The sequence below is a fragment of the Variovorax ureilyticus genome, from assembly GCF_037889935.1.
Classification (GTDB): Bacteria; Pseudomonadota; Gammaproteobacteria; order Burkholderiales; family Burkholderiaceae_C; genus Variovorax; species Variovorax ureilyticus.
Genome location: NZ_JBBKZU010000018.1, coordinates 55458 through 112562 on the forward strand (window position 1 = coordinate 55458; position 57105 = coordinate 112562).

Annotated in this window: 51 protein-coding genes and 5 pseudogenes (2 of these 56 running past the window's edge); 33 read left to right on the forward strand and 23 right to left on the reverse strand. The window is 64.5% G+C overall.

Features of this window, described 5'->3' with window-relative positions:
- From WKW77_RS29555 to WKW77_RS35090, 12 genes and pseudogenes are all read left to right on the forward strand, one after another.
- A protein-coding gene (locus WKW77_RS29555) for a TrbL/VirB6 family protein (protein ID WP_340360458.1) crosses the window boundary here: on the forward strand, positions 1–120 show its 3' portion. It extends 933 nt beyond the left edge of the window; the window shows 120 of its 1053 coding nt (coding positions 934–1053); its start codon lies off the left edge, out of view; the stop codon is at positions 118–120.
- A 150-nt stretch (positions 121–270) separates the two neighbouring features.
- Positions 271–1002, forward strand: a complete 732-nt coding sequence (locus WKW77_RS29560; protein ID WP_340360459.1) for a VirB8 family type IV secretion system protein — start codon at positions 271–273, stop codon at positions 1000–1002.
- A complete protein-coding gene (virB9, locus tag WKW77_RS29565; protein WP_340360460.1) occupies positions 999–1838 on the forward strand; it encodes a P-type conjugative transfer protein VirB9 in 840 nt (279 codons plus the stop codon). The genes WKW77_RS29560 and virB9 overlap by 4 nt, the downstream gene beginning before the upstream one ends.
- Entirely contained in the window at positions 1835–3220 is a 1386-nt protein-coding gene (gene virB10 / locus WKW77_RS29570) for a type IV secretion system protein VirB10 (RefSeq protein ID WP_340360461.1), read from the forward strand. The genes virB9 and virB10 overlap by 4 nt, the downstream gene beginning before the upstream one ends.
- Complete coding sequence (gene virB11 / locus WKW77_RS29575) at positions 3189–4328, forward strand: P-type DNA transfer ATPase VirB11 (protein ID WP_340360462.1); 1140 nt, start codon at positions 3189–3191, stop codon at positions 4326–4328. The genes virB10 and virB11 overlap by 32 nt, the downstream gene beginning before the upstream one ends.
- A complete protein-coding gene (locus WKW77_RS29580; RefSeq protein WP_340360463.1) occupies positions 4294–6273 on the forward strand; it encodes a type IV secretory system conjugative DNA transfer family protein in 1980 nt (659 codons plus the stop codon). The genes virB11 and WKW77_RS29580 overlap by 35 nt, the downstream gene beginning before the upstream one ends.
- A gap of 30 nt (positions 6274–6303) precedes the next feature.
- Positions 6304–7563, forward strand: coding sequence for an LPD7 domain-containing protein (locus WKW77_RS29585; RefSeq protein ID WP_340360464.1), 1260 nt, complete (start codon positions 6304–6306; stop codon positions 7561–7563).
- Complete coding sequence (locus WKW77_RS29590) at positions 7550–8227, forward strand: phospholipase D family nuclease (protein WP_340360465.1); 678 nt, start codon at positions 7550–7552, stop codon at positions 8225–8227. The genes WKW77_RS29585 and WKW77_RS29590 overlap by 14 nt, the downstream gene beginning before the upstream one ends.
- Before the next feature lie 13 nt (positions 8228–8240).
- On the forward strand, positions 8241–8963 hold the full coding sequence (locus WKW77_RS29595; RefSeq protein ID WP_340360466.1) for a TraX family protein: 723 nt from the start codon (positions 8241–8243) through the stop codon (positions 8961–8963).
- 101 nt (positions 8964–9064) lie between these two features.
- Entirely contained in the window at positions 9065–9568 is a 504-nt protein-coding gene (locus WKW77_RS29600) for a hypothetical protein (protein WP_340360467.1), read from the forward strand.
- Positions 9565–10764 (forward strand): zeta toxin family protein, encoded by a 1200-nt coding sequence (locus WKW77_RS29605; protein WP_340360468.1) that lies wholly within the window; start codon positions 9565–9567, stop codon positions 10762–10764. Before WKW77_RS29600 ends, WKW77_RS29605 begins: the two co-directional genes overlap by 4 nt.
- A gap of 378 nt (positions 10765–11142) precedes the next feature.
- Positions 11143–11256 (forward strand): annotated as a pseudogene (locus WKW77_RS35090) (hypothetical protein); the annotation flags it as partial.
- Between the two features lie 378 nt (positions 11257–11634).
- Here WKW77_RS35090 and WKW77_RS29610 read toward each other — a convergent pair.
- A complete protein-coding gene (locus WKW77_RS29610) occupies positions 11635–12654 on the reverse strand; it encodes a Bug family tripartite tricarboxylate transporter substrate binding protein (protein WP_340360469.1) in 1020 nt (339 codons plus the stop codon).
- 876 nt (positions 12655–13530) lie between these two features.
- Between WKW77_RS29610 and WKW77_RS29620 the strand changes: the two genes are divergently transcribed.
- Together WKW77_RS29620 and WKW77_RS29625 are read left to right on the forward strand one after the other, a co-directional pair.
- On the forward strand, positions 13531–13833 hold the full coding sequence (locus tag WKW77_RS29620; RefSeq protein ID WP_340360470.1) for a hypothetical protein: 303 nt from the start codon (positions 13531–13533) through the stop codon (positions 13831–13833).
- A gap of 292 nt (positions 13834–14125) precedes the next feature.
- Complete coding sequence (locus WKW77_RS29625) at positions 14126–14986, forward strand: hypothetical protein (protein WP_340360471.1); 861 nt, start codon at positions 14126–14128, stop codon at positions 14984–14986.
- Here WKW77_RS29625 and WKW77_RS29630 read toward each other — a convergent pair.
- The 14 genes from WKW77_RS29630 to WKW77_RS29700 all read right to left on the reverse strand — a co-directional run bounded on the left by WKW77_RS29630 (position 14983) and on the right by WKW77_RS29700 (position 32583).
- The gene (locus WKW77_RS29630; RefSeq protein WP_479694173.1) at positions 14983–15411 is read right to left on the reverse strand and encodes a GFA family protein; all 429 of its coding nucleotides are present in this window, start codon (positions 15409–15411) and stop codon (positions 14983–14985) included. The genes WKW77_RS29625 and WKW77_RS29630 overlap by 4 nt on opposite strands.
- Positions 15412–15476: 65 nt before the next feature.
- The gene (gene lpdA / locus WKW77_RS29640; RefSeq protein ID WP_340360472.1) at positions 15477–17300 is read right to left on the reverse strand and encodes a dihydrolipoyl dehydrogenase; all 1824 of its coding nucleotides are present in this window, start codon (positions 17298–17300) and stop codon (positions 15477–15479) included.
- Between the two features lie 11 nt (positions 17301–17311).
- Positions 17312–18802, reverse strand: a complete 1491-nt coding sequence (gene aceF, locus WKW77_RS29645) for a dihydrolipoyllysine-residue acetyltransferase (RefSeq protein WP_340360473.1) — start codon at positions 18800–18802, stop codon at positions 17312–17314.
- Between the two features lie 324 nt (positions 18803–19126).
- Positions 19127–21163, reverse strand: a complete 2037-nt coding sequence (locus WKW77_RS29650) for an alpha-ketoacid dehydrogenase subunit alpha/beta (protein WP_340360474.1) — start codon at positions 21161–21163, stop codon at positions 19127–19129.
- A gap of 19 nt (positions 21164–21182) precedes the next feature.
- Entirely contained in the window at positions 21183–22301 is a 1119-nt protein-coding gene (locus WKW77_RS29655; RefSeq protein ID WP_340360475.1) for a mandelate racemase/muconate lactonizing enzyme family protein, read from the reverse strand.
- 60 nt (positions 22302–22361) lie between these two features.
- Entirely contained in the window at positions 22362–22922 is a 561-nt protein-coding gene (locus WKW77_RS29660) for a VOC family protein (protein WP_340360476.1), read from the reverse strand.
- A gap of 302 nt (positions 22923–23224) precedes the next feature.
- Positions 23225–23797 carry an SRPBCC family protein gene (locus WKW77_RS29665; RefSeq protein ID WP_340360477.1) on the reverse strand — a complete coding sequence of 191 codons (573 nt, stop codon included), beginning with the start codon at positions 23795–23797 and terminating at the stop codon, positions 23225–23227.
- Positions 23788–24777 (reverse strand): 3-hydroxyacyl-CoA dehydrogenase, encoded by a 990-nt coding sequence (locus WKW77_RS29670; protein WP_340360478.1) that lies wholly within the window; start codon positions 24775–24777, stop codon positions 23788–23790. The genes WKW77_RS29665 and WKW77_RS29670 overlap by 10 nt, the downstream gene beginning before the upstream one ends.
- A 22-nt stretch (positions 24778–24799) precedes the next feature.
- Positions 24800–25603, reverse strand: a complete 804-nt coding sequence (locus WKW77_RS29675; RefSeq protein WP_340360479.1) for an SDR family NAD(P)-dependent oxidoreductase — start codon at positions 25601–25603, stop codon at positions 24800–24802.
- 270 nt (positions 25604–25873) lie between these two features.
- Entirely contained in the window at positions 25874–28342 is a 2469-nt protein-coding gene (locus tag WKW77_RS29680; RefSeq protein WP_340360480.1) for a xanthine dehydrogenase family protein molybdopterin-binding subunit, read from the reverse strand.
- Positions 28339–28830 carry a (2Fe-2S)-binding protein gene (locus WKW77_RS29685; RefSeq protein ID WP_340360481.1) on the reverse strand — a complete coding sequence of 164 codons (492 nt, stop codon included), beginning with the start codon at positions 28828–28830 and terminating at the stop codon, positions 28339–28341. The genes WKW77_RS29680 and WKW77_RS29685 overlap by 4 nt, the downstream gene beginning before the upstream one ends.
- Positions 28831–28850: 20 nt before the next feature.
- Positions 28851–29714 carry an FAD binding domain-containing protein gene (locus WKW77_RS29690; protein WP_340360482.1) on the reverse strand — a complete coding sequence of 288 codons (864 nt, stop codon included), beginning with the start codon at positions 29712–29714 and terminating at the stop codon, positions 28851–28853.
- Positions 29715–29766: 52 nt separating this feature from the next.
- Complete coding sequence (locus WKW77_RS29695; RefSeq protein ID WP_340360483.1) at positions 29767–30681, reverse strand: SMP-30/gluconolactonase/LRE family protein; 915 nt, start codon at positions 30679–30681, stop codon at positions 29767–29769.
- Between the two features lie 1176 nt (positions 30682–31857).
- The gene (locus tag WKW77_RS29700) at positions 31858–32583 is read right to left on the reverse strand and encodes a TetR/AcrR family transcriptional regulator (RefSeq protein ID WP_340360484.1); all 726 of its coding nucleotides are present in this window, start codon (positions 32581–32583) and stop codon (positions 31858–31860) included.
- 356 nt (positions 32584–32939) lie between these two features.
- Here WKW77_RS29700 and WKW77_RS29705 point away from each other — a divergent pair, with 356 nt between their 5' ends.
- Positions 32940–33254 carry a hypothetical protein gene (locus WKW77_RS29705; RefSeq protein ID WP_340360485.1) on the forward strand — a complete coding sequence of 105 codons (315 nt, stop codon included), beginning with the start codon at positions 32940–32942 and terminating at the stop codon, positions 33252–33254.
- Between the two features lie 955 nt (positions 33255–34209).
- On the opposite strand, the gene tkt is transcribed toward WKW77_RS29705, so the two are convergent.
- The 5 genes from tkt to rpe all read right to left on the reverse strand — a co-directional run bounded on the left by tkt (position 34210) and on the right by rpe (position 39882).
- A complete protein-coding gene (tkt, locus tag WKW77_RS29710; RefSeq protein WP_340360486.1) occupies positions 34210–36258 on the reverse strand; it encodes a transketolase in 2049 nt (682 codons plus the stop codon).
- A 19-nt stretch (positions 36259–36277) separates the two neighbouring features.
- Complete coding sequence (tal, locus tag WKW77_RS29715) at positions 36278–37372, reverse strand: transaldolase (RefSeq protein WP_340360487.1); 1095 nt, start codon at positions 37370–37372, stop codon at positions 36278–36280.
- Positions 37369–38091: an HAD family hydrolase gene (locus WKW77_RS29720; RefSeq protein ID WP_340360488.1), complete on the reverse strand. Its 723-nt coding sequence runs from the start codon at positions 38089–38091 to the stop codon at positions 37369–37371. Before WKW77_RS29720 ends, tal begins: the two co-directional genes overlap by 4 nt.
- The gene (gene gnd / locus WKW77_RS29725; RefSeq protein ID WP_340360489.1) at positions 38081–39106 is read right to left on the reverse strand and encodes a phosphogluconate dehydrogenase (NAD(+)-dependent, decarboxylating); all 1026 of its coding nucleotides are present in this window, start codon (positions 39104–39106) and stop codon (positions 38081–38083) included. The genes WKW77_RS29720 and gnd overlap by 11 nt, the downstream gene beginning before the upstream one ends.
- Before the next feature lie 116 nt (positions 39107–39222).
- Positions 39223–39882: a ribulose-phosphate 3-epimerase gene (gene rpe / locus WKW77_RS29730; RefSeq protein ID WP_340360490.1), complete on the reverse strand. Its 660-nt coding sequence runs from the start codon at positions 39880–39882 to the stop codon at positions 39223–39225.
- Positions 39883–40581: 699 nt separating this feature from the next.
- Between rpe and WKW77_RS29735 the strand changes: the two genes are divergently transcribed.
- Together WKW77_RS29735 and zwf are read left to right on the forward strand one after the other, a co-directional pair.
- On the forward strand, positions 40582–41241 hold the full coding sequence (locus WKW77_RS29735; RefSeq protein WP_340360491.1) for an ROK family protein: 660 nt from the start codon (positions 40582–40584) through the stop codon (positions 41239–41241).
- Positions 41238–42616, forward strand: a pseudogene (zwf, locus tag WKW77_RS29740) (glucose-6-phosphate dehydrogenase). Before WKW77_RS29735 ends, zwf begins: the two are co-directional and overlap by 4 nt.
- 306 nt (positions 42617–42922) lie before the next feature.
- On the opposite strand, the pseudogene WKW77_RS29745 reads toward zwf, so the two are convergent.
- Together WKW77_RS29745 and WKW77_RS29750 are read right to left on the reverse strand one after the other, a co-directional pair.
- Positions 42923–43324, reverse strand: a pseudogene (locus tag WKW77_RS29745) (IS630 family transposase); the annotation flags it as partial.
- Positions 43325–43329: 5 nt separating this feature from the next.
- A pseudogene (locus WKW77_RS29750) lies at positions 43330–43730 on the reverse strand (chloride channel protein); the annotation flags it as partial.
- A gap of 55 nt (positions 43731–43785) precedes the next feature.
- On the opposite strand from WKW77_RS29750, the gene WKW77_RS35095 reads away from it, so the two are divergent.
- The 6 genes and pseudogenes from WKW77_RS35095 (at position 43786) to WKW77_RS29775 (ending at position 47979) form a co-directional block, all read left to right on the forward strand.
- The gene (locus WKW77_RS35095; protein ID WP_422823293.1) at positions 43786–44199 is read left to right on the forward strand and encodes a DUF5996 family protein; all 414 of its coding nucleotides are present in this window, start codon (positions 43786–43788) and stop codon (positions 44197–44199) included.
- Positions 44200–44224: 25 nt separating this feature from the next.
- Complete coding sequence (locus WKW77_RS29755; protein WP_340360492.1) at positions 44225–44872, forward strand: hemerythrin domain-containing protein; 648 nt, start codon at positions 44225–44227, stop codon at positions 44870–44872.
- Positions 44869–45306, forward strand: coding sequence for a hypothetical protein (locus tag WKW77_RS29760; protein ID WP_340360493.1), 438 nt, complete (start codon positions 44869–44871; stop codon positions 45304–45306). Before WKW77_RS29755 ends, WKW77_RS29760 begins: the two co-directional genes overlap by 4 nt.
- Entirely contained in the window at positions 45303–45632 is a 330-nt protein-coding gene (locus WKW77_RS29765; RefSeq protein WP_340360494.1) for a metal-sulfur cluster assembly factor, read from the forward strand. Before WKW77_RS29760 ends, WKW77_RS29765 begins: the two co-directional genes overlap by 4 nt.
- A gap of 2 nt (positions 45633–45634) precedes the next feature.
- On the forward strand, positions 45635–46783 hold the full coding sequence (locus WKW77_RS29770; protein WP_340360495.1) for a hypothetical protein: 1149 nt from the start codon (positions 45635–45637) through the stop codon (positions 46781–46783).
- A gap of 201 nt (positions 46784–46984) precedes the next feature.
- Positions 46985–47979, forward strand: a pseudogene (locus WKW77_RS29775) (NnrS family protein).
- Between the two features lie 277 nt (positions 47980–48256).
- Here WKW77_RS29775 and WKW77_RS29780 read toward each other — a convergent pair.
- Positions 48257–49993 carry an IS1634 family transposase gene (locus WKW77_RS29780; protein WP_340360496.1) on the reverse strand — a complete coding sequence of 579 codons (1737 nt, stop codon included), beginning with the start codon at positions 49991–49993 and terminating at the stop codon, positions 48257–48259.
- A 314-nt stretch (positions 49994–50307) separates the two neighbouring features.
- On the opposite strand from WKW77_RS29780, the gene napE reads away from it, so the two are divergent.
- From napE to ccmE, 10 genes are all read left to right on the forward strand, one after another.
- Positions 50308–50472 carry a periplasmic nitrate reductase, NapE protein gene (gene napE, locus WKW77_RS29785; protein ID WP_340360497.1) on the forward strand — a complete coding sequence of 55 codons (165 nt, stop codon included), beginning with the start codon at positions 50308–50310 and terminating at the stop codon, positions 50470–50472.
- Between the two features lie 88 nt (positions 50473–50560).
- Complete coding sequence (locus WKW77_RS29790) at positions 50561–50887, forward strand: chaperone NapD (protein WP_340360498.1); 327 nt, start codon at positions 50561–50563, stop codon at positions 50885–50887.
- Positions 50871–53363, forward strand: coding sequence for a periplasmic nitrate reductase subunit alpha (gene napA, locus WKW77_RS29795; RefSeq protein WP_422823291.1), 2493 nt, complete (start codon positions 50871–50873; stop codon positions 53361–53363). Before WKW77_RS29790 ends, napA begins: the two co-directional genes overlap by 17 nt.
- A gap of 11 nt (positions 53364–53374) precedes the next feature.
- Positions 53375–53881 carry a nitrate reductase cytochrome c-type subunit gene (locus WKW77_RS29800; RefSeq protein ID WP_340360499.1) on the forward strand — a complete coding sequence of 169 codons (507 nt, stop codon included), beginning with the start codon at positions 53375–53377 and terminating at the stop codon, positions 53879–53881.
- Positions 53882–53893: 12 nt separating this feature from the next.
- Entirely contained in the window at positions 53894–54481 is a 588-nt protein-coding gene (locus WKW77_RS29805) for a cytochrome c3 family protein (protein WP_340360500.1), read from the forward strand.
- A 3-nt stretch (positions 54482–54484) separates the two neighbouring features.
- A complete protein-coding gene (gene ccmA, locus WKW77_RS29810; RefSeq protein WP_422823292.1) occupies positions 54485–55129 on the forward strand; it encodes a cytochrome c biogenesis heme-transporting ATPase CcmA in 645 nt (214 codons plus the stop codon).
- Between the two features lie 4 nt (positions 55130–55133).
- The gene (gene ccmB, locus WKW77_RS29815) at positions 55134–55802 is read left to right on the forward strand and encodes a heme exporter protein CcmB (RefSeq protein ID WP_340360501.1); all 669 of its coding nucleotides are present in this window, start codon (positions 55134–55136) and stop codon (positions 55800–55802) included.
- A 6-nt stretch (positions 55803–55808) separates the two neighbouring features.
- Positions 55809–56570, forward strand: a complete 762-nt coding sequence (gene ccmC, locus WKW77_RS29820) for a heme ABC transporter permease CcmC (protein WP_340360502.1) — start codon at positions 55809–55811, stop codon at positions 56568–56570.
- A 15-nt stretch (positions 56571–56585) separates the two neighbouring features.
- A complete protein-coding gene (ccmD, locus tag WKW77_RS29825; protein ID WP_340360503.1) occupies positions 56586–56726 on the forward strand; it encodes a heme exporter protein CcmD in 141 nt (46 codons plus the stop codon).
- Positions 56723–57105, forward strand: partial view of a cytochrome c maturation protein CcmE gene (gene ccmE / locus WKW77_RS29830; RefSeq protein ID WP_340360504.1) — the 5' portion only. It continues 100 nt past the right edge of the window; only the first 383 of its 483 coding nucleotides appear in the window; its start codon is at positions 56723–56725; the stop codon falls past the right edge of the window. The genes ccmD and ccmE overlap by 4 nt, the downstream gene beginning before the upstream one ends.

Consider the following 57105-nt stretch of genomic DNA (forward strand, 5'->3'; position numbering starts at 1 on the left):
GCCGGCAATCGCGTCGGAGCCGGAGTGGCCTCTGTGGCAGGCATCGGAGCGTCTCCTCGGCGCGGCGGCACCGTGATTCCCAGGGAACAGGTCATGCCCAACCCTGCCCATCTCCGTTGATTGGGAGCGCTCTCGTGACCCCCCGTTTCTCTCTCGCCCTGGCCCTGCTTCTCGCCGCATGCGGCACCAGGCCGCCACTGCCGCCGGAGTGCCAAGGTCCACTCACGCCCATCAACCCCTCCGCGACGACGTCTCAATCGGGAGCACTCCATGAACAGGGACCCCACGCTTGAGCGCTACCTGCTCGAGGCACAAAGCTGGGAACTCGATCGTGCTCGCCGCGCCGAGCGCTCGGCCAGGCTCGCCTGGATCGTCGCAGGCGTCGCAGCCGCCACGGCCCTCCTGGCGGTCGCCGCAGTCACCGGACTCACGCCGCTGAAACAGCCCGTCCCCGTCCTCATCCGCGTGGACAGCAGCAGCGGGATCGTGGACATCGTCCCGACCTACGAGGGAACCACCGATATCGAGCAGCTCGTGACCCGCAACCTGCTGCAGAACTATGTCATCGCCCGGGAGCGCTACTTCTACGGCACCGCCGAAGCGGACTACGAGCTGGTGGCCTCCCAGAATTCCCCACGCCTGAACCAGGAATGGGCCGCCCTCTGGTCGACCAGCAACCCTCTCTCGCCCCTGAACACCTACAAGGACGGCACGTCCCTCCGCACCCAGGTCCGCTCGGTCACCTTCCTCAAGCTCGAAAGTGGCAGGGACAAGCTCGCCCAGGTTCGATTCAGCAGGTACACCCGCGCGGGCGGCACAGGGGACGAGCAGATAAGCCACTGGGTCTCGACCATCGAGTTCGCCTACGTCCAACCATCCAAGGACGACAAGTGGCGCTCTCTCAACCCCCTGGGCTTTCGGGTCGTCGAGTATCGCCGCGAGCCCGAGGTGGCTACCACCAGCATGCCGCCGGCGGCCAACGGCAAACAGGATGTGCGATGAGGCCCGATGCCGCCCCTACAGGTGCCGTCTGGGCTGCAGCGCTCGTGTGCTGCGTCGGACTGCACGCGCCGATCGGCACGGCGGCAACAATTCCACCAGCCGGCAAGGTGGACGCGCGCGTGCGCGTGGTGGCCTTCAACCCCGACGATGTCGTGACCCTGCACGGCTACGTGGGCTACCAAATCCACCTGCAGTTCGCCGAGGGCGAGGAGTTCGTCAACCTCGGCTCCGGCGACAACGCCGCTTTTGATGTCGGCGCCGAACGCAACCACTTCTTCATCAAGCCCAGGGAGGCGCGCGCCTCGACCAATCTCACGGTCCTGACGAATCGCAGGGCTTACCACTTCGACTACGTGGTCTCCGCCACCGCACCCACCGGGGCGGCCGCACGGCGCATGGTCTATTCGGTCCGGTTCACGTACCCCGAGGACGAGGCGCGTGCCCTGGCGGCCGAAGCCGAGCGCCGCCGCACCGAGGCGCGCATGAGCCAGGCCTCGGACCGCCCGCGCAACATGAACTACTGGTTCTGCGGCAGCGAGTCACTCAGGCCCATGAGCGCCTTCGACGATGGCGTGCAGACCCGTCTGCGCTTCCAGGCCCGCGCCGAATTTCCGGCCATGTTCGTGCAGAACGACGACGGCTCCGAATCGCTGCTGAACTTCAACGTCGAGAACGACGAGGTGGTGATCCATCGAGTCGCTCGCCGCTTCGTGCTCCGACGCGGCCAGTTGGTCGGCTGCGTCGTCAACCAGTCCTTCGCGGGAGGAGGCGCACGACCCTCCACGAACACCAATGTCCCCGGCGTGCAGCGGACCAATGCGGGAGGCGAACCATGAGCGGGTTGGATCGCGGCCGCAGGGCGCGCGGTACGGACGACGCCGATGGGCAGGATCCGCGCGAGGAAAATGAGGCGTTCGAGGGGACACCCGATCGACGGGTGGACCCCGACACCGGCGAGATTCTGCCGGCTCGTCGCAGTGACGCGCGGGAAGCGCACAGAGTTGGCGGTGGAGGCGACGCCGGCGCCGCCATGGTGCAGGGCGAGCGTGCCATCCCCTCGGTCAACCGGGAGCGATCCATCCAGTCCCGCATCAGCGGCGGCCTGGCCCTCGCGACCATCCTCCTGTTGGGAGGCGGTTTCCTCTTCTGGTACTACGACACCCAGTACAGCAAGACGCGCGACGCCGAAGACGCGGCGCGCAAGGCCACCGCCGCGCGCGCGGGCGGCGAGATGAAGGTCCCGCCCCTGGGCCGCATCGATCCACCCAAGACGCCGGTCGATGCCGTTCCCGTGTCGACAGCCACTGGCAACACGCTGCCGCCTCCTCCGCCGGCCACCGCTGCACCCAACGCCGGAGGCCAGCCACAGAAGACGCCAGAACAGCTGGCTCTGGAGCGCCGGCTTGGCGCCCCCGTCCTGCGCAAGGCCCAATCCGCCGGATCGGGCGTCACTCCGTACGCCGACGCGGCCGCGGTGTCCTCCCCCGGCGCCCCGCCGGTCATGCCCAACGTTGCCCAGTTGTTTGGCACCATGCAGAGCCCTGTCGCCGGCGCTACCGGCGGCACCCTGGCGGCCAACCTTATGCCCACTCCGACACCCGCCGTCACGGCGCAGACCCTCCCCACCCGGCGCCTGCTCCTGCCCAAGGGCGCCTTCATTGATTGCACGCTGGAGACGGCCATTGACTCGACCTACGAGGGCATGACCACCTGCATCGGCGCAAGCGACATCTATGGCGCCGATGGCAAGGTGGTGTTGCTCGAGCGCGGAACGAAGTACGTGGGCGAGCAGCGCGGCTCGCCCCGGCAGGGCCAGGGGCGTGTCTTCGTGGTCTGGAACGAGGCGCGCACACCGACGGGCGTTGTCGTGCAACTGGCTTCGCCGGGCACCGACGAACTCGGCCGCAGCGGCCTGCCGGGCTACGTCGACACCCACTTCTGGGAACGCTTCGGCGCCGCGATCCTCATTTCTGTGATCGACGGCACGATGCAGGCCATCGTCGCAAACCAGCAGAGTGGTACCAATATCGGCAGCGGCGGCGGTGTGATCCTCAGTCCGCAAGGCACACGCGACGTGATCGCAGAGGTGCTGCGCAGCACGATCACGATCCCGCCCACAGTCATCAAAAACCAGGGCGATCGCATCCAAATCCTGGTCGCCCGCGACGTGGACTTCAGGAGCGTCTATGCGCTTCGAACCGACTCCACCACGCCTTGATCGCGAAAGCGGCAATCCATCGGCCGCGAGCGCGCCGTCGTCATCGGCGCGACCGGCCGACGAGGCGCCTTCCTCACTCGCCCTCTTCCTCGGCCCACTCGGCCAACTCCTGGACGATCCCGAGGTCACCGAGATCTGCATCAACGAGCCCGGCTGCGCCTTCGTGGAGCGGCAGTCCGGCTGGACACGCGAAGAGCTTCCCTTCGCCTCCTTCGGCTGGTGCGTCTCCATCGCCAAGCTGGTGGCCAACTTCACGCGACAGCGCGTCTCGGCCCATGAGCCGTTGCTCTCAGCCACGCTCCCCGGCGGAGAGCGCATCCAGATCGTCCTGCCACCGGCAACTCTGGAGCGGACGGTTTCCATCACGATCCGCCGTCCTTCCAACGCCCTGTGGACCCTCGAGGAACTGGACACCATGGGGATCCTCGGCCCGACACGAAGCATCCCCGCGATCGAGGCGCGGCAAGCCCAGCTCGAGTACCTGTCGCACGAGGATCGCGAGCTGACAGCATGCCTGGCCCGGCGGCAATTCGTGCAGTTCCTGCGTCGAGCCGTCCAGCTGCGCAAGAACATTCTGCTGTCTGGCGCCACGGGCTCCGGCAAGACCACGGTGAGCAAGGCACTGATCCTCGAGGTGCCACCGGAAGATCGCCTCATCACCATCGAGGATGTCAAGGAACTGTCGCTGCGCAACCAGCCCAACCATGTGCGGCTCTTCTACTCGCAGGGTGCGCAAGGCGAGGCCCAGGTGACGCCTGGCCAGTTGCTCGCGAGCGCCAAGCGTCAGCGTCCGGACCGTGTGTTTGTCTCGGAGCTTCGAACCGGCGAGGAGGTGTACGACTACCTCGTGTCCGTGAACACCGGCCACCCGGGCTCCATCACCAGCGTGCACGCCGACACCGCCGAGATGGCCTTCGTGGCGCTGGCCCAGCTGATGAAGCGCAGCCAGGCCGGCCAGGGCATGACCACCCGCGAGGGCGTGGAGCTGGCCAAGTTGAGCGTGGACATCGTCGTGCAATGCGGGCGCGACCGCAGCAGGGCGGGCAGTCCACGCGTCGTGCGGGAGATCTGGTATGACCCTGGCACCAGGCACGCAGAGCTTGCCTAGCCCCTTCAAGATCGCGATCGCGCTGCTCGTAGCGGCGCTGGTCGGCCTGTACGTAGCAGGCTATGCCTTCCTCATGGCGATGAAGATGCCGCCGCAGGAGGCGTCGTTGCTCACGATCCACCAGTACTGGCAAGCCTACGGCGAACGGCCGGACGTGCGCCGCACGCTGGTCGCGACGCTCGTCGGCGCCCAGGGGCTGTGCCTCGGTCTCGTCGGGGTCGCCCTGTGGCCGCGCCGCCGGCCGCTTCACGGCGATGCGCGCTTTGCCACGCGACGGGAGATCGAGCAGGCAGGCTTGCTCCAGGAGCACGGCATCATCCTCGGCCGACTTGGTCGCCTTGGCGGCCGCTACCTCGTGCTTCCGGGACAGCAAGGCGTCGAGCTCGAGGCACCACCACGCAGCGGCAAGGGCATCGGCGTCGTGGTACCGAACCTGCTCAACTGGCCGGGCTCGAGCATCGTCAGCGACATCAAGGGCGAGAACTTCATGCGCACGGCGGGCTTTCGGGCGGCACATGGCCAGGAGGTCCACCTGTTCGATCCACTCTCCGAGAAGGAGTGCTCCGCGCGGTGGAACCCGCTCGGCTACGTCTCCGAACTGCCCTACCGCTGCATCGACGACCTGCAGCGCATCGCCACGATGCTGTTTCCCGATCCGCTCGCAGGCGATCCCTTCTGGACGTCGTCGGCCCGGTCGCTGTTCCTCGGGATCGCCCTCTACCTCTTCGAGGCGCCAGGGTCCACACGCACGCTCGGCGAGGTGCTGCGCCAGGGCATGGCGAGCGACGCCGAGGGATTCCAGAAGCACTGGAAGCGCGTGATCGACGCCTGCGAGCGGTCGGGCTATCCGCTCTCCCAGGAGGCGGTCCAGAGCCTCTACGACGTGATCGACCTCGCGCCCACCACAGCGTCGAGCATCCGCAAGACCTTCACCAGTCGCCTCGATCTTTGGCTCAACCCGATGATCGACGCGGCCACCTCGGCCAATGACTTCGATCTGAGGGATCTGCGCAAGCGTCCGATCTCCATCTACGTGCAGATCAATCCGGACAACATTGCCCGTCTGCAGCCGCTGCTGAACCTCTTCTTCCAGCAAGCGATCGGCCTGCAGACACGTGAGCTTCCCGAGAACAACCCAGCGCTCAAGTACCAGTTGCTGCTGATGCTGGACGAGTTCCCGGCGCTTGGCCGCATCCCGGTGATCGCCGAGTCCACGGCCTTCCTGCCGGGCTACAACGTCCGCACGGTCATCATCGTCCAGTCCAACTCGCAGTTGGTCGAGAAATATGGCGTCGAAGGCGCGAAGTCCATCCGCAAGATGCTCGCCGCGCGCATCGTCTTTCCGCCCAAGGAGTACGACGACGCCGAAGCCATTTCGCGCGAGTTGGGCACGTACACCGTCTCGCAGAAGAACATCAGCCGGCCCATGTGGGGTGATGGCGGCAAGACCGGGACCGTGAGCATCAGCGAGCAGCCGCGCAGACTGCTGCTGCCTCAGGAGGTGAAGGAGCTGGGCCCGAGCCGGATGATCCTCTTCTACGAAGGGCTGCGCCCCGTGCTCGCGCACCGTATCCGCTACTTCTCGGACAAGTCTTTTGCCAAGCGCGAACTGGCCCCGCCGGTCGTCCCCCGTCTTGACGTCGAAGGCTCGAGCCATGCCATCGCCGCGGCGCTCGCCACCCGCGTGGACGACGAGCCGACCGCCATGTCGCGGCCACCGGCATTCGCCACGGCGCCCACATCCACCACCGACGTTGCGCCGCAGAGCGGCGGACAAGCCATGACGAAGGAGGATCAAGCCATGACAAGCGATGGATTGAGCGAAGAACTGAAGCTGGACGACTTCTCATTCGATTTCGACGATGTCGAGATTCCAAGCGAGAAGTTGAGCGACGACGAGATCAAGCGCCGGGCCGACGAGTTCGTCTCGCGGCTCCTCGACTGATTCCCGGCCAGCTTCCAGAAAGGAGCCGACATGGCAACGTCCGGCAAGCCCAATCCCGCCACGGGTCCGTCAGCAGGTGCGCAAGCCGACGCCGCACCTGCCAGCGCCGCGTCCACGACCGCCGCGCCGAGGGATTTCGCGGGTTCGGTCCACGGCAGCCCAGCCCCTGCCGGCCGCCCGCATCCGCGCGTGCCGGATGCGATCGAACGCCGCTACCTCAAGGTCGATGACCGCTACTTCTTTCCGGACCGCACGCTGGCCTTCATCGACGATGGCAACCGCATCCGGGTGCATACGGAAAATCGCGAGGTGATGCACAGCGTCGTTGCCATCGCCGAGGCGCGGGGCTGGCGGGTCATCGAGCTGCGCGGCACGGCGGCCTTCCGCCAGGGGATGTGGCGGGAAGCCGCGCTCCGTGGGATCGAGGCGCGAGGCTACCGGCCCAGCGAAGCCGAGATCCGGCAAGTGGAACGTGTACTGCGCCGGGGCCAGCCGATGCGGGTGACGCCGGAGGACCCGGGTGAATCGCCAGACGCGTCGAGTCGGAACGGCGGGGCAATGCAAGGTAGATCGCCGTCTGCCGATCGCAGGGTGTCGGAGGGCGGCCGCACCGAGCAATCGGACGGCGACCGTCCCCCCGGGTCCCGCGCTGTACGCGCGGGCCCTCGCCCACCCGTCAAGGGCGTGCTGGTCGCGGCAGCGGCCGCTCCTTACAAATTCGACTCCGCGCAGCGCATGTCCTTCTACGTGATGGTGCGCACCGAGGTCGGCGAGCGCACCATCTGGGGAGCGGACCTGGAGCGGGCGTTGGCCGAGTCCGCATCTCAGCCGCGCCTCGGCGAACAGATCGTGCTTACGCAGCACGGCACCAACCCGGTCAACGTCCGGGTGCCAACACGAAACGATGCGGGTGAACTGACCGGCGAGAAAAGGATACTCGCCCAGCGGGCCCGCTGGAGCATCGAGACGTCGGGCCACATGCACGATCTCCAGCGCCAAGCACGGCTTCTGCGCAACGGCGAGGTCTTCGCAGAAGACGCGCTCGACAGGCATCCCGGCCTGGCCACAGCCGCTGCGAGCCTGAAGCTGGCCGAACAGTACGCGCAGCGCGTGACCGCCGACGAGCCCTCACAGGAGCGGCTTCTCCAGGCCATTCGCGAGCGCCTGGCCGCCGCTGTCGAACAGGGCCGCGCCGTCCACCTTCCCGACCGCCGATTGCGGCCGGACCACAGGCCAGTCCGCCAGCGGGGCGGCCGCAGTCGCGAGGAACCGAACCATGAACGCTTCTGAACGGCCGCAATCCTGGTCAGTGCGTCTGATGCCGGCCGCCCGCTCCTACGGAATCGCCTTCTTCGTGGGCCTGCTGCTGACGCATCTTCCGTCGCACATCAACGCGGCGCATGCCGAGACGACGGCCAGGTCGCCGGCGCCAACCGTGGTCGCGGCGCGGGAGCCCGTCCCCACCTTCGCATCGCAAGCGCTCGCTCCTGCTCCTTCGACTCCCGTCTATGCGGCAGCGTTTACCCCTGGTCAGGCATTGCCGCTGGTGCTGGATACGATCCGCAACGCAAAGTCGACGCTTCTGGTTGCCGCGTACTCCTTCACGAGCAAGCCGGTAGCCACGGCCTTGCGTGACGCACAACGCCGCGGCGTGCAGGTTTTCGTGGTGGTCGATGCCGGCGAGGCGGCCAAAGGCTACTCGGCGGCGCGGTTTCTCGCCAACGAGCGCGTGCCGGTGCGCACCAACGGCCGCTACGCCCTGCAACACAACAAGTTCATCGTCGCTGACGGGGCGGTGGTGCAGACCGGCAGCTTCAACTACACGTCATCGGCGGCCGAGCGCAACGCCGAGAACGTGCTCGTGGTGGGCAATGCACCAGCGTTGGCTACTCAGTACGGCCGCGAGTGGCGCCGACTCTGGGACGAGGGCGCCGACCTGCCACCCACCTACTGAAACATTCACCGGCATGCGCATGCTCCACGGCTCCACGCCCAAGCCAGTTCCTTCTTCAGCGCATACGCCTGCCCTTCTGCCGTGGGCCCTCGCGGACGGATCGCTCGAGGCGCTCAAGTGGGTGGCACTGGTCCTCATGGCGGGCGACCACGTCAACAAGTACCTTTTGGATGAATCCAGCGCGACGCTCTATGCACTCGGTCGCATGGTGATGCCGGTCTTCGGGTTCGCGCTGATGTTCAACCTGGCCCGCCCGGGCGCCCTGGCAGCTGGGCTGCACCTGCGCGTCATGAAGCGCCTCGCGCTCGTCGGCGCGCTGTCGACACCCGCCTTCGTCTACCTCGTGGGCTGGTGGCCGCTCAACATCCTCTTCACCCTTCTTGTCGCCACGCTGGTTGTCTACCTGCTGGAGCGTGGAGGGCGACTTCGTCGATTGCTGGCAGCCCTGGCTTTCATCGTCGGCGGCGCCCTGGTCGAGTTCTGGTGGCCAGCGCTGCTCACTTGCCTGGGAGCGTGGGCGTTCGTCCGGAAGCCCACGGCCGGCCGCCTCGCGTTCTGGGTGCTCGGAACCGCGTCGCTCGCCATCATCAACGGCAACTTCGCCGCGCTCGCCGCCCTGCCGCTGATTGGGGGTGCTTCCAAGGTTGATTTCCCCCTGCGCCGCAACCGCTGGTTCTTCTACGCCTTCTACCCGGCCCACCTGACGCTGTTGGCCCTCTGCCTCGCAGCCCGCTGAATTCAACCACCCTGCGCAGGCTGACGGCGCCCGGCTTCTCATCCTTATCTCGCGATTCGCAGTTCCAGCCCATATAGCGGGCTGCTATAACTCGCGGTCGCATGGACAGCATCCACCTCCGCATTCGCATCGATCGCGCCATCGCCGAACAGGCGATGAAGATGGCGCAGGCGCGCGGTATGGAGTTGCCGGACGTGATCCGCATGATGGTGACGAAGGCGGTGCAGATCGGCGACTTCTCAATCGAGCAGGAGCGCTCCCAGCAGCAGGAGGCGGCCAAGGCCGCGCGCCCCTATTACGCCTACGACGAGCGGCAGTGGAACTCGATGAAGTCGGTGCTGGACGCGGAACTCGCCCTTGCGCTTCTCAACCAGTACATCGCCTCCCACTCCCTGCAGATCGAGGCAATGACGGATCGTGGCGCCCCCAACATTCCGGTGGTCGAGAAACTCACGCAGGAGCGTGACGAAGCCCGCAAGACGCTCGCGACCCTGGACCCCACGGACACCAAGGCAGTCCAGGCCATTCTCGAAAGGCTGGGACCACCCGCCGAGCCACCTGAGCCGACCGAGCCAAACGGAAAAGACGAGGGGAGCTCGCAGTGACGCGCGTCCCCGCTTCCTCTCCGGTCGCCGAGGGGGCAGTTCCCTCCGAGCGTGAGTTGCGCCGCATCTATGACCGCTGCGTCGCCCCAGACCTGCTGATCGGCGCGCAGCCGACCGACCGGCCGGCTGCCATGATCATCGCGGGGCAGCCAGGCGCGGGCGTCACCTATGCCACGGTCCTGTTGCGCAAGCAATTGATGACGAACGTGGACACGGCCGCCCACGTGTCGATGAACCGCCTTCGCGCCTACCATCCGCTATGGGCGCCGGGCGGCGATGTGTCTCCCTCGACCGCAGCGCGCGTCGCCAGCAACTGCCAGTCCTGGTTCGACCGGCTCGTCCTGGACGTGCAGAGGCTGCGCTTGAACCTGGTCGCCGAGGTCGAGACCACAGACATCGATGCCGTGCCCAAGCTCGCGACCGACTTGCGCCACGGCGGCTACATCGTCCAGGCTGTATTTATTGCCACCGCCCCCGAAGAGAGCCGCTTGGCCATGATGGCGCGCTACGAGATGCGCCGCCGCGCAGGGCTGGGGGCCGAGGCACCCTCGATCCAGGCCCACGAACTCGCCTTCAGCAATGTGAGCAACATCGTCGGACGCTTGGAGCACGAACGGATGGTGGACGGTCTACGTGTGATCACGCACGACGGCACCCAGATCTATGAGAGCCGCGTGATCGACGGAAAGATCAACCGGCTCCCTCGGGCTGCCGCGACGCTCGAGGTCCAGCTGAACAAGCCCCGCTCCCCCAAGGAGCTCGTCCAGTTCGCCATGCGGTGGGAGACGTTGGTACAGCGTCTGGCCAGTGATCCGTCCGTGCCGCGAGATATCGCCAGCCAAACGCTCTTGTGGCGCAATGAGGCGGCTGCGCGCTGCGAGAAAGATCCTGCTGCAGCGCAGATGTTGCAATGGGCACGCGAGGCGGGAGCCTTCCGGGTGATGAACCGCTTCGAATTTCTGAAGGAGTTTCCTCACCATACGCGCGCCGTCGCTGCGCTGGGCATCGCGGCTATCGAGGCCGAGAGATTTCCGGCCAAGGAAGCCAAGCGATTGCTGTTTCACTCGCGTGAAAACATCGCGCAACGGATTGAACGCGGCGACATGGCCCGCATCGCTGCACGGCAGAAGGCCCAGGAGATCAAGCTGCAGGAAAAGACAAAAGACCTGCCGACAAAGGATGACCTCACCCGATAGACTCGATCGGTGACTCACTGAAGACCTCTCCGAGCCCAGCCGGAACGGCAGGTCTCCGCCTCCAAGCGGTCCTAGCTTCAAGGTCGGCATACGCTGCGGAGCAGTCCTACAACCGACGACGCGAAGACGTGTGCTTGTCGTTGGCGCAGAGATCTTGCATGAGGGCGTAAGCCCGGTTCACCGCGTCGATCTCGCCACCCACGATGACTGTGAGTGCACCTATTGAGCCTTGGCTGCACCACCAAGGGAGCGGCGCGTCGGTCCCCAACGCAATGCTGCACAACATGAAGCACAAAAGGTCCTGCACGAACGCAACCTGTTCATGACAGTGCGCACGCACGAGATCCCGCGCTGCTTCCCGACCAGCGCGGAGAGGTCGTGCGGATCTGCCGGTACTGCTGGCGAGTGATGCTGGACTTCGGATTCATGCAAAGCCCGAAGGTGCCCGAGGCAATCGCACACGTCATGCGCGGGAGTCTTCCGTTCGACCCGATGACCACAAGCTACTTCCTTTCCAGTGAGATTGTGGTGCCGACTGTCGGCGATCGGCATGACCGACTGGTGCGAGAAGATCTTTGCCACCGTGCATCGCAGTGCAAGCGCGGCCGCCGAGTACCTTTACCTGCTCAACAATTCAGTCGTCGAGCTCGGGTCGAAGGTCGAGATCTGACGGGAATCGGAGGCCCTCGCCCGAAGTCGTGCTCGGAGGTCAGTCACCTGCACCTGGACTGTGTCGCGGAGCGCCACGAGCTGCGGAATTTCTGAGGAAACAGTTTTCTACCGATGGATCATCGACAACGCCAGGTTGGCGAATCGTGTCTCTACCGGGTCGGCCACAACCACGCGCGACCCTGTCCCTTCTCGGTATCCTCAATCGGCTTGGATGTTGTTGGCCTTCACCACATCGCCCCACATCCTGAATTGGCTGCGGGTCAGCTCCGAAAGCCGGTCCGACGTTCCGCCGCCGAGTTCGTCGCCGCGATCCTGGATCCCCTTTACAACGAGCGGATCCTTCAGAGCCGAATTGATGGCTCCGTTGACCTTGCTGACAATGTCGGGACTCAGCCCTGGAGGCCCGTAGAGCCCGATGAACTGGATGACCTTGAAGTCCTTGACCCCGCACTCGGCGGCGGTCGGCACATCCGGGAAAACCAGGACGCGCTTTTCGCTGGTGACCATCAGCGGCCGAAGTTGTCCGGACTTGATGTAGGGCGCGACAACGGAGGTCGCGTCGAACATCGCGTCCAGACGCCCTGAGATGAGATCGGTCATCGCTGGACCGCTGCCCTTGTAGGGGACGTGACTCATCTTTGGGCCGCCCATGCGCTCCCGTAGCAGTTCCATCGTGACGTGCGTGATTGAACCGATTCCCGGCGAGCCATAATCGATTCCCTGGCTTGCCTTGTTCTTTGTCTTGACCAGTTCGAGAAAGTCGGCGTAGGTCTTCACCGGGGACGAGGCTGGCACCGCGAGGACCAGCGGCGACTGCAGCAACACACCGATCGGTGTGAGCTTAAGGGGATCGGCGATCCCGATAGTCTTGTAGACGTGCGGCGCGATCGTCATCGAGCCGCCGTTGCCGACTAGCAACTTGTAGCCGTCCGGCGGGGCCTTCATCACCTCGACCGACGCGATGTTGCCGTTCACCCCGGCCTTATTATCGATGACTACGGGCTGGCCGAGCACCGTCTGCATTCCACCGGTCAGAATTCGGCCAGCAAAGTCGGTCTGGCCGCCGGGAGCGAAGCCAACCAGCAACGTGATCGATTTGGCAGGCCAGGCGGTCTGCGCCAAAACAGCTGGCGCAGCGAACGCGCCGAGGCCGAGTGCAGGGACGCCCAGGAGCAATTTCCTACGACGCGACGAAAAGGCATTCTTGAGGTTCTTCATGAGAGATTTCCTTGAGTTGCGATAAACGAAATGCTTTTGGCTTGGTCCGCGAATCCCCCGCGGTCTTTAACCGGCGAGCTACCGGCCCCTACACAGACACAAATCGAGCAGGCGCCCTAGGGGCCAGCTTCAGTCCTCACGGCGTTTTCCACCGCCGCCCTAAAGTTGTTACTGAACTGCGCCAGCTTTCGACTGACACTGATGGCTACAGTCCCGAAAAGCGTCGATCGGCCAAGGCATCAGACCCCATATATAATTAGACGTATGATGAATTAATGTGTCGGGCGTCGATATCAGGGCTTACCCTTGCCCGTAGCCTGGACGTGAGAGCGTGCACGGGTGGGAAGCGCGCTTCTAGATGGCCGCAGGAGCTGCGGTGTCAAGCTCCAAAGGCTCTACGCGGCGAATCGGTCGAGAGGCGCTGGCGCGCCAGGAAGCGCCGCCAGAGTCGATCCGAACGACCGCATGGAAGGAGCAGTTGAGGCTCACGCAGCGGTTTGCCCCGTTGCGCGCGCGGAGTGCAGATAAACAAGGCCTGCGTAGCTGTCGCACGTGAGTTGGCCGGCTTCCACTGGGCGACCGGCCTGAAGGTACAACGCGAGGAGGCACCGGATCCCTGCGGTGATGTGGCACGGGCACCCATAGTGCAACCCTCGGCCACACTACAGGGCACCACAAGGTAGATACCCGGCGCTAGAGCGAGGCAGGCCTGCGACGAATCGATGAAGTGCATGGTAACCAATCCGCGCATACAGCTTGGACTGTCCCCTCCTTGGGTGCGTACGCCACACGATGCGCACCCCGCTTTCCATCTCTTGAACGCTACCAAACCCATAGCTGATGCCTCCTTATTAATGTAGTCGTATGCTTAATTAATTGGCTTGTGCTGCATTAGGAAAAACCCTTGGTGGCGCCTTCGGCATCGATCGCCTGACGAGCGCGCTTCTCGACTACGGCGACCGGCGCGCGGCCTTTACCGTCGGCACTCCGGCCGGCTCGGACGCCTGGGGCGCGCACCAGCAGTTGTCGGTGCTTGGCTCGAAGGGCTGGCTGCGGATGAACTTCGCCTTTCCCCATGCCCGTCCGACCGCCTGCTTGATCAAGGTGGGGGACGTCAGCAGCGTCGCGAGATCGCTGAAGTCGCCGATGCCCCAGTTACGCCGCGACCGCAGCACGTAGAGCTGGAGCGTGAACCCCCAGACGCGCGCGTCGCCCTGGAGCGCATCCGGCTGGTGGCAATGCGCGGGGGCGCGGCGCCTTTACGACTTCGACCTACACCTTCAAGCCCGTCAACCACTATCCTCTACAGGTGGACGGGTCTTCTGCTCGGACAGCAGGTGCCGAGCTGGCCCATCGAGGATGCGGCGAACACACTTCGGACCATGGAGGCCCTGTTCGCCTCGGCGCGACAGGAAAGCTGGCAGACGTTGTCGACGTAAACGGGGAACGGTAAAGCCCCGAAGGGGACATCATGGATACCGGGACATTCGATCGCACACAGGGGGACACCGGCAACATCGTCGCGCTGGAGCACGTCAACGTCGAGATCCCCGACCAGCAACTGGCGACCGTCTTCTACGTGATGGGACTGGGTCTCACGCGTGACCCGTACCTCTTCACGGGCATCGGCAACATGTGGATCAACATCGGGCGCAACCAGATTCACATGCCCACCGGCGCGCCGATGGTCCTGCGCGGCACCATCTCGATCGTGATGCCCGCGCGCGAGGCCTTGCTGAAGCGCTTGACCAAAGTGGCGCCGCTGCTGGCGGGGACGCGCTTCGGTTTCGAAGCGCACGCCGATCATGTCAGCGCGATTTGCCCCTGGGGCAACCGCTTTCGCATTTTCGAGCCCGTGGAGCGTTTCGGACGGATGCGCCTGGGCTTGCCCTCGGTCGAACTCGACGTGAGCCGCGGTACGGCGGCCGGCATCGCCGCGTTCTACCGGGAGGTGATGGGCGCTCTGGTGCAGGAGCATGCCGATGCGCAAGGGGCGTCCGTGAGCATCGCATCCGGGCCCGGCCAGACGCTGGTCTACCGCGAAGGCGACGCCGCGCCTGAGCCTTACGACAACCACCACCTGCAGATTTACGTCAACGATTTCTCCGGTCCGTATCGGCGGTTAAGTGCGTTAGGGCTCATCAGCCAGGAAGACGATGCCTACCAATACCGCTTTCGGCAGATCGTCGATCCCGCGACCTCTGCGCCACTGACGATGATCGAGCACGAGGTCCGAAGCCTCTTGCACCCCCTGTATGGCCGCCCACTGGTGAATCGCAATCCCGAGATGACCAATAGCAACTACGTGGCGGGCGAGGAGAGCTTCCGCTAGCCAGGCTTTGTGCCAGCGGCGGGTTGAACCTCAAACCTCTCAAGGGCTGGATCGATACAAGCCCATCGCGGCGCACGTGCACTCCAGATGTTTGCACGCGGTGTGATGGACGATGGATCGTCCATCGTTCCGACCCGCACGATTATCGAGCCCGGATAGGCGGAAGTATCCGCAAAGAGATGAGAACCGCAGCGCCCGCAGAACCGTCTCCGAACGACATTCCCTGCGTCCGAGATACGTGAATGCTCTTTTGGTTCGCCAGTGAACTCAACGGCGTCCGCGGCGAACAAGGCATTTACGCTGCCATTGCCAGCGATGTGCTGGCAGTCACGGCACCAGCAGATCCGGCCAGCCAGTGGTTCTGCGGTGATGCGGTATCGCACATCGCCGCAAAGACAACCACCGGTTCTCTCATACAAATCCATGGAAACTCCCAATGGGCAGGTTGATCGTGTTCAGCCAGTAGGCCGTTCAGGCGGCGCGCCGTGGTCTACTTCTTCGGCGGTGGAAGGTCCGTGCAGCTCCCGTGAGCCACTTCCGCCGCCATGCCGATGCTTTCGCCGAGCGTCGGGTGCGGGTGGATCGTCTTGCCGATGTCGACCGCATCCGCGCCCATCTCGATGGCCAGCGCGATCTCGCCGATCATGTCGCCCGCATGGGTGCCGACGATGCCGCCGCCGACGATGCGGTGCGTCTCGGCGTCGAACAGCAGCTTCGTGTAGCCCTCGTCCCGCCCGTTGGCGATGGCGCGGCCGGAGGCGGTCCATGGGAACAGGCCCTTCTCGACCTTCACGCCGGTCGCCTTGGCCTGGTCCTCTGTCAGGCCGACCCAGGCCACTTCCGGATCGGTGTAGGCCACGCTCGGGATCACGCGTGCATTGAAGGCCGCGCTCGCGAGTTCGTGGTCGCCCTTCTGCTCGCCGGCGATGACCTCGGCCGCCACGTGCGCCTCGTGCACCGCCTTGTGGGCCAGCATCGGCTGGCCGATGATGTCGCCGATCGCGAAGATGTGCGGCACGTTGGTGCGCATCTGCACGTCCACCGGGATGAAGCCGCGGTCGGTCACCGCGACGCCCGCCTTCTCGGCGCCGATCTTCTTGCCGTTCGGGCTGCGGCCGACCGCCTGCAGCACGAGGTCGTAGACCTGCGGCTCCTTCGGCGCCTGCTCGCCCTCGAAGCTCACGCGGATACCTTCCTTGGTCGCCTCGGCGCCGACGGTCTTCGTCTTGAGCATGATGTTGTCGAAGCGCGGCGTGTTCATCTTCTGCCAGACCTTGACGAGGTCGCGGTCCGCGCCCTGCATCAGCCCGTCGAGCATCTCGACCACGTCCAGGCGCGCACCGAGCGTCGAGTACACCGAGCCCATTTCGAGGCCGATGATCCCGCCGCCGAGGATCAGCATGCGCTTGGGCTCGATCCCGAGCTGCAGCGCGCCGGTGGAGTCGACGATGCGCGGATCGTCCTTCGGCATGAAGGGCAACTGCACCGCCTGCGAACCGGCCGCGATGATGCAGTTGCGGAACTTCACCACTTGCGACTTGCCGCTCGGGTCCTTGCCGTCGCCCGATGTTTCCTGCACCTTGAGGTGGTACGGGTCGACGAATTCGCCGATGCCGCGCACGGTGGTCACCTTGCGCATCTTGGCCATCGCGGTCAGGCCGCCGGTGAGCTTGCCGACCACCTTGTTCTTGTGGGCGAGCAGCTTGGCGCGGTCGATCTTCGGATCGCCGTAGCTCACGCCGAGATCGGCGAAGTGCTTGACCTCGTCCATCACCGCCGCGACGTGCAGCAGGGCCTTGGAGGGAATGCAGCCGACGTTGAGGCAGACGCCGCCGAGCGTCGCGTAACGCTCGACCAGCACCACCTTAAGTCCCAGGTCGGCCGCGCGGAAGGCGGCCGAGTAGCCGCCGGGGCCGGCGCCGAGCACGAGGACGTCGCACTCGACATCCACGCCGCCCGCATAGGTCGACGCGACCGGCGCAGCCACCGGCGCAGCCGGCGCCTTGGCGGCGGGCGCGGCCGCCGGTGCAGCAGCAGCAGCAGCAGGCGCGGGCGCCGGCGCGGCAGCGGCGCCTTCCTCCGCATCGAGCGTCAGGACCACCGAGCCTTCGCTCACCTTGTCGCCGACCTTCACGGCCACCGCCTTCACCACGCCCGCGTGCGAGGACGGAATCTCCATCGAGGCCTTGTCCGATTCCACAGTGATGAGGGACTGCTCGACCTTGACCGTATCGCCCGGCTTGACCAGGACCTCGATCACGGCGACATCATCGAAGTCACCGATGTCGGGCACCTTGATTTGTTGTTCGCTCATGCGTCATCCGTTCAAAGTAGAACACGGCGAAAATCAGCCAGCACCTGGCCGAAGAACGCGTTGAAGCGCGCCGCCGCCGCACCGTCGATGACGCGATGGTCCCACGACAGCGACAGCGGCAGCATGAGCTTGGGCACAAAGGCCTTCCCGTCCCATTTCGGCTCGATCTGGCTCTTGCACACGCCCATGATCGCGACCTCCGGGGCGTTGATGATCGGCGTGAAGTAGCGCCCGCCGATGCCGCCGAGCGAGCTGATCGTGAAGCAGGCGCCCGACATGTCGGCCGGGCCGAGCTTGCCGTCGCGCGCCTTCTTGGCGAGCTCGCCCATCTCCTGGCTGATCTGGATCACCCCCTTCTTGTCGGCGTCCTTTATGACCGGCACCATGAGCCCGTTGGGCGTGTCGACCGCGAAGCCGATGTGGAAGTACTTCTTGAGCACGAGTTGGTCGCCTTCGAGCGAACTGTTGAACTCGGGAAACCTACGCAGCGCCGCCACCGACGCCTTGATCATGAAGGCGAGCATCGTCAGCTTGACGCCGGCCTTCTCGTTCTCCTTGTTCATCGCGACCCGGAAGGCTTCGAGTTCGGTGATGTCGCAGTCGTCGTGATTGGTGACGTGCGGGATCATCACCCAATTGCGGTGCAGGTTGGCGCCGCTTATCTTCTTGATGCGGGAGAGGTCCTTGCGCTCGATCTCGCCGAACTTCGTGAAGTCCACCTTCGGCCATGGAATCAGGCCCAGGGCAGCAACACCACTCGCTCCGCCATTCTTTGAACTGCCGAACTGCTGGACGTCTTCATGCGTGACGCGCCCGTTAAATCCGCTGCCCTTGATGTCGCCGATCGGAACGCCGCGCTCTCTTGCGCTCTTACGAACCGAGGGCGATGCGAAAGCGCTCGGCTCAGCGAGGGAATTTCGCGCGGCGACGACGCGCGCCATGCTGGTGCTTTGCTCTGGTTGAGGCGTTGGCTCATCGCTCGAAGGGTTCTCAGTCGCCTCTTTGAGCATGACCAGAAAGGCCGCGCCCGTCGAAACCTTGTCCCCGACCTTGACGAGAACTTCCTTCACAGCTCCGGCGCGCGGCGCCGGTATCTCCATGGACGCCTTGTCCGACTCCACCGTGATCAGGCTCTGTTCCTCGACGATGACGTCTCCCGGCTTGACCATGACCTCGATGACGGTGACGTCTTCGAAATCTCCAATATCGGGAACTGCGATGAGCTCGTCCTGCGAATGCGTCAAGCCGGAGGCCGCCGGCGCCGCTTCGGTATCGATCGCGACCAACTGCGATCCCGCTGAAACGCGGTCGCCGACACGAACCTCGACACTCGCGATGACGCCCTGGCAGGGTGATGGAAGTTCTGTGGCTCTGGAAGATGATTCCACCGTCACCAATGGCTGGCCGGAGCAAATTTCTTCGCCCTGCTCGACGAGAACCTCAATTACGTCCAACTGTTCACCGTCGGCCATCGACGGCAGATCTACCAAAATTCGGTTCATTCAGATACCTAACTAGTATGGTGCGCCAAGCAGCTATGTACTTATCCGGACGCCAATGTCAGCGTCGCAATGTGCTCTCGAAATGCGTCGTAAGCCAAGCATTTCAACACTGCGCTTCTGTAGCAACTCTGAGCCACTCCTCAGCGCCCGTTGCAAGCATTCGTCCAAATAGGCCTCGTCGCCTCGCAAGCGCGGCAGATCGACCCACCAGCCGATTCCAGCCATCAGCCGTTTGAAGGCGACCAAGTTGAGGAGGCAATCGCTTCCATCTGGGTCGTGGACGTGTGGCGTATTCATAAGTACAACAATTTCGAGTGCCGATCACTAGAAAACATTGCGGGACGCGAGTTCACGGCAGGCGTGGACGATCGAATCTGCGTTGGGCGTCAACACTGCCTGCAGATGCGGAGCCGCCGGCATTCGCACATCAGGTGTTGTGAGACGCTTTACGTGCAGCCTCTCATTGGCGTTGAGCAACTCGCCAAGGCGCGTGATGATTTCCGCGCCGAATCCGCCTGACCGAACAGCCTCGTGAAGGACCAGAACGCGTCCCGCTGCTTTTCGCACAACATCGACGATCGCCTCTTCGTCAAGCGGAACCAGCCAGCGCAAGTCAAGAACGGAAACACTCACCCCTTCGTCGGCGAGCCTGGAGGCTGCAGCAAGTGCCTGGTGGAGCATGGCGCCCCACGTCACGATCGCAACATCCTGTCCTTCGCGGTGCAGCCGGGCCTTGCCGACCGGCTTAACTGGGCCAAGGCGGCTGACATCGCCCTTCATGGGGTAAAGGCCCCGTGCCTCGAAGAGGACGCACGGATCCGGATCTGCTGCCGCTTCGCGGATCATGTCGTACGCATCCTGCGGCGTTGACGGCAGGCCGACTTTCAAACCCGGTATATGGGCGAGCAGCGCCTCAAGGCACTGAGAATGCTGCGCGCACGAGCCGGGTGTCACGCCCTGTTGCGTGCGCATCACCATTGGGACGTTCGTCTTTCCGCCAGTGATGTAACGGATATTGGCTGCCTGATTGACCAGTTGATCAAGCGCAACAAGCATGAAGTCGGCCCACATGATTTCCACGATGGGCTTCAGACCTGTCATCGCAGCGCCGACCGCCGATCCAAGTATTGCGCTCTCAGAAATCGGAGTGTCAAAGACACGATCCGCCCCGAAATCCTTTTGAAGTCCTCTCGAGCCGCCGAAAATCCCTCCGGCATTGCCGACGTCTTCGCCATACACAACAGTGCGGTGATCGGTCTCCAGTTCATCACGCAAGGCCGCGCCGACCGCGCCGATATACGCAAGTTGTTCAGGCGCAGTAGCTTTTATACCGGGCGATGCGGGCTGGGGAACTGCTGTGCCAGTCACATTCGCGTCGGCTGTATTCGTTTCCGTCAGGGGCATGCCCAAAACGGTCTTCGTCAAAGCTTCAACCCTGGCCTGTTGTTCAGCGACGATCGCTTCAACCTCCGAAGCCGACATAACGCCTTGCGAGACCAATTGATCGCCGAGAACCTTGAGCGGATCCCTGGCCGCGGCGCTGGCTCGTTCTTCACGCGGACGATAGTGCTCAATATCGCGGTTGTAGTGGCCCCACAGACGTGGCACCTTGCATTCGATGAGACTTGGCCCCTCGCCTGCACGGGCGCGCTTTGCAGCGGCGGCGATGGTGTCTCTTACCTTGACGACGTCAGTGCCATCAATGGTCACCCCATCAATGCCATAAGTGATAGAACGGCGCGCGATCCGTTCCACCGGCGTGGTCACCCGCGTAGGTGTGAGCTCAGCCCAACCATTGTTCTCGCAGATCAGAATGACAGGCAGCTTCTTGTAGGCTGCAAAGACGAGCGCCTCATGAACGGCGCCCTGGTTCATCGCACCATCGCCAATCGAGACGATGACGACGTTCCCGGTCTTGGCTGCGACCTCAGCCATCGCGACACCGCAGGCGATCGGAACGCCGGCTCCGACGATGGAGTTTTCGCCCACGAACCGCTGGTCTGGAGCCATGAAGTACGCTGATCCGCCCCGGCCGCCATTGACCCCGCCGGCGCGATGGCAAAGCTCGGCCATGACCGCGGTCGGGTCCAGGCCTGCCGCAAGCGCCCATCCGTGTCCGCGATAGGTCGAGATGACTTTATCAGCCGGGCCGAGTGCGGCAAGCGCTGCGAGCGGAACGGATTCCTGTCCGGCGCAGAGATGCATGGAACCAACGATCGCCGGGGGAGAGGCCTTGCTCAACTCGAGCGCCTTGGCTTCGAAAGCGCGAACAAATGCAATGCGAGCGAGCATGTCGACGTGAAAGGTGGCGTCGACATCCTTTGCAACGTTGAGGTCGGGATTGGTGATAACGAGGTCCACGATATGTTCCTTAAGGGAATTAAATAGATGCTTTGGCAGCGGGCGCTTCTATGAGGGTTGCGCGGGAGGTAAGGCGTTCGACCCGCTTCCAGTCGAGCGAAAGCCCCGCCCCGGGCTCTTCGTCGACGTGCATCCATCCGTCATTAATCGCGACGGGGCGCTTGAGGATGGCGTCGATCGGATCGGCTCCGGATTCAGGCGGGATGTACTCCACCCCTTCGACCTGAGGCAGTGCGCAAGCGAGATGGATATGAAGTGGCGCGAAGACGTGCGGGAACACGGTCGCACCGCCGAGTGCGGCCAGCTGCACTGCAGACAATGCCCCGGTGATGCCGCCGCATGTCGTGGCATCGACGCGTAGGACCGAGACGCTGTCCGCGAGCCGGCGCATGGAACGAAGGTCGATCACGTCTTCCCCCGCAGCTACCGGCGTACGGAGGCGCTCCTGGAGCGCGGCCGTGAGATCGCCGTCCTGCGGCCCGAAAGGATCTTCCAGAAACGCGAGGCCTGCGCCGTCGATCGATTTGCAAAAGCGCATTGCTTCCGTAAGCGAAGCCCACGACCAATGCGCATCTGCTGCGACACGTCCTGACGCCACGCGTGTGACGGCTTCGACGTAGCTCAGGTCGAACGCGGGGTCATCCCCTTTCAGCATGACTTTCACACGCGCATAGCCCTGATCGAGGCGCATGGAAACTTCGTCAGCAATGTTCTGGACGCTGCGCGTATCCATGTAGTAGCCAGCGACTGCGGTAACCGGGGCTTTGGCCCGCAGCCCGCCCAGCATTTTGTAGAGTGGGAGTTCCGCAACCTTGGCGCAGATGTCCCAGAGCGCGACGTCTAGCAGACTGAGGGCCCGTGAGTACACCGGTTTCGAAGTTGCGTTGGCCAGCTCGAATGAATGCAGGGGTTCTCTTCGCATGAGCGGATCACGCCCGAGCAGGCCGCTTGCAACACGCGACAGTGCTTCGAGTAGAGGCGTACCGCGGGGATAGCCAAAGGAGTCGCCATAGAAACCAGCATCAGTCTCGATCCGGACTGCGACGAAGTCTCGAGTCTTGATCTCGACAGCGCCGAGCCTGAGCATCTGTGGCAAAGGCACTTTCACTTCGGCCAGTAGGATGCGAGTGACTTTCATCGAGCGGTCCCTAGAAGTTGAATTGCGATAAGAAGATCGAACCGGTACGCGGAGCGGGTCTCATCGATCTGGAAAGCGTGTGTCCCAAAGCCGCCTCGACGTCTCACGCTCGTAGGCCTTGCCATTCGGAAAGCTCACAAGCTCAAACTGCAGACCCCAAGGGGAGAGAAAGTAGACCCAGGTTTGGCCGCTGCTCGGGCCCGCACTACGCACTGTCGGCTCACCGAGCACGCGAATGCCGTTCGCCTTCAGGTGCGCAATCGCTGCCCCGATGTCATCGACGTAGAGAGCCAGGTGATGACCGCCCACATCGCTGTTCTTGGGCATCTGGGTGCGCTGATCAGGCGACACGTACTCAAACACCTCATAGTTACTGCCGTTGCGGCAACGAAAGAAGCGCAGCTTCCTCACGATCGCGCGAGGGTGGACATTGAGATGGGTTTCCATCCAGTCGTCGTCAGCGCCAAAGGGCCCTACGTCGTAGAACTGCTCACACCCGATCACGTTTACAAAGAAGTCGGTTGCCTCTTGTAGGTTCGGCACCGTCAAGCCGACGTGATCGGTCCCACGCAGGCCAGGGATGCCTAGCACAGAGGCACTTTGGTTGTGCGGTTCGCTCATTTGTAGTTCCATTCGTTAACAATTCAGAAAGACCGAGATCCAGACCGACCGGCATCACATTGCGACGATGCTGTCCGGTGTTATGCCCGGATGCTTCGCTCCGCCCCGGCGACCTCGGCACCGACTCTTGCCAATGAAAGCGCGTTTACCCAACCCGTCTGACGCGCATCGCCCGACGCACCCACTCTTACCGTTCAACATTCCCGGTCTCAAATCTGTCTTGCGCTTGAAACTCTGGGTTGCTGTGCTCAAGCAGCGCCCCGTCAGCCTTTGCAGTTCGTGGGGCCCTGCTGCGGTAGCGTTCAGCTTGTTCCGCCGCGAAACAGCCGCGTGAACCAGCGCGCAACCATCGCCCGGAGCAATGCAAAGGCGCTCAGCTCGTTGACGGCCGGCGCCGGCTCCCGGCTGCTGCCGGTCGCGACTCGGCTGGCCGCTGCGCGGAAGTTCTCGCTGAACTGCGCGAGGATCACGTCCGACGCAGGCCCGATCAATCGGCCACTGAATTGGGCGAGCTTGCCACTGACTGTCATCGTGGCTAGGCCGACCAATGTGGCCCGACCCGGCGCATCGCCCGGAACAACACGAGCGGTCAGGTTCATCGACGCCGACGAGCCCGTCTGGTCCACGGCCTTGCCGAGCAACTGGATTTCGTGATCGGCCGGGTTGAACGCGAGCACCTCGATTTCTCCAGCAAATCGAAGCGTTGCGGGGCCGACCCTGCTGGTGACTGCGCCCTTGTAGTGGCGGTCGTCGAGTTGCTCCGTGATTTGCGCCCCTGGCATGCAGGCCGCCACGGCGCGGACATCGCTGAGCAAGGCCCAGCTTTGGTCAACGCTGGCGTCTAGCGGCACTTTCTTGTCAACTTTCACTTCCATGGCATCGCTCCGGCATGCGTCGGGTCCTGGGAGGCGGCGGCCGTGGCTGACTCGCCGCGGTAGTCTCCCTTGAGTGCGCGGAGCGCCATCAGCCGGGTGTCGCGCCAGCGCATGCGTTCTGGCTGCCGCACGAGGGGAAGCAGGGCCCGACGCTCGCGTTCCACCCTGGCGATCAGCGCCTCACCCCAGACGCGTGGGGCGCCCATGCTCTCGCACAAGCCGCGCAACATGCCGCCGTAGCGTCGGGCATAGTCGCCAATCCCGTCGGGCGCATTCAGGTCGCCGTTCTCGAAAGGTCCGATGAAGGCCCACCGCAGGCCGAGCCCATCGCGAACCGCCTTGTCGACATCGTCGGCACTCGCCACACCGTCCTCGACCAGGCGCCAGGCTTCGGCCAGCAAGGCGGCCTGCAAGCGGTTCAGAACGAAGCCTGGAATCTCCTGCGTGACTATGATGGGCACCTGCCCGATCCCCTGCATCAGCGCTTGCGTGCGCTGCATGTGCACCGGGTCCGTCCAGGGTGCAGGAACGATTTCCACGAGCGGCACGAGGTGCGGCGGATTGACCGGATGCGCAACGAGGCAGCGGTGGCGGCTTGCGAGTTCGGATGCGAACGCCGATGCCGGCAGCGCGGATGTCGAACTGGCCAGTGTCGCGTCGGCAGGCGCATGACGCTCGAGCAGGCCGAAGATTTCGCGCTTGAGGGCGGTATCCTCAGGCAGATTTTCCTGAACGAAATCAGCCCCCGCCACCGCACGCTCGAGATCCGTCACGCACTCGACGCGTCCAAGCAGCGCCTCGGCGCCTTCCTCCTGCAGGCCGTACTTGCGCAGGTCATTGCAGGTGTTGGTCACCCAAGCTCGCAATTCCTGCGCCTGTGAGCTGGATCTGCAGTGCACCGCCACTTGGCAACCGGCGCGAGCGAACGCCACGGCCCAACTGCGTCCGATCAGCCCGCCGCCGACGACGCCGATCTTCAAGCCAGTTACCTTCGCGCCATGCTTAGAGGTATCCATAGGACGACCACCCCCCATCGACGGCGAGCACCTGGCCCGTGATATGCGCGCTGCGCGGTTCGCACAGGTACACGACGGCCTGTGCCATGTCCTGCGGCGTGCCGAGGCGTTGTTGCGGCGTGCGACGCTGTATGGCTGCAAGGTCGACTCTGCCTTCGCTATCAAGGGACTGCAACAACGGCGTGTTCACGTAGCCGGGCGCCACGCAGTTCACCCGCACCCCATGTGAAGCCCATTCAATGGCCAGCGTCTTCGTCAGCATCGCCACCGCCGCCTTGCTAGCGCAGTAGGTCAGCCGCTGCGGGGCGGCCACCAGCGAATAAATCGAGCCCAGATTCACGATGGCGCCCTGGCCACGCTCGACCATTCGTTTGCCTGCGGCCCGGGAGCAGTAGAAGACTCCGTCTAAATTGACGGCCATGCAGCGCCGCCATTCGGCGTCGTCGATCTCTAGGGCGGCACGGTTGCCGCTGACCCCGGCGTTGTTGATCAGCAGGTCCACGCAGCCCCAGATGCGGTCGAGATCCTCGAATGCTTTCTCCACTGAACCGGGGTCGGTCACCGAGGCTTGGACGGTGAAAGCCCGCCCACCGAGCCCCCTTACCTCCTCGCAGGTGGCTTCCGCGCCTGCGGTGTCGATGTCGAGGACCGCGACTTCAGCCCCAGCGGCCGCAAGGGCCAGCACGGTTGCCTGTCCTATCCCAGATGCACCTCCGGTGAGGACGGCGCGCTGGCCTGCCAAGGGGGTTTGTGCGCTCACCGCGACCGCGTTGAGATTTGACTGCTGCATTGATCTACTCCTGTCTCGCGGCTCAGTCCGGGATTGACGCCGAGCCAATCCTGTTCAGACCCGCGCGCGGGCCCCTGCGGGCAGCAAATGCGCTGGCCGGGAGGGCATTCAGTGAAGCGAATTGGTGCCGTCTTCCACTGATCGAACTGGAGTCAGGCGCTCGGCGAAACTGGTGGCCGGTTCGATGGTCCGCGGCAAAGAGGTGTGTCCTGGAAGCGCCGGCACGGCCTCCGCGCGCCTCCATGTAGCGGTCGGGTGTCAAGCGCTGGCTCATGCTTTGCTCCTGGCATTCCGGATGAGTGCTCGCAGCCGCGGGGGCGGCACTGGGATCTGCATGATCTCCACGCCGAGGGGGGAAAGCGCATCCTCGATGGCGCTGGCCAAGACTGCGGGTGCCGACATCCGGCCGCCCTCCCCACCGCCCTTGATGCCGTACTCCGTGAACGGCGAGGGAGTTTCCAAGTGCGCCGTGCGGACGTGCGGCACGTCATGCGATGACGGCAGGCAGAACTGCCCGAAGTTCGCGTTCACGAACTGGCCCTCGGCGTCGTAAATGAACTCTTCCATCAACGCCGTGCCGATGCCATTGGCCGTGCCGCCCACGACTTGGCCGTCCAACGTTCGCGGATTGACGACGGTACCGGCGTCGTGCACCGCGGCGTAGTCGAGGATCTTCACCTGGCCGGTCTCTTCGTCTACTTCGACAACGGCGATGTGGCACTGGTGCCCCATGATGGGATAGAAGATGCCCAAGTGCTTTCGCTCGGGGTGCGGCTCCGTGGCTAACGGGTGGTCGTAAACGGCAGTGGTCTCAAGGCCAGTGTCGAACTCGGGCGTGTCGGGGAAGGCCTTGCGGAAAAAATTGGCCATGATCGCGATTTCAGCGATCGTCTTCTGGCGATCGGTGCCGATGACGCGCACCGCGCCGTCCGCCACTTCCACGTCCCCGACCGACGCTTCCAGCAGGTGCGCGCCGAAGCGCTTGAGCCGATCCTTGAGGCGGTACGATGCCGTGACACATGCACCTGCGATCATGACCGTGAACCGACTGCCATTGGCACCGATGCCATTGAAGCCGGTGTGTGAGTCGGAGTAGCCGATGGCGATGTCCGTGGGCGCGACGCCGAACTGCTCGCACAGCACTTGGGTCACCATGGTTTCCGAGCTGGTGCCGATGAAAGGGGTCTGCAGCTGGCAATAGAAATGTCCGGAACCATCGATGCGCAGCTGCACTGCCTCGGGCGCGCTGGTCAGCGTGAAGCCAGGGGTCTTCACGGGGTTGAGAAACCACCATTCAGTGGGCGAGTAGACGCTGCGTTCCTGGCAGGTCGCCAGCCCAATGCCGACGCGGCGGCCTTGCGCGCGCGCTTCGGCTTGGCGGGCCTTCCATTTCGGCAGGTCGATCAGCGCCTTCGCCTTTTCGAGCACCGCCTGGTAGTTGCCGCTGTCGTAGATGTTTCCCGTCGGGATCATGTAAGGGAACTCGTCGGGCTGGATCATGTTTCGCAGCCGAAGCTCTTCTCGATCCATGCCGAGCTCGCGAGCCGCCACATCAACCAAGCGTTCGATGACGAAGTTGCCGCACTCCGCACCGAAGCAGCGGTACGGACCTTGCTGGCACTTGTTGGTCAGCACGGCGATCAGGTGCATGCCCACGCTGTTGATCTTGTAAGGACCGACCACTTGGGCCAGCGGATTGCCGTTTGTGCCGACGCTGAAGTGCAAGTAGGCTCCGTAATCGTCAATGACCTTGAACCGGAGCGAAAGCATGGTGCCGTCGCGCTTGAGAGCCAGTTCCGCGTCGTAGCGGCGGTCCGGGCCGTGGCCATCGGAGCTCAGGAAATGCTCCAGGCGGTCTTCGATGTACTTCACTGGGCGCCCGGAAAGGCGCGCCAGGCCGGCCGTCATGATGATGATCTTGTGCAGTAGCACCTTGGTGCCGAAGCTGCCGCCGTTGGTAACTCCGACGAGCTTGAGCTTGGTAGGGTGAACCTTCAGGCAACCCGCGATAACCCAGGGTATGAAGTTGCCGAAGGCACTGTTGCTGGTGACGGTGTAGCCGTTCGCGTCGTCGTACTCGGCAATGGCGCCGCAGGTTTCAATGGGGGTGCCCGCCGATCGGCCCCACACCATCTGCCGCCGCACCACGAGGTCCGCCTTTGCGAAATCCTCATCCACCGGGCCCCAGTCGAAGGTCTCGTCGTAGGCAACGTTCGACTCACGCTCAGTGGGATGGATGACGCCGTCACCGGTTGCCTGCATCGCGACCTCGGGGTCGCTGTTGACCGGCAGCGGCTCATATTCCACCTCGATCAGTTCGACGGCGTCCTCTGCAATGTAGCGATCCTCGGCGACGACGGCGGCCACCACCTCGCCGACATGCCTCACCTTGTCGATGGCCATCGGGTGCTGGGTAATGGGCGGGCTCGCGAAGGAGACCGCGCTGGCGGCGACCTCGCTCATGTCGCGTCCGGTGACAACGCGCACGACGCCGGCTAGGGCTTCAGCCCTGCTCGTGTCTACTCGGACAATGCGGGCGTGGGCGTATGGGCTGCGCAGCACAGCCGCGTGAGCCATGTTGGGAACGCTCAGGTCATCGATGTAGCGGCCCTTGCCCGTCAGCAGCTTAGGGTCCTCGACCCTTGGCATGCTCTTTCCGATCCACTTCGCGCTGGAGCGCGCCGGCTCGCGTTGCCGGCTTGGCGGAATGACGTTATCAGCCAGATGGGGGCTCTTCATGATGTTGCCTCTTTGGTGTTGCGCAGCTTGGCGGCGGCGGACATCACCGCCGCGACGATGTTCTGGTACCCGGTACATCGACACAGGTTGCCGGAGATGGCCTCGCGCACCTCCTCCTCGGTTGGGGAGGCGTTGCGCTCCAGCAGCTCTTTGGCGACCATCAACATGCCCGGGGTGCAGAAGCCGCACTGCAGGCCGTGTTCCTCGTGAAAGGCCTGCTGGATGGGGTGCATGGCGGTGGCAGTACCCAGGCTCTCGACGGTTTGCACGTCGCTGCCGTCCAGCTGAGCGGCGAGCGTCAAGCAGGAGCGGACGGTCCGCCCGTTCAGCATGACCGTGCACGCGCCGCAGACGCCGTGTTCGCAACCCACGTGTGTGCCCGGCAGGCCCATGTCATGGCGAAGAAAGTCGCTTAATAGCAGACGCGGGATCACGTCCACGCTTCGTTGTCGGCCGTTCAGGCGAAAGTTGATCGTTACGGATTTCATGGCTGCTCCTCTGGATCGTTTCAGTTCGAGCGACTGGCTGCGTCTGCCAAGGCTCGGCGGGTGAGGATCTCTAGCAACTCGCTTCGATACTCGGCCGGTACCATGGAGTCACCGCTCGGTACAACGCTGCTGGAGGCCTCCCGACCCGCGCGCTGGAAAGTCTGCTGGTTGGCTTCTTGGCCGATAAGCCAACGCTCGACGGCATCCAGCCGCACCGCCCGTGTGCCGATGCCGGCGGCAGCGACTTTCGCCGTGGAGATGCGGCCGGCCTTCAGCGTCAGCAGCGCCCCCACGCAAACAAAGGCAAAGTCGCCCTTTCGGGTACTGACCTCGTGGAAGCCCCATCCTTGCCCTTTTGGCGCTACAGGAATGCGCAACCTCACCAGCATCTCGTCGCTTGCCAGGGCCGTCTCGTACAAGCCGAGGAAGAATTGTGCGGCCGGGACATGCCGGAGACCCGCCGGGCCTTGCAACTCCATGGTTGCTTCGGTGGCCAGCATCACGGCTGGCATTTCGGACGCCGGATCAGCGTGGCAGAGATTTCCGCACAACGTGCCGCGATTGCGAATGGTGCCGTGCGCCACGTGCTCGTAGGCGGCGGCGATCAGCGGACAAGCCTCGCCGACGACCTCGGACCGCTTGACGTCCTCATGACGAGCGAGAAATCCGATGACGAGTTCGTCCCGATCCCGGCGGATGTAATCGTGTCCCGGGATACGGTTGACGTCGACGATGAGACGTGGCTGCGCCAGCCTCAGATTCATCATCGGCACAAGACTCTGACCACCTGCCAGCACCTTCGCGTCAGGTCCGCCCTGCGCCAGGAGCGCGATTGCGGCCTCGAGGGTATCTGGCCGGCTGTATTCGAACGCTGCGGGTTTCATCTCGTCTCCTGCTGTTGTTCCACGATAGGGTCGGGTGCGATTGACCGCGCAATCAACCCGCGAACTTCGGTTCCGGCAAACCGCGGATGCCAAGCCCCTTGATCCGGAACAGGGCGCCGGCCCCGAATTGGGGCTTCGACTCCGCGGCAAAGTGCTCATGAGTCTTCGGGTGCGTCACGCGTCCCATCGAGGTCACGTAGATCTCATCGAGATCGTCCCCTCCGAACATCACGCTCGTGACGTTGCGCACCGGCATGCCAATTCGCCGCTCGACCTTTCCGTCGGGTGTGTAGCGGACAAGATCGCCCGAAATCACCTGCGCGTTCCAGATGCAGCCTTCAGCATCGACCGTGGACCCGTCGGCGAGGCCGGTATCGGCGCTCGTGCTCGCGAAGGGTTGTTTGTTGCTCAGGCTGCCGCTTTCGATGTCGTAGTCGTAGCGATACAGCTCTTGCTTGAAAGAGTCGGCAAAGTAGAAGGTGCGATCATCGGGGCTCCAGCACGGACCGTTGGAGCAGATGATTCCCCGGTCGACTTCGACGACGTTCAGGTCGGGGTCCAGCCTGTACAGGCTACACACCGCGAGCTCTTCTTCGTCGTCCATGCCGCCCGCGAAGAAGCGGCCGCGCCGGTCGCACTTGCCGTCGTTTAACCGCACTCGCCCGCCATGCGTGTCGATCCGCTTGACGGGCTGGATCTCTCCGCTTTCGAGGTCGAGGAAATAGAAGCCGTCACTAGCGGCCAGGACCGCACCGCCCCGCGTGCGCAGCGCCATGGCGCCCACGTCGAGCTGAAGGGACCAATTGCGAGTCGCGCCAGTTCGCGGGTCGAATCGCCAGACGGTTGGCTTGCCAACCCTCTGCCCCGTGCAGTCCAGCCAATACAGCAGGCCATGGTCGGCATCCCATACCGGGCCTTCGCCCAGATGGTTCGCGCATTGCATGACGCAATCAATCGTATAAGCCATCAGGTCCTCGCTCGTGAAACTAATTAGACGTATGGTGAATTACAGGGGGGTTTTTTTCATCGGTGCTTTCCCTAGGTAGTAACGGGCTGCGAAACATTCGCAGCCAACGTCGCGCGTGAGTGACTGCCGAGCTAACGTGAGCACGCGCCGTTCCACGGTTCCGCGTTGCCCCTGCATGTAGCCTAAATTTGCGGGCTGCGCCCAGGGATTCGAGGAGGTCTCCCTGGCAGAGCAGGCACCCCCACGGCTTGTGCTATCACACCAGTCGCTGACGCCGGGCGATGAGGCGGGGATCGGCCAATTCGAAACGTCGGCGAAGACCGTGCACGTCTCTTCGCCGCAGGGATGAACCCCGGTCTCCATCGCCGTTGCGGGTACTCGCGGGAGTGGCTCATCCCCCGTATTCAGCCGGCAAGCATCAAGCGACTGCAGCAGTGGCGTGCTTGCGTAGCCTAGGTTCACGGTTCACCCACGCGCTCATCGCCGCCCATCCAGTAACCAGCGTATTGGTCAGCATGTCCACGGCCGGCCGTGCTAGCGCCAAAGGTCAGCGCCTGCGGCGCAGCCAGCAAGCGAATAGATTGAGCCGAGATTGACAACCGAACTTCTTTGTCAGGCAGTCACCCGCTGCGCTGCGGCGCACGGGCGCACGGGCGCACGGGCGCAGGGTCAATAAAGCACGCCTTCCATGAGCTCATACCGCAACCCGGAGCCATTCGCCGTCGTAGATCATCTCGAGTGGTGCCCGCATAGCATGTAAGCGCCGTCTCCCGACACATGCCGTGGCGCCTTTCGTCAGTCCATGCGAAAACCTTCACAGGAGTCGGACCGACCGGCTATCGGTTGTGCTGCGTTCTTGAATCGTGCGCACCGAAGGCTCAGTCCCCCGTGGTCTGGTTCCTTCATAAGCTTTTCCCAGGTCTTGCTGTCCTGTGCGAGGAATTGGGCGAACTCGGCCGGCCGTTCCGCCTGAAGGTAGCAAGCCAGGCTCGCTCAGCCGGCGGCAAAAATCTCAGATGCGAAGATTGATGCGGACAGGGCATTCGACCGAGTGGCGCGATAAGCTCCTGCGCGCCAGCATGTCTCGAGTCGCGGGTCGCGGGACTACCCGCATTTGAGCGATCGCTATCCGCAGGTTTGTCGGTGTGCCAGCGTTCGACCCGTCAAGCGCGCCCGTCAGTCGCGCGCAGCGGTGCTAAGCGCTTTAAATCCGCCAACCACGAACGTCACCAGGTGCGCGAGAATTTCTTCGGCCCCTCGGGGCGGTGATTGTGGCCGTTTCAGGAGGCGCTCCCAACGGCCGGTGCCGGCACTGACGAACAGCATCGCTGAAACCATGTAGAGGAACGCATCGACAAGGCTCTCCGGCGGCAAGCTCGGCAAGGCACGCGCGAACTCCACGAGGTAGGTACGTGCCAGTCCGTCTGAATGACGTTCGATCACATCGACGCCACGAGGTGAATTGGCGAGCCGACCCATAAGGGTGGCGAATTTGCGCCAGCCCGGATCACCATGGCTTGTCGCTTCTACGAACGGTTTCACGTAACAGCGGACCAGAACGTCCAGCGGCACCGGGCGACTGCCACGTAAGGCTAGTGCTTCGGCCAGAAGTTGCTCCCGCTGCGCGTTTAGCAGCGAAATTCGCCGCCTAACCACCGTGTCGAAGAGTTCGTCTTTGCTGCCGAAGTGGTACCCCACTACAGCGGCCTGCACCTCCGCTCGTGCCGCGATGTCGCGAATGGAACTCCCGTCGTAGCCCTCGTCGGCAAACAGGCTCTCCGCGTGATCGAGGATCTTGATCCGCGTCTCCTCGCTGCTCCTGCCTACGGGCCGGCCGATCGTCTTCGGCGCGGCGCGTCGCGCGCGCTGAGTATTCGAGGGAACGACAATGGGTTGGGGCATCTTAACGGCCATCTTCACTAATATAGTCGGCGCTTGACAAAGCCACGCACATGCTCGTTTCCCGAGGCTTTGGAAACTAGAACGAGCGGTACGAACAAATGGTCTCGCGGTCCTATCTCACAACAATCCCCGGCCTCGACGTCGTCTGGGCTGCACACGGCCACCACTTCCTCGCCAGCCATGCTGACCGGCGAAACAGCGCCCCGTCGATCGGCACCAAAAAAAAGAATCAGACGTATGATCAGATACTAACTGATTCGCTGGCATTGGGGCTTACCCCGAGAAATCCCTGACTCCGCGTCCTTCAGACTGGCAAGTCGTCCGCACTGGTCGCTAGGATTTGGCACACATACGGAATGAACCTCCTGCCGCACTCCTTTGAACGCAAAGACTTCCATGAGAAGTGCAGCGGCGTGCTCGCCACGTCCGAGAGCAAAGGGGCGGGCGACGCCGGCCAGCGAACCTCTAGCATCACCATTCGCCGCTTGGCGGCCACACGTCGTAACTTGGCAGCGGCACCAGGCTATCTTGATGTTCACAGCTCGCCCTCAAGCATCGACGAGCTCGCAAATCCGAGGGGTAATGCTTCACGGTCTGCACGTCTGGAGGAGGTCGCACAATTCATGCAAAACACCGTGCTCGTCGAGCCACAAGCCTCCCGGGAGTTTTGACGAGGTGGGAAAATTGCTTCGAAACGTGCGGGTCGCCTGCGGTGCGCTGTGGACCTTAGTCTGCGGCTACTGGCACTTGATGGTTTCCACGTTAGGCGCCGCATATTACACGGTCGATTAGCAGCGCCGTCACTTCTCCTGAGCCGGGGTTTTCGCAATCAAGGCAGATTGCTGCCAGCGCCAACCCGCAGCTGTTTGGCGATCACCAACTGACTTCAGGGCCCCAGCCTAGGAGGACTCCCCCTGGCCGAGGGCTCTAGTTCGATCAACATCGCTTTCCAGAGCCGGCGCATATCCGAGTCGTATCACCGTTGAAATGGGCAAGCAGGCCGCGCCCTCAGAGGATGCCGATGTGGCGCTGAGGAACGCTGCTCCGGGCCAAGGAACTGTATGTGGAACCGTCGTGCCGGCACCATAGGCGCTACCGCGCTACTGCGTGCGCTCGCCCAACAGGTCCGTTGCTCATGGCGCGCACCCAGGCGACCAGATCAAGACTGCTCTGAGGGGTGCGCCGTCGGCAATGCTCGGCGACTCGATGTCAGGAAAGGGCACTGACCCGCAGGTCCGTCGCCCTCCGTAAGGACGCCTTACGCAATGCAGAACGGTCTTACGACAGTGGAGACCTTAACTTTTCGACCGGCGAGATGTGTCGTCCATGGGGCCGGCGCTCGGTTTCCGGGGCCGACGTCGACATGGGCGGTGACTGATCGGTCCCCCGGGGCTTCTCCACCGAAAGCAACGGGTCGAAAGCCAGGCTGACCGGTCGTTGGTCCGCTGGCGGTAGACATCGACGACTTTGATCAAGACGGGCTCGAGCGGGCTGTCCCTCATGACCTTGATGTCGTCCGCCAGGAAGATGCTCAGCCTGATTCGCATCAGTGTCGCTCTATGGATCTTCCCTCCGAAAGCGAAACGTCGCGCCCCGACTTCGCTCCGCACGCAAGAACAATGGATTTCAGGACGCAAGGAGCGCCTTTGCCCGCGCGACCACGTTGTCTACGTTGAAGCCGTACTTATTCAGAAGGACCTCCGCCGGAGCGGACGCGCCGAATCGGTTCACACCGAGCATGCCACCGCGCGTGCCGACATAGCGGTCCCAGCCCTGGCACACGCCGAGCTCCACGGCGAGGCGCGCCGTGACCTGCGGCGGTAGTACGTCGTCGCGATAGCTCTGAGGCTGCATCTCGAACAAGTCCCAGCTTGGCATCGATACGCAGCGCACCGCAACACCTTCGGCCGAGAGGCGCTCGGCCGCAGCGAGGATGAGGCCGACCTCCGAGCCGCTTGCCATCAGGATCAGCGTTGGCGGCGCTGTGCCCGCATCCTCGAGGACATAGGCGCCTCGCCGGACGCCTTCGGCGCTCGCGTATCGGCCGCGGTCGATCGTCGAGACGTCCTGCCGTGTCAGTGCCAGCAGCACGGGCCGGCCGCGCGCCTCGATGGCAATCTTCCACGCGACTGCGGTCTCGTTGGCATCGGCCGGGCGCAACAGCGTCAGGCGAGGGATCGCGCGCAGGTTGGCGAGTTGCTCGACCGGCTGGTGCGTCGGTCCGTCCTCGCCGAGGGCAAGGCTGTCGTGCGTGAAGACATGGATGACGTGCAGGCCCATCAGCGCTGCCAGGCGGATCGGCGGGCGCATGTAGTCGGAGAAGATCAGGAAGGTCGAGCCGAAACTGATGAAGCCGCCGTGCGCCGCCAGACCGTTGACGATGGCGCCCATTGCGTGCTCGCGAACGCCGAAGTGGATGTTGCGGCCCGCGTGACTCCAGCCGCCGCCTTCGGAGCCCTCACTGTCCTGATTCGGGGCCAGCGGCGGGTTGAAGTCGCCCTGCCCTTTCATCGCGGTGTGGGTCGATGGGTCGAGGTCGGCCGAACCCCCCGCGAGCGCCGGCAACCTCGGCGCCAAAGCATTGAGCACCTTGCCGCCGGCAACGCGCGTTGCCATGCCCTTGGCATCGGCGGCGAACACCGGCATGTCGGTATCCCAGCCGGCCGGCAGCTCGTCGCGCAGTCGCCTTTGCAGCTCGAGCGCAAGCTCGGGAAAGGCCTCGCCGTAGGCGGCCATGCGTTCGTTCCAGTCGCGCTCTGCAGCCGCGCCTGATGCCAGCGCTTCGCGAAAACGGGCGAGCGCAGGCGCGGGCACGAGGAAGGACGGCTCGACCGGCCAGCCGAGCGCCTCCTTGGTCTTCTTGACGTCGGCGGCACCGAGCGGCGAGCCGTGCGCCTTGAAGCTGTCCTGTTCCGGGGATCCGAAGCCGAGGTGAGTGCGCACGAGGATCAGCGACGGCCGCGTCGTGTCGGCGCTGGCCGTGGCGAGCGCCGCATCGATTGCCCGCACATCGTTGCCGTCATCGACATTCATCACTTGCCAGCCATAGGCCTCAAAGCGCTTGCCGCGATCCTCGGAAAAGGTGATGTCAGTGCCTGCGGAAAGCGTGACCAGGTTGTTGTCGTAGAGGCAGATGAGCTTGCCAAGCTTCAGGTGACCCGCCAATGAAGCCGCTTCGGAAGCGACACCTTCCATGAGGTCTCCGTCGCTGGCGATCACCCAGGTGCGGTGATCGATCACGCGGTGGCTGTCGCGGTTGTAGCGCGCTGCAAGCTGTGCCTCGGCGATGGCCATGCCTACTGCGTTCGCAAAGCCCTGTCCGAGCGGACCGGTCGTGACTTCGACGCCCGCCGTATGGCCGCGCTCCGGGTGTCCCGGCGCCCTGCTGCCCCACTGTCGAAACCGCTTGATGTCCTCGATAGACAGGTCGTAGCCGGTCACGTGCAGCAGCGCATAGAGCAGCGCCGAGCCATGTCCGGCCGACAGCACGAAGCGGTCCCGGTCGGCCCACAGCGGGTTGGAAGGATGGTGCTTCAAATAACGCGTCCATAGCACGTAGGCCGTCGGCGCTGCCCCGAGCGGCAGACCTGGGTGGCCGCTATTGGCCTGCTGCACCATGTCCACCGAAAGGAAGCGCAACGTGTCGATGCATTGCCGGTCTTGCGGGTCTGTCATGGGAATGGCCTCAAGTCGTTCAGGCGGCGGGCGCCCCGGTCAGCATCGCCGACTTGTCGGCAATCCCCTCAAGCAAGCTCTTCCACGAATTGGCGAAGGCATCGGCGCCTTCCTGCTGCAGCCGCTCTGCGAGCGCTGCTTCGTCGACGCCATGCACACGGAATTCGGCGATCACTGCTTCCGCATCACCCCCGTCAAGCGGCATCGTGGCTTCCACCTTCCCGTGCTCTGCGAACGCCAGCAGCGTCTTGTCGGGAATGGTGTCGATGGTGCTTGGCGCGGCGAGTGCCGAGACGTAGAGCGTGTCCGGCGCGGCCGGATCCTTTGTTCCGGTGCTGCCAAACAGCAGGCGTTGGGGGCGTGCGCCCGCGGCCGCGAGCTTTTGCCAGCGCGCCGATTGGAGGAGCTCGCGATACGCCTTGTACGTCCGGCGGGCGATCGCGATCCCGAGGCGGTTGCGCTCCGCCGCCGGCACCTGGTCCTTCACGGCAACGTCCCAGCGGCTCACGAACAGCGACGCGACCGAGTCGACCCTCGCGCTCTTCCCTGCGGCAATTCGCCGTTCGATGCCGCGCAGATAGGCCTCGGCCGCGGCGAGGTACTGCTCACGCGAGAACAGTAGCGTCACGTTGATTGGCACGCCGGCGAAGATGGATGTCTCGATCGCCTTTACGCCGGCCTTGGTTCCCGGAATCTTGATGTAGAGGTTGGGCCGCGCCGCTGCCGCGTGCAGGCGCGCCGCAGCGTCGATGGACTGGTCGGCATCGTCGGCCATGAGCGGTGAAAGCTCGAGCGATACCCACCCGTCGATGCCGCCGGTGGTGTCATGCACCGGCCTGAACAAGTCCGCGGCACGCCCCAGGTCGCTCAGCGCGAGCTGAGTGAAGAGGTCTTCGCCAGAGCGACCGGCACGCGCCAATGTCGCGATCTGCTCATCGTAGGCGACGCCTTTGCCGATGGCATGCTCGAAGATGGTGGGATTCGAGGTCAGGCCAGTGATCGAGAAATCGCGGATGTAGCGCGCGAGTGTTCCGTCATCGAGCATCTGTCGACTGATGTTGTCGAGCCACAGACTCTGGCCGAGGGCCTGCAGCTTTTTCGTATTGGCATTCATGTCATCTCCTGGATGGCGCGCAGCTGCGATTCGAAGTCGGGCTCAAGCAAGTCGCCGATGTGATCGACACTGATGTCGGCCGCAGGGTAGCGGGCAAGGTTCGCCGGGTCACGTGCGTAGTGGCCCTGACGCGGAAAGACTGTCACGAGGCGCCCCCCGAGAATCCCCTTCATCGCCGTCAACACACGTTGCTTGTCGTCGACCATGACGTAGCGGCGCGTCGGATAGCAGCGCTGGACGTTGTCGAGCATCAGCTCCTTGTGGACGTAGATCTCAACCCGGCCCTCAACAGCGTCCCAAAGTCCCGAGCGCTTGACCTTGCGTGGTTGGAAGACGACGTCGCCGTCCGAGAGGATCACCGTCAGTCCGAGACGGCCGAGATGGGCGATGACATCGAGGGCGCGTGGATACAGGCGCTGGGCAAACGGATAGTCGATCAGGAAGGTCGAGAGCGACAGCAGCCGATAGGCGTCGGCATCGCTGTCTTCCACGTCCGCACGGTAGCTCTGCAAGGCGCCAAGGTAATCGGTGTAGCCGAGTCGGTCACGCAACGCATCGAAGATCGCCCAGTAGCGGTCGGAACGGGCGACACCGAACTCGCGCTCGAGATGCTCGCGCAAGTCGGCAACGATGCGGTCGTTGTCGAGCAGGGTGTTGTCGACGTCGAGGAGGAAAGCGAGATCGGTGTTCATCGGTCCCAAGGCCTGTTCACTGCGCATCTTGGGATTTCTTCTCGATGTGCCCACCAAACTCGTTGCGCATCGCCGAGAGCACCTGGTTCGCGAAGACGGCTTCTCCGCGCGACGTAAAGCGTTGGTAGAGCGCCGCGCTCAGCACCGGGGTCGGCACGGCCTCGTCGATCGCCGCTTCGATGGTCCAGCGCCCTTCGCCCGAATCGGAGACGCGGCCGCTGTAGGCCGCGAGTTCGGCGTCCTTGCGCAAGGCGTGCGCCGTCAGGTCGAGCAGCCACGAGCCGATCACGCTGCCCCGCCGCCACAGTTCGACGATCTCGGGCAGCTTGAACTCATATTGATAGAACTCGGGGTTGCGCAGCGGTGTGGTTTCGGCATCGGAGTCGCGGCCGCACTTGCCGACGTTGGCGTTCCTCAGAACGCCGAGGCCCTCTGCATACGCGGCCATGAGCCCGTACTCTATGCCGTTGTGAACCATCTTGACGAAGTGGCCGGCACCGGGGGGACCGCAATGGAGGAAGCCCTGCTCCTCCGGGCCCGCCTCGCCCGAGCGGCCGTGCGTTCGCGGCGCCGCATCGATGCCCGGCGCCAACGCAGCGAAAATCGGCACCAGGCGCTCGACTGCTTCGGGCACGCCGCCGATCATCAGGCAATAGCCGCGGCCCTGGCCTGCGACGCCGCCGCTTGTGCCCACGTCGATGTAGTGCATGCCCAACTCACGCAGCATCTCGGCGCGCCTGATGTCGTCGCGATAGTAGGAGTTGCCACCGTCGATGACGACATCTCCCGGAGCGAGAAGCGACTTCAGTTGTTCGATCTCGGCATCGACGAAAGCGGCCGGCACCATCAGCCAGACGACGCGCGGCCGCGCCGTCTTCGCTATCAGTTCCGCAAGCGACGCCGCACCGATCGCGCCGTCGCTCTGCAGCGCCGCCACGGCTGCTGGCTGCATGTCGTGGACGATGCACTCGTGGCCTTTCGCGAGAAGCCGGCGAACCATGCTGGCTCCCATTCGGCCGAGGCCGATCATCGCGAGCTGCATGGTGGTTCTCCTTTCGATCGAACGTCGTGCCGACGGGGCCATGGCAGGTGTCGATGCCAGACGGCGACCACGCTTCCGATAGGAGATGGCGTGCGTGCGGTTGGTTCCCCCGGGTGCTACGGCGGTGGTGCGCAGGCGCGTAACTGGGCGATCGCCGATGCGTAGTCGGATGCGCCAAATATTGCTGATCCAGCGACGAGCGCATCAGCACCTGCATCGACGGCTCGCCAAGCGTTTGCGCCATCCTGGCCGCCGTCCACCTCGATCCATGGGTCGAGGCCGCGCGCCGTGCACAACTGGCGGAGCTCGCGAATCTTCGGTAGCACCTCGGGCAGGAACACTTGGCCGCCGAAACCGGGGTTGACGGACATCACGAGCACGATGTCGCACAGATGCAGGACTTCTGCGACGAACGCGATCGGGCTGGCCGGATCGAGAACGACACCCGCCTTCATGCCGAGACCACGTATGCGCGTCAGCACGCGGTGCAGGTGAATGGTGGAGGCGGGCTCCGACTGAACCAGCAGGTGATCGGCGCCCGCCCGCATCATGTCGCCGAGCCATCGCTCCGGCTCGACGATCATGAGGTGCACGTTGATCGGCTTGGCGGTCGCTCGCCTGACGGCTTCGATCACCACGGGCCCAAAACTGATGTTGGGGACAAATCGCCCATCCATCACGTCGACATGAATCCAGTCGGCGCCCGCGGCGTCAACTGCATGCACCTCTTCGGCAAGGCGACCAAAATCCGCGGCGAGGATCGAAGGGGCGATCACGAGTCGCTTCACCAGAATGGTATAGCACGCAACCCTTCTCTGTGCAATCGGCGCGATACGGGAGTGCCTTGTCGCCTGCCCTTTGGGCGATCTTCAAAACCTCGAATCGAGTGTATGGCGGCAACCTTTCGGAGCAGATGACCGGAAGACCCGAGGAACGAGATGGCCCCGTCCTGTAACTGCTGATCGGCGGTGACTCGACATTCGGAGTTCGAGCTCTGAAGGACCGCTGGTAGCCGACCTTATTACCCGCCCTGCGGCGGGGCGTGCTTGTAGGCACTCGGCGGGAATGCGACAGGATTGTCGGCAGCGCCATGTTCAGTGCCGCAAGCATCAGATCGGCGCTCATCTACTCGCAGATGGCGGAGCCACAACACGCGGGCTCCACGCATCCGGCACGACCGGGAAGATAAGCCCGCTCAGCTGGGGGACGTAGGTCATGTCGACCCATCGCTCGTCAGAGCCGCCCGCGATAAACCAGCGCTTGACCGGATCGGGCGCTGAGCGCGGTCGCCCATCGCGGCTCGTGGTCACGACAAAGCCCAGGTCGACTGACGCCTCGCATCGCATTCACACGCATCCGCAGCGTCAACGCCGCTTCGCGTCGGCGCTGAGACTTTCGGTGGTAGGAGCCTCCGGTCCCAGGGATCTTTTCGGCAGCGGGCCGATCGCACCACTTACACACTTCCCGGTGCCAACATGAATGTTCTCGTAATCGACGTGGGGGGCAGCCACATCAAGATTCTCGCGACCGGACAAACCGAGGCGCGCCGCATGGATTCGGGTCCTTCCATCACGCCCAGCGAGATGGTGGAAGGCGTGAAGGCCATGGCCGAGGGCTGGAGCTATGACGCCGTCGCCATCGGCTACCCCGGCGTGGTCAAGAACAACCGGCCGGTGCGGGAGCCGTACAACCTGGGCAAGGGCTGGGTGGATTTCGACTTTGCCGGCGCTTTCGGGCGTCCCATCAAGATCATCAACGACGCAGCGATGCAAGCGCTCGGCGACTTCAAGAATGAAAAGCTCCTGTTCCTCGGCCTGGGCACCGGCCTTGGCACCGCGATGGTCCTGGAGGGCGGCACGGTATTGGCGATGGAGCTCGCGCACCTCCCTTACAAGGACTCAACCTTCGAGGACCACGTTGGCGAGCAGGCCCTGGAGCACCACGGCAAGAAGGAATGGCGCAAGCGCGTCGCCGACGTGGTCGAACGGCTGGTCGCGGCGCTCGACCCTGACGACGTGGTGATCGGTGGCGGCAACGTCAAGCACCTGGACGGGCTGCCGCCCGGCTGCCGTGCTGGCGAGAACTCCAACGCCTTCATCGGCGGCTTTCGGCTCTGGGAGGGGGCTGCGAAATGAGCAGGGCAGCCGATGCTCCCGCCGATGCGCTCGTTTTCTTCGGTGCTACTGGCGACCTCGCGTACAAGAAGATCTTTCCGTCGCTGCAGGCGATGATCAAGCGCGGTCACCTGGATGTGCCCGTGATCGGCGTCGCCAAGGCTGGCTGGAATCTGGAGCAGTTCCAGGCCCGCGCCCGCGACAGCCTGGAGAAGCACGGCGGGCTCGATCAGGCCGCCTTCGAGAAGCTGGTCGCCTTGCTGCGATATGTCGACGGGGACTATGCCGACGATGCGACCTTCCGCGCGCTGCGCCGCGAACTCGGTGCCACGCAACGTCCGGCGCATTACCTGGCAATCCCGCCGGCGCTGTTCGGCGCGGTCGTCGAACAACTGTCGGCGGCGGACTGCACCCGCGATGCGCGCGTCATCATTGAGAAGCCGTTCGGCCAAGACCTGGCTTCGGCGCGCGCGCTGAACCAGATCCTGCTCAAGACCTTCGACGAATCGCGCGTCTTTCGCATCGATCACTACCTCGGCAAGGGCCCGGTGCACAACATGCTGCACTTTCGCTTCGCCAACGCGCTGTTCGAGCCGTTCTGGAACCGCAACTACGTGCAGAGCGTGCAGATCACGATGGCGGAGGATTTCGGCATCCAGGGCCGCGGCGTCTTTTACGACGCCACGGGCGCCACCCGTGACGTGGTGCAAAACCACTTGTTCCAACTGCTGGCCAACCTCGCAATGGAAGCCCCGGTGCGCACTGACAGCGAATCGATCCGCGACGAAAAGGCGAAGGTGCTGAAGGCGACGCGCACATTGACGGTGAGCGATGTGGTGCGGGGGCAGTTCAGTGGCTATCAGCAGGAGCCGGGCGTTGCGGCCGACTCGACCACCGAGACCTTTTCCGTGGTGCGGCTGCATGTCGATTCGCCGCGCTGGCAGGACGTGCCCTTCTACATCCGCGCCGGCAAGTGCCTCCCTGTGACGTGCACCGAGGTGATGATCCGGCTCCGCCGGGCGCCCTCGATCTATGCAGCGCACTGCCCGCTGCCGAACCACGTGCGCCTGCGGATCAGCCCCGACGTGACGATCGCGCTGGGCATGAATGTGTTGCGGCCCGAAGACGAAAGCCAGAGCGTGGCGACCGAGATGACGGCCAGCCATCGCCCTGGCGCCGGCGAGATGGATGCTTATGAGCGCCTGCTCGGCGATGCCTGCATGGCGACGCCACCCTTTTCGCACGCGAGGACTATGTCGAAGAGGCTTGGCGCGTGGTCGATTCGGTACTGAGCGCCGGTACGCCAGTCCATTCCTACCGGCCGGGGAGCTGGGGGCCAGCAGAGGTGGCGGCTGTCACGCCGCCCGCCGGCTGGCACGACCCGCGGGTGAACTGAAGCCATGACGATCGAGGTCCTAGGCCATCGGTCCCCCGGTATTCGACTTTTTCAGTAATCAAGCGCACTCTTCTCCTCGTGCCAAACGAAAGGGACCAGCCGATGCCCCGTGTTAGACGTCTCTGGCTTATCGTGGCCGACCTCGCCGCGGTCCTGATCCTGTCCCTCTTGTAAGCCTGCGCGCAGCCAATCGTCTCGCCAACACGGCCGTCCGGCGGTTTTCGCTGCACAAGGGAGGTCGACGCTTCAACCGTCGAAGGTGCCAGGTCTCGCCAACATTTGAAACTTCCCCGTTCTATTGATCTTTGTGCTGCGTTTCCAATTGCGAACCGCATCTTCGTCGCGCTCGATGGCCCGCTTCTCAGGCTTCTGCGGGCTGAACCCCAGGGCGCCGAGGATGCGCCAGACATGCACTTCACTGAAGGACACCCCATACAGACGCCCGATGAGCACCCGCACCCGCTTGAGCGTCCACAACTCGGTTCCAAAGCCGTGCGCCGTCGGCGGCTGCAACAGCGCGCGGCGCAAGTCCTCGAGTTGCTGCGCATCCAACTGCGCAGGACGCCCCGGCGACATGGCGCGCAACGCCTCGATGCCACCTTCGTCCAGCCGAGCTTTCCACGTGTACACGGTCTGGCGCGCCGCGCCGACTGCGGCTGCGGTCTGCGCGGGGGTCTTTCCCGCCAGCAGCATTCGCCCAGCCCGCACCCGCCCACGGCCGTGGTCGCCAGGAGTGGCAGCAAAGCATTGTTGTCATGCGTGAGTCCGAATGCGAAGCCCGTCGTAGTGAGCGGTGCGCGCATAACCCCACCGAGCATGGCCGCCATACAGATCAGCGCCCACAGCATCGGGGTCGCAGACCGGGATCACTTGCCCGAACGCCACACCAAGGCCGGCCCCCCATCATCAGCAGCGGCGCCAGCACGCTACCCGACGTTCCCGAGACAAGCGCGATCACCCAGATGACAGCTTTCACACTGAGCAACGTCAGGACGACGCCGAGCGCGCGCGGCTCCAGATAACCGCCGATAACGACAGCGAGACGGCAAATTGCGAGCCACCACATCCAGGGCAACGGCAACTTGCCAAAAAGGTCCTCGACCTTGTAACTGGCCGTCACCCGCTTCTCGGGCCGGCCGGCGCCGAGGCATCCGGTCGGCTACCCGGGTCTGCCCGGCCCGGTGACGCGCGAGGCCTACTCGCATGAAGTGAGCAGCGCCGGCATCAGGCCCGGCAACGAGGTGTATCCGAGCGCGGCGTTCTTCTCCTATGCCTATCCGACCCACCCGGATTCGAGCAGGCCGTTGTTGGACCGGGCGAGGCCTTCTTCAGCGAAACGCTCGGCGAATGGATGCTGCCTTAGCGACGGCGTCCGCACGGCCGCGGATCCTGATGCCGTCGTGCTGGACTTCCTGTCCGGGAGCTATCGCGCGGCTTCCGATCTTGCGGGTTGGGACCGGGGCCGGGACTGCGGCATGGCGTGGCGACCACGCCGAGGGCGATTCACGGCCAGGCGGCTGTCGAGGCATCTTGATTCCAATGGCTTGCTCCAAATCAAGGAGGCGATGCCTTGGCCGCGATAGGGTTGGACATCAGAGAGAACGGACCATGACGCACCCCAGCCTCGCCATCATCCGTCGCGAGCATCGGGCCCTGTCAGCGATGCTGCGCTCGATCAGCCTGCTCCTCGCCGGGCATCGACGCCGCAACACCCTGCCCGACTTCGATGCCCTGCAAGCCATGCTGTTCTACGCCGACGAGTTCCCCGAGAAGCTGCACCACCCCAAGGAAAGCCGCCTGCTCTTTCCCAAGCTGCGCGGGCGCAACGCACAGACCGACGCGGTGCTCGATCGGCTCGACGCCGACCATGCACGCGGCGAGCACGCGATCCGCGAGCTCGAACATGCACTGCTCGGCTTTCGCATGATGAGCGGTACCGATCAGGGCGAAGCTCGGCGGGACAAGTTCGAGAACCTGATGAAGCGGTACGCCGACTTCTATCTCGAGCACATGCGCATCGAGGAAGCCGAGATCCTGCCGCTGGCAGAGGCGGTGCTCTGCGACGATGACTGGGCCCAGCTCGACGCGGCTTTCCTGACGAACCGCGATCCGCTAGCCGGCTACGGGGCCGATGAGGCCTACCGGCCGCTTTTCAGGAAGATCGTCGGCGAGTTGCAGAAGTCGGGGAGCGTCGGCTCGGCGCTCGAAGCCTTCTCGGGCACCTCCCTGTCGATGGGCGACAGGGAAACCCAATGACATCCTCCGCACGCCTGAACTCCCTCATCGCATCGGCGGCCGCCGGATCCGAACAACCGTTCTCGATGATGGAAGCCTGCCATGAGCGTCTGCAGCGCACCCTCGGACTGCTCGAGCGGCTGTGCGCGCATGTCGCGCGCCAGGGCGCCGACGAGCAGGCGCGGCGGGCCGCCCGCGACGTCATGCGCTACTTCGACAAGGCCGCGCCGCAGCATCATCTCGACGAGGAGATGTGCTTCGAGGAAGGCGACGGCGAATGCCGGATTACCGGCCAGTGCTGCCTGCGTGGCGTGCTGGACGAGGCCGTCGCGGCGTTCTATGCGGTTCTCGATCGCTACACGCCGGCAGACCTCGCGCGGAACCGGGAGGCGCTCTCCGCGATCGCCTTTGTCGACAGAGCCCCGGAGCGCCGCCGGGGCAAGGAGGCGACATGAGCGCATCCTTTCCCTACGACGGGCCGGAAGCGCTGCGTGCACCCGTCAGCGCCGCGTTGTCGCGCGTCGTCGATCCGGAAGTCTCGATGAACATCGTCGATGTCGGGCTGATCTACGGCGTCACCATCGACGCCGTGAACGTACATGTGTTGATGACGATGACCTCGGCCGCCTGCCCTGTGATCGATCTCATCATCGAGGACGCGGAAATCGAACTCGACAGGGTCGTCCCGGCCGATCTCAAGATCTGCATCGAACTGGTGTGGGAACCGCCCTGGACGCCCGACCGCATGAGCGCGAGCGCCAAACGGTTCATGGGGTGGTGAACGTGGAACGACCCGCCGTCCGAGGCCGCCGCCAGACATTGACATCCAGCCCGCGGATCTTCGCGCGCCTTGTCTTCGGTGCGCTGGTGGCCGGGTCGCTGGTGAGCGGTGTCGCGGGGGGACTCTGGCGACTGGGCGTCGCGCTGCCGGATCCGCTTTCCTTCCCCTGGACCGGCCAGGTGCTGCTGGTGCATGCGGCGCTCATGATTTGCGGTTTTCTGGGCACGGTCATCGGCCTCGAACGCGCAGTGGCCGTCAAGCATCCGGCGGCTTTCTTCGCGCCCCTCGCGTCCGGCTTCGGCGCGCTGTGCCTGATCCTCGGGCGGCAGGCTGTCGGCGCATGGCTCGGCGCGGCGGCAGCGCTGTCCTTTCTCGCGGTCAATGCGGTGCTCGTGCGGCGCCAGCGCGCGGCCCACACCCTCCTGCTGTTCGTCGGCGCGGCCGCCTGGCTCGTCGGGAATCTCCTGTTTGCAGCGGGCCGGGATGGCGCCGCCGTCTTCCCGTGGTGGTTCGCCTTTCTCATCATGACGATCGCCGCCGAACGCCTCGAAATGACGCGGCTCATGCGGCAGCGCCCTGGCGCCAACGTCGCGCTCCACGCGGTTCTGTCCCTGTTGCTGTTCGGCGCCGCATGCTCGGGTGTGGCACCGCGCATCGGGGGGCTGGTCTATGGCACGGCGCTCGTGCTGCTCGCTCTGTGGCTGGTGTGCCTCGATGTCGCGCGACGCACGGCGTTCGCGCACGGCATCAGCCGCTACATGGCGATCTGTCTTCTGGGCGGCTATGCCTGGCTGGCAGTCGCCGGCGCGGCGTGGGCCACGACGGCGCTCGGATGGCCCACCCGCGATGCGGCGCTGCACGCGCTGGGGCTCGGCTTCGTCCTCAGCATGATGATGGGGCACGCGCCGGTCGTGCTGCCCGCGATCGCACGGGTCAAGCTCCAGTTCGGCGCCTTCTTCTACCTGCCACCGGCCGCCCTGCACCTGTCGCTTCTGACCCGGCTCGTCATGGGTTTCTTCAGCCAACCGCTGCGCGCTGCCGGCGCCTCGCTCAACGCGGCAACGATCGGCTTCTTCGCCGTCACGATGGCCGGTGCGGCCGTGGCGTGGCGATTCCAACACGGCGTTGCCCGCGCCAGAAAGACCCGGTAATGGCTCGCTTCACCGCCATCGAGAGCGCGCAAACACCCGCCGTACAAGCGCCTGTCTTTGCCCTCTGGCAGCTCGGTTTCCGGCCGTTCTATCTGCTCGCCAGCGCCTTCGCCGCGCTGTCCATCGGCCTGTGGGCGACGCAGTTCGCCGGCTGGCCTCCCACGGGCGTATCTCCAGGGCCCGCTGTGGCATGCGCACGAAATGCTGTTCGGCTTTGCCCTCGCCGTGATCGTCGGTTTCCTATTCACCGCGGGGCGCACCTGGTCCGGCCAGCCGACGCCCACAGGACTGCCACTGGCTGCCTTGGCGGTCCTCTGGGTGGCGGGCCGCATCCTGGTACTCACGCCCTTCGCCTGGCCGGCCGCCGTCGTCAACGCGGCATTCCCGTTGGCCTGCGCTGTGGCGCTGGCCATTCCCCTGGTGACTGCACGCAACCATCGCAACTATTTCTTCATCGGGTTGCTGCTGATGCTGTCGGGCGCCGCATTCGCCTTCCATCTCTCGGCCCTTGGAATCATTCGAACGACGGCCTGGATCGGAATCCAGGTCGCACTGGATGTGCTGCTTTTCATCATGGCGGTCATGGGCGGCCGGGTGATCCCGATGTTCACCAACAATGGGGTCTCTGGTGCCAATGCAACCCGGCGCCCCCTGGTCGAGAAGGCGGCGCTGGGCTCACTGGTCGCGTTGCTGGTCGTCGATGCCTTGGGCTTGCCGCCGCTCGTGGTGCTCGCCATCGCGATCCCGGCGGCGCTCGCGCATCTTGCGCGCTGGTTGCTCTGGCGGCCCTGGAAGACGCTGGCAACACGCTGGTACTGGTGCTGCACGTCGCATATGCGTGGATTCCCGTCCACCTTGCGCTGAGGGCGCTGGCGCCGCCCGGCTGGGTGTCTTCATCGATTGCAACCCACGCGCTCACCGTGGGGGCGGCCGGGGGACTCATCATCGGGATGATGGTCCGCACGGCGCGAGGTCACACGGGCCGGATCCTGCGCGCCGACCGGATCGACACCGCCAGCTTCGTCCTGGTCCTGGTGGCCGCGCTGGTGCGGGTTCTCGTGCCGCTCATCGCACCGTCGCAGACCGTTGCTGCAGTGCTTTGTTCTGCCGCAGCCTGGACACTGGGCTTCGGGCTGTATGCGGCGCACTACTGGCCCATGCTCACCCGGCCGCGCCTGGACGGCAAACCCGGCTGACACATCGCCTGCATTGCCTTTGAGCGACCTCCGCGCCCGGCGGCAGCTGCCTCGGCGTGGCCGGTCGATGGTTCCACACCGCGACCAGTTCGTCGAACAAGATACTCTGCGCTTGAACAGATTTCGCTTCAGCGCGAAACAGACATGGCAGCCGTGGACGAGATGAAGGGTGGAACGCCGGCAAACAAAAGCCCGCTAGCCCGAAGTTCCCCGCAGCAATGAACGAGATTCCCTTGTGACTCAAGCACTTGCTTGAGTTGGCGAGGAGGTTTTCTGTCTACGGTTTGATGTTTTGCACGAGCGCGAGGGCGCGCAGGTGCAGTGGCTGCGCGTTGGTGAGGAGCTCGAAGGTGGGCGCCTCAGGGCCGGCCTGTGGGGTGCGGCATGTATTGCGCACGATGGTGGCGAGCTCGGCCATGAGGGTGGAGAAGCTGTGCACGGGGGTGCCGTCATCGAGCGTGTGACGGGCTGCCTTGGTCAGTGCCGTCTTGGAACGCGTGGCCGGTGCCACGGGGTCACGCGTGGCCTTGGCAATCTGGTCGGTGTCGGCGAACATCAACTCGCGCCAGGCCTCGCGCATGTGCCACTCGACATAGTAGGCGAGCATGCACAGGAAGATGTGCGCACGCACCCGATCGGCGGTGCGGTGGTGGATCGGGCGCACCTTCAGGTCGATCGTCTTGAGCGAGCGGAACGCCCGCTCGACATTGGCCAGGGACTTGTAGTTGCGCACGCAGTCGGCCGAGTCCATCTGCGCGGCGCTCACCGAGGTGCGGATGATGTAGATGCCGTCCAGTGCCGCCTCGGCAGCGATGGCCTCGTGCTTGCGCGCGAAGGTGAAGGCGTGCTCGCCGATGGTCAGCTCGAAGTGCTTGGCGACCTTGTACTGGTTGACGACCTTGCCCACGCGCAGGCCGATCTCATCCTTGCCGGCGAGCTTGCCCGCGTCCACGCGGGCCTTGATCCTCTGGAGGTTGGCCTCGGTGGCCGCGAGCAACTCCTCGCGCTTGTGCGTGCGCAGCCGGGCGAGTTCGGGATTGCGGCACGCCACCAGCCGCTCGCCGGGATAGTCCGGTGAGCTCAGCTCGAGCAGGTTGCGCTCATCGAACAGGCCCAGCTGCAGGTGCCCCTGCTCGAGCAGCGCGCGGATCGAGACGCTCTTCAATGCGCTGATCCAGCCCACGCCCTCGGTCTCGCGCAGCTCCTCGATGGCCTTGCTGGAGATCATGCCGCGGTCGCCCACCATCACCAGTTGCTGGACGCCGAAGTCTTCGCGCAGCCGCTGGACCTCGCTCAGCAAGGTCAGGCTGTCGGCGACGTTGCCCTCGTGCACCGATACAGCCATTGGGCAGCCGCGCGCATCGGTGAGCAGGCCGTAGTTGACCTGCAGCAGGCCCTTCTTGCCGTCGCGGCTGTAGCCGAGCTTGGCCAGAGGGCAGCTGCTGCCTTCGAAGTAGCTGGAGGACAGGTCGTACAGCACCAGGGCGCCAGCGCTCAGGTGGCGCGAGGCGAGCTTCTTCTGGATGCGATCCTGGCGCGCGAGCAGCCAGTCCATGGCGGCATACAGGTCGTCCTCGTCGGCCTGTGCCACGTCGAAGTCCTCGGCCAGCGTCGTGGTGTGCCACCAGCGCGTGGTGGCCAGCTTGGTGTGGGGTGCTGCGATGCGCGAGGCGATCATCGCCAGCACCAAGTCGCGTTCGCGGCAGGGCTTGGAGGCGAGCAGCGAGGCCATCTCCAGGCCGGCCATCGCAGCGCCCGCGGCCTGTACATGGCCGTGGGGACGCGAGCGCGTGATCTCGAACGCCGAGGCTGCCGGCACGAAGGTCTCGCCCTGCAGTGAGCGGCGGATGATCTCGATGAGTTCATCGGGCAGGTGCGACAGGTTGCCCAGGGTCTCGTTCTTGACCTTACCGTTCTCGCGATAGCTGCGGCGCAGCAGGTGGGTGCGGTAGACCTGATCCTTGTAGGTGCGCGTCGTAGTGACGACGTGAGCGGTACCGGTACGGGCTGCCATAAAGAGAAATCTAGTCGACGAATGCGAAGTATGCAAGTCGATTTAGTGCCTACATGTATTGCCCGAAAAAATCCTCCACAAAGGAGGATTCATCAAGCGCGACAAGTACTTGCCGCCGTTGGAGTGACTACAGCGGGCGGGGAACTTCGGGCTAGCCGAGGTCACCCGCAGCCGTCAATTGCCCTTTGGTGCGAGCGGTGGCAAGCTCAAGAGTGCGTATTGTCTTTATTGACAAGTCACTGTCGCGTGCCTCTAATTTGCGTCGTACTGCTCATCAGCCAGCAGGGTTGATCCACACAACAAGGACGACCACGATGGAAATCAAGGGTGCGCTCGATCCGCAGCGCAAGAAAGAGGAGCTTCGCAGCTTCCTCTTCCTGACGGCCGTCATGGTTCCGGTCCTGTCCGTGATCGTCGTCGGCGGCTACGGATTCCTTGTCTGGATGTACCAGCTCGTGAGTGGCCCTCCTACGCACTAACGACGGTGCGCGGGTGCAATCGAAAGCGGCCGGGCGCCTTCTGCCCGCGGCTCCGCACACCCATGTTCCCAACAGGAGGAGATCGACAGTGGCAGTTGCCAAGCGCCTCATTCCCATCGAGCCCGAACGGCATGCCGACGAATGGCATATCGCGGGCGTCGTCGTGCATGCCGATCCGGCGAGGCTCGATCCAGTGCGCTCCGCCATCGAGGCCATGGCCGGCGCCGAGATCCATGCGGGCAACGACGCGGGCAAGCTGGTGGTGACGCTCGAGGCGCCCACCATGCGCGCAATCGCCGCTCACCTCGAATACCTGCATCGACTGGACGGTGTTCTGTCCGCCGCCCTCGTCTATCAGCACAACGAGGACGCCGATTCCATGGAGGAGGAGATGACTGATGACCACGCGCCGTGACTTCATCAAACGCACCGCGGTCGCCGCCACGGCATCGGTGGCCGGCGTGACGCTGCCGGCCGAGGCGGCGAACTTCGTCACCGACGGCGACATGACCAAGCTCAAGTGGTCGAAGGCGCCATGCCGTTTCTGCGGCACAGGATGCGGCGTGACCGTCGCGGTCAAGGACAACAAGGTGGTTGCGACGCAGGGCGATCCGCAGGCCGAGGTCAACAAGGGCCTGAATTGCGTCAAGGGCTACTTCCTCTCGAAGATCATGTACGGCGGCGACCGGCTGACCCAGCCGCTGATGCGCCAGAAGAACGGCAAGTACGACAAGGACGGAGAGTTCAAGCCCGTCACTTGGAACCAGGCCTTCGACCTCATGGAGCAGCAGTTCAAGCGCGTGCTCAAGGAAAAGGGGCCGACCGCGATCGGCATGTTCGGCTCGGGCCAATGGACGATCTGGGAAGGCTACGCCGCCTCGAAGCTCTACAAGGCCGGCTTCCGCTCCAACAACATCGACCCCAACGCGCGGCACTGCATGGCCTCGGCGGTCACCGGATTCATGCGCACCTTCGGCGCCGACGAGCCGATGGGCTGCTACGACGACTTCGAAGCCGCCGATGCCTTCGTGCTGTGGGGCTCCAACATGGCAGAGATGCACCCGATCCTGTGGACCCGCGTCACCGACCGGCGCCTGAGTGCGCCGAAGACGAAGGTGGCGGTGCTGTCGACCTTCACCCACCGCTCTTTCGACCTCGCGGACCTGCCGATCATCTTCAAGCCGCAGACCGACTTGGCGATCATGAACTACATCGCCAACTACCTGATCCGCAACAACAAGGTCAACCAGGACTTCGTCAACAAGCACACCGTGTTCAAGCAGGGCGTGACGGATATCGGCTATGGCCTGCGGCCCGAGCACCCGCTGCAGAAGGAAGCCAAGAACGCCGGCGATCCGAATGCGTCCACGCCGATCACCTTCGAGGACTTCGCGAAGTTCGTCTCCAAATACGACGCCGCCTACGTCACCAAGCTCTCGGGCGTTTCGCGCGAGCATCTCGACCGGCTCGCGGAGCTGTATGCGGACCCGAACATCAAGGTGATGTCGTTGTGGACAATGGGCTTCAACCAGCACACGCGCGGGACCTGGGCCAACAACATGGTCTACAACCTGCACCTGCTGACGGGGAAGATCGCGACGCCGGGCAACAGCCCCTTCTCGCTCACCGGCCAGCCTTCGGCCTGCGGCACCGCGCGCGAGGTCGGCACCTTTTCGCACCGCCTGCCTGCCGACCTGCTGGTGGCGAACCCGAAGCACCGCGAGCACGCCGAAGAAATCTGGAAGCTGCCCGCGGGCACCATCCCCGACAAGCCGGGCTACCACGCGGTACTGCAGAACCGCATGCTCAAGGACGGCAAGCTCAACGCCTACTGGGTACAGGTCAACAACAACATGCAGGCAGCGGCCAATCTGCAGCAGGAAGGCTGGCCGGGGTACCGCAACCCGGACAACTTCGTCGTGGTGTCGGATGTCTATCCGACAGTGACTGCGTTGGCCGCGGACCTCATCCTGCCCAGCGCGATGTGGGTCGAGAAGGAAGGCGCCTATGGCAATGCCGAGCGCCGCACGCAGTTCTGGCACCAGCTCGTCGATGCCCCGGGAGAGGCGCGCTCCGATCTCTGGCAACTCGTGGAGTTCTCCAAGCGCTTCAAGATCGAGGAGGTGTGGCCGGCGGAGCTCATCGAGAAGCAGCCCGAGGTCAAGGGCAAGACGATGTTCGACGTGCTCTTCCGCAACGGGCAGGTCGACAAGTTCCCGCTGAAGGACACCGACCCCGAATACGCCAATGCCGAGGCGAAGGCCTTCGGCTTCTACATCCAGAAGGGGCTGTTCGAGGAATACGCGATGTTCGGCCGTGGCCATGGCCATGACCTCGCGCCTTTCGACATGTACCACGAGGCACGCGGGCTGCGGTGGCCGGTGGTCAACGGCAAAGAAACGCTCTGGCGCTACCGCGAAGGCAGCGACCCCTACGTGAAGCCAGGCACCGGCTTCCAGTTCTACGGCAACCCGGACGGCAAGGCGGTGATCTTCGCGCTGCCCTACGAGCCGCCGGCGGAGTCGCCGGACAAGGAATATCCGTTCTGGCTCGCGACGGGGCGCGTGCTCGAGCACTGGCATTCGGGCTCGATGACGCGGCGCGTGCCCGAGCTCTACCGCGCGGTGCCGAACGCCGTGTGCTTCATGCACCCCGAGGATGCGAAGACGCTCGGTCTGCGCCGTGGCGTCGAGGTCGAGATCGCCTCGCGGCGCGGCAAGATGCGCACGCGGGTCGAGACACGAGGGCGCAACATGCCGCCGCAGGGGCTGGTGTTCGTGCCATGGTTCGACGCGAGCCAGTTGATCAACAAGGTCACGCTGGATGCGACCTGTCCGATCTCGTTGCAGACGGACTTCAAGAAGTGCGCGGTCAGGATCACGAAAGTCTAGGAGTCCCAGCCATGACGAAGCTCAGCCGATCCTGGACCTTTCACAGCACCCTCTGCGTCCTGCTGCTCGCGGTGTTCTCCGCCCTGCTCTTCGCGTCCGCCGCGCATTCGCAGGGCCTTGTCGATCCGATGCGCGGCGCGACGCCCATCCCCGAGCAGACCAAGCCGCCGCCGATCTTCCCGACTGAGAACAAGGACGTCCGGCGCACCCGGAACTTCGCGATGCAGCCGCCGACCATCCCGCACACCATCGACGGCTACCAGGTCGACAAGGAATTCAACCGCTGCATGTTCTGCCACGCGCGCACGCGCACACAGGAGACCGGCGCGATCCCGGTGAGCATCACGCACTACCAGGACCGCAACGGCAACATGCTGGCCGACGTCTCGCCGCGCCGCTACTTCTGCACCCAGTGCCATGTGGCGCAGGCGGATGCGAAGCCACTCATCGGCAACAACTTCGTCGACGTGGAACAGCTCCTGAAGCGCAAGCCCGGCGTGCTGGGCTCGACCAAGTAGCGCGGGCCGGCCATGTTCAAGCTGATCAAGCGCTACTGGATCACGATCAACCGGCCCAGCGCCTATTTCAGCCTGGGCTTTCTCACGCTGGGCGGCTTCGTCGCCGGGGTGATCTTCTGGGGTGCGTTCAACACCGCGCTCGAACTGACGAACACCGAGGCCTTCTGCACCGGCTGCCACGAGATGCGCGACAACGTGTACCCCGAGTTGCAGACCACCATCCACTACACCAATCGCAGCGGCGTGCGCGCACGATGCCCCGACTGCCACGTGCCGCACAACTGGACCAGCAAGATCGCTCGGAAGATGCAGGCGTCGAAGGAGGTATGGGGCAAGATCTTCGGCACCATCAGCACACGCGAGAAGTTCCTCGACCACCGTTTGGTGCTGGCCCAGCACGAGTGGGAGCGCATGAAGGCCAACGACTCGCTCGAATGCCGCAACTGCCACGACTACCAGTCGATGGACTTCACGCGCCAGAGCCCGCGCGCACAGGCCATGCACTCCACCATCCTTGCGAGCGGCGAGAAGACCTGCATCGATTGCCACAAGGGCATTGCCCATCGCCTGCCCGACGTGGCCCAGGCAAAGGAACCCTAGCGCGTGCCTGATCGCTCAGACGACCCCGTCATCGAATCCGGCCTCTCGGCCCGCGGGCTCGGTTTCAGCCGCGCCGGGCGACCTGTTTTCAGCGGCATCGATTTCAAGCTCGGCCCCGGCGAGCTTCTGCAGGTGACCGGTGCCAACGGCAGCGGCAAGACCAGCCTGCTGCGCGTGCTGAGCGGCCTTCTGCCGCCGGCGGAAGGAGAGCTGCGCTGGTGCGACCGGCCGGTTCGAAGCGGCGAATCGGGCTACCTGCAATCACTCGCCTACGTGGGGCACACCGATGGCATCGACCCGGACCTGAACGCCACCCAGAACCTGCAGTTCGCGATGCGCGTGGCGGGCGCAACACCGACGGTCGAGGGAATCGAAACCGCATTGACATCGTTTGGCATGGCGAAATCAATGCAGGCGCCCGTGCGGACGCTGTCGCAAGGCCAGCGGCGCCGAGTGGCGCTCGCCCGCCTCGCGCTGCTGCCGCGCGCGCTGTGGCTGCTCGACGAGCCTCTGACCTCGCTCGACGAGCAAGCCGGCGAATGCTTCCACGCGCAACTCGATGGGCACCTGCGCGCGGGCGGCATCGCGGTCGTCGCCACGCACCAGCCGCTGGCCGCCCGTGGCCGCGCGCTGCACCTGGGCGGGTAGGCGCATGGCCAGGCTCTTCAGCGCCATCGTGCTGCACGACGTTTCGCTCGCCTGGCGGCGGCGCGGCAGTATCCTGTCGTGCCTGCTGTTCTTCGTGATCGCGAGCAGCCTGTTCCCGCTGGCGATCGGGCCCGATCCGGCGCAGTTGCGCGCGCTCGCACCGGGCATCCTGTGGGTCGCGGCGCTGCTCGCGTCGATGCTGTCGCTGTCGCGCCTGTTCTCGCAGGAATACGCGGACGGCAGCCTCGACCAGCTCCTGCTCTCGCCGCACCCGCTGGCGCTGCTGGTGCTTGCCAAGATCTGCGCGCACTGGGTGACCAGCGGCCTGCCGCTGATGCTGCTCACGCCCCTGCTCGCGCAGCAGTACGGGCTTCCCGTGTCTTCGGCCCTGCTGCTCGCCGTCTCGCTGCTCATCGGCACACCGGTACTCAGTCTCATCGGCGGCGTCGGCGCAGCGCTCACGCTGGGCTTGCGCGGGGGCGCGGTCCTGCTGTGCATCCTCGTGCTGCCGCTGTGCGTGCCGGTGCTGATCTTCGGCGCGGGCGCCGGCGCGGCGGCCGACGCCGGGCTCGACGTGGCACCGCAGCTCTCCTTGCTGGGCGCGTGCCTCGCCCTGTCCCTGTTCCTTTGTCCGATCGCCACTGCGGCCGGGCTGCGCATCGCGATGGAGTGAACGTCGATGAGCCATCTGCTGAACGCATCCCCCCGCGCCGCTGAAGCGGCAAACCCTTCCCGCTGGCGATGGTTCGCCTTGGCCTCGCCGCGGCGCTTCGATCCGCTCGCGCGCCGGCTCGCGCCGTGGTTCTTAGCCACCGCGGTCGTGTTCGCGCTCGCGGGCCTCTACGTCGGCTTCCTCGTCGCACCGACCGACGCGCAGCAGGGCGAGGTGTACCGCATCATCTTCATCCACGTGCCGGCGGCGTGGATGTCGATGTTCATCTACCTCGTGATGGCGATGTACTCGGCGCTGGCCCTGGTGTTCCACACGCGGCTCTCGTCCATGATGGCATCGGCGCTCGCGCCCACCGGTGCGATGTTCACCGCGATCTCGCTGGCCACCGGTGCGCTGTGGGGGCAGCCCACATGGGGCACATGGTGGGTGTGGGACGCGCGGCTCACTTCGGAGTTGCTCCTTCTCTTTCTGTACCTCGGCTACATGGCGCTCGAAGCGGCGATCGACGAGCCACGCCGCGCAGAGCGCGCCTGCGCGGTGCTGGCGCTCGTGGGCTCGCTGAACGTGCCGGTCATCTACTTCTCGGTGCGTTGGTGGAACACGCTGCACCAGGGCGCATCCGTCAGCCTCACCGCGGCGCCGTCGATGGCGATGACGATGCTCGCCGGCATGCTGCTGATGACGCTGGCCTGCTGGATGTACTCGATCGCGGTTGCGTTGGTGAGGGTGCGATGCATCCTGCGTGAACGCCGCGTGCTGGGCGATTAATCCGGAAAGAAGCGCATGGACTGGTTTGCACAACTTCTATCGGGCGGCCACGCGAGCTATGTGGGCGCGGCCTTCGGCATCACGGCGGTGCTGGTCGCGGTCGAACTTGCCGCACTGCGGCTGCGCTTCAAGGCAGCGGGAGTCGATCGCCCATGACCGTTCGACGACGACGTCTCTTCATGTTGGTCGCGGCGCTCGCCTCTGCGGGGGTGGCGGTGGCGCTGGTGCTCAATGCCTTCCGGTCGAACCTCGTTTTCTTCTTCAGCCCTTCGCAGGTCGCGGCCCACGAAGCACCGGCCGCGCGCACCTTCCGTCTAGGGGGCCTGGTCGAAACGGGATCGCTCCGGCGCGAAGGCGACGGCCTCACGGTGCGCTTTGTCGTGACCGATACCGCGCACACCGTGCCGGTGGTCTATCACGGGCTCCTGCCCGATCTCTTCCGCGAAGGCAAGGGCGTGGTCGCCAACGGCAGGTTCGGCGGCGACGGCGTCTTCGTCGCGAAGGAGGTGCTCGCGAAGCACGACGAGAACTACAT

Excerpts from the sequence above, each read along its gene's own strand:
- WKW77_RS29560 (WP_340360459.1), top strand. The coding sequence starts at position 271 with ATGAACAGGGACCCCACGCTTGAGCGCTACCTGCTCGAGGCACAAAGC.
- virB9 (WP_340360460.1), top strand. The coding sequence starts at position 999 with ATGAGGCCCGATGCCGCCCCTACAGGTGCCGTCTGGGCTGCAGCGCTC.
- virB10 (WP_340360461.1), top strand. The coding sequence starts at position 1,835 with ATGAGCGGGTTGGATCGCGGCCGCAGGGCGCGCGGTACGGACGACGCC.
- virB11 (WP_340360462.1), top strand. The coding sequence starts at position 3,189 with ATGCGCTTCGAACCGACTCCACCACGCCTTGATCGCGAAAGCGGCAAT.
- WKW77_RS29580 (WP_340360463.1), top strand. The coding sequence starts at position 4,294 with ATGACCCTGGCACCAGGCACGCAGAGCTTGCCTAGCCCCTTCAAGATC.
- WKW77_RS29585 (WP_340360464.1), top strand. The coding sequence starts at position 6,304 with ATGGCAACGTCCGGCAAGCCCAATCCCGCCACGGGTCCGTCAGCAGGT.
- WKW77_RS29590 (WP_340360465.1), top strand. The coding sequence starts at position 7,550 with ATGAACGCTTCTGAACGGCCGCAATCCTGGTCAGTGCGTCTGATGCCG.
- WKW77_RS29595 (WP_340360466.1), top strand. The coding sequence starts at position 8,241 with ATGCGCATGCTCCACGGCTCCACGCCCAAGCCAGTTCCTTCTTCAGCG.
- WKW77_RS29600 (WP_340360467.1), top strand. The coding sequence starts at position 9,065 with ATGGACAGCATCCACCTCCGCATTCGCATCGATCGCGCCATCGCCGAA.
- WKW77_RS29610 (WP_340360469.1), bottom strand. The coding sequence starts at position 12,654 with ATGAAGAACCTCAAGAATGCCTTTTCGTCGCGTCGTAGGAAATTGCTC.
- WKW77_RS29625 (WP_340360471.1), top strand. The coding sequence starts at position 14,126 with ATGGATACCGGGACATTCGATCGCACACAGGGGGACACCGGCAACATC.
- WKW77_RS29630 (WP_479694173.1), bottom strand. The coding sequence starts at position 15,411 with ATGGATTTGTATGAGAGAACCGGTGGTTGTCTTTGCGGCGATGTGCGA.
- lpdA (WP_340360472.1), bottom strand. The coding sequence starts at position 17,300 with ATGAGCGAACAACAAATCAAGGTGCCCGACATCGGTGACTTCGATGAT.
- aceF (WP_340360473.1), bottom strand. The coding sequence starts at position 18,802 with ATGAACCGAATTTTGGTAGATCTGCCGTCGATGGCCGACGGTGAACAG.
- WKW77_RS29655 (WP_340360475.1), bottom strand. The coding sequence starts at position 22,301 with ATGAAAGTCACTCGCATCCTACTGGCCGAAGTGAAAGTGCCTTTGCCA.
- WKW77_RS29660 (WP_340360476.1), bottom strand. The coding sequence starts at position 22,922 with ATGAGCGAACCGCACAACCAAAGTGCCTCTGTGCTAGGCATCCCTGGC.
- WKW77_RS29665 (WP_340360477.1), bottom strand. The coding sequence starts at position 23,797 with ATGGAAGTGAAAGTTGACAAGAAAGTGCCGCTAGACGCCAGCGTTGAC.
- WKW77_RS29675 (WP_340360479.1), bottom strand. The coding sequence starts at position 25,603 with ATGCAGCAGTCAAATCTCAACGCGGTCGCGGTGAGCGCACAAACCCCC.
- WKW77_RS29680 (WP_340360480.1), bottom strand. The coding sequence starts at position 28,342 with ATGAAGAGCCCCCATCTGGCTGATAACGTCATTCCGCCAAGCCGGCAA.
- WKW77_RS29685 (WP_340360481.1), bottom strand. The coding sequence starts at position 28,830 with ATGAAATCCGTAACGATCAACTTTCGCCTGAACGGCCGACAACGAAGC.
- WKW77_RS29690 (WP_340360482.1), bottom strand. The coding sequence starts at position 29,714 with ATGAAACCCGCAGCGTTCGAATACAGCCGGCCAGATACCCTCGAGGCC.
- WKW77_RS29695 (WP_340360483.1), bottom strand. The coding sequence starts at position 30,681 with ATGGCTTATACGATTGATTGCGTCATGCAATGCGCGAACCATCTGGGC.
- WKW77_RS29700 (WP_340360484.1), bottom strand. The coding sequence starts at position 32,583 with ATGCCCCAACCCATTGTCGTTCCCTCGAATACTCAGCGCGCGCGACGC.
- WKW77_RS29705 (WP_340360485.1), top strand. The coding sequence starts at position 32,940 with ATGAACCTCCTGCCGCACTCCTTTGAACGCAAAGACTTCCATGAGAAG.
- tkt (WP_340360486.1), bottom strand. The coding sequence starts at position 36,258 with ATGACAGACCCGCAAGACCGGCAATGCATCGACACGTTGCGCTTCCTT.
- tal (WP_340360487.1), bottom strand. The coding sequence starts at position 37,372 with ATGAATGCCAATACGAAAAAGCTGCAGGCCCTCGGCCAGAGTCTGTGG.
- WKW77_RS29720 (WP_340360488.1), bottom strand. The coding sequence starts at position 38,091 with ATGCGCAGTGAACAGGCCTTGGGACCGATGAACACCGATCTCGCTTTC.
- gnd (WP_340360489.1), bottom strand. The coding sequence starts at position 39,106 with ATGCAGCTCGCGATGATCGGCCTCGGCCGAATGGGAGCCAGCATGGTT.
- WKW77_RS29735 (WP_340360491.1), top strand. The coding sequence starts at position 40,582 with ATGAATGTTCTCGTAATCGACGTGGGGGGCAGCCACATCAAGATTCTC.
- WKW77_RS29755 (WP_340360492.1), top strand. The coding sequence starts at position 44,225 with ATGACGCACCCCAGCCTCGCCATCATCCGTCGCGAGCATCGGGCCCTG.
- WKW77_RS29760 (WP_340360493.1), top strand. The coding sequence starts at position 44,869 with ATGACATCCTCCGCACGCCTGAACTCCCTCATCGCATCGGCGGCCGCC.
- WKW77_RS29765 (WP_340360494.1), top strand. The coding sequence starts at position 45,303 with ATGAGCGCATCCTTTCCCTACGACGGGCCGGAAGCGCTGCGTGCACCC.
- WKW77_RS29780 (WP_340360496.1), bottom strand. The coding sequence starts at position 49,993 with ATGGCAGCCCGTACCGGTACCGCTCACGTCGTCACTACGACGCGCACC.
- napE (WP_340360497.1), top strand. The coding sequence starts at position 50,308 with ATGGAAATCAAGGGTGCGCTCGATCCGCAGCGCAAGAAAGAGGAGCTT.
- napA (WP_422823291.1), top strand. The coding sequence starts at position 50,871 with ATGACCACGCGCCGTGACTTCATCAAACGCACCGCGGTCGCCGCCACG.
- WKW77_RS29800 (WP_340360499.1), top strand. The coding sequence starts at position 53,375 with ATGACGAAGCTCAGCCGATCCTGGACCTTTCACAGCACCCTCTGCGTC.
- WKW77_RS29805 (WP_340360500.1), top strand. The coding sequence starts at position 53,894 with ATGTTCAAGCTGATCAAGCGCTACTGGATCACGATCAACCGGCCCAGC.
- ccmB (WP_340360501.1), top strand. The coding sequence starts at position 55,134 with ATGGCCAGGCTCTTCAGCGCCATCGTGCTGCACGACGTTTCGCTCGCC.
- ccmC (WP_340360502.1), top strand. The coding sequence starts at position 55,809 with ATGAGCCATCTGCTGAACGCATCCCCCCGCGCCGCTGAAGCGGCAAAC.
- ccmD (WP_340360503.1), top strand. The coding sequence starts at position 56,586 with ATGGACTGGTTTGCACAACTTCTATCGGGCGGCCACGCGAGCTATGTG.